The sequence below is a fragment of the Acidovorax sp. A1169 genome (genome assembly GCF_030704685.1).
GTDB lineage: Bacteria > Pseudomonadota > Gammaproteobacteria > Burkholderiales > Burkholderiaceae_C > Acidovorax.
Window position 1 is genome coordinate 1 of record NZ_JAUZDX010000031.1, and the last position, 54,058, is coordinate 54,058.

Sequence of the window (54,058 nt, forward strand, 5' to 3'; positions counted from 1 at the left end):
GCCCCAATCCCCCTCAGTCCCGCAAGGACTGGGGGGTTTTGCGTTTGGGCAAGGCAAACCTGGTGGCACTGCAGTGGTTGAATGATGTCCGCGGCATTGCTGGCCGGCGCAGTCTGTCTGCCTTGCTTTACACCTGTATTCCTCATTATTCGATCGCCATGCAGCTGCAAGAAATTCTGTACTCCCAGGGATTTGGAACCCGGCGCGTGTGCGCCGGATTGGTGCAGCAGGGCTGGGTGCAGGTGAGTACCTCCGGTCTGGCGGGGGAGTACGTGTCCTGCACCGAGGCCTCGGCCGATTTCGACGCCGACGGTCTGCAGCTGCGCGTGCAGGGCGTGGACTGGCCGTACCACGAGAAGGCCTATGTGCTGCTGCACAAGCCGGCAGGCACGGAGTGCTCGCAAAAGCCCTCGACCTATCCCAGCATCTATTCGCTGTTGCCGTCCCCCCTGCGCCAGCGTCCGAGCAAGACGGCCATACAGGGCGTCCAGGCCGTGGGGCGGTTGGACCAGGATACGACGGGCATGCTGCTGCTCAGCGATGACGGCCAGTTCATCCACCGCATGAGTTCGCCCAAGAAGCATGTGCCCAAGGTCTACCAGGTCACCACCAAGCACCCTGTGGACGAGGCCCAGGCCGGCAAGCTGCTGGCTGGCGTGGTGCTCGACGACGACCCCAAGCCCGTGCGCGCCGCCGCCTGTGTGGTGGTGGATACGCACCGCCTGGACCTGACCTTGACCGAAGGCAAGTACCACCAGGTCAAGCGCATGCTGGCGGCCGTGGGCAACCGCGTGGAGGGTCTGCACCGCTCGCAGATTGGCAGCATGCCGCTGCCGGCCGATCTGGCACCCGGGCAATGGCGCTGGCTGAGCGCCGATGACCTCCAGACGCTGACGACGGCTCCTGCCTGAGGCGCTGCGGCGCTTTCGAGGCTATTGCGGCGTTGTCGGCCCTTTGGCCGCGCAAGGCGAGGGCGCCTTCTTGATCCAATCGGTCTCCATGCGCAGTTGTTACGCCTTCGGGCAGGAGGGGCGCTACTCCCGGCGCTACACTTGTGGACTGTCTTGAAAGTGCTTGGTTGTTTGTGAAGATTTTTTCCCCCGTGCGCGCATGCGCCGCCCTGGCCGGCCTGGTGTTGCTGTGGGGCAGTGCTGCATTGGCAGCGGTGCCGCCGATTTTTGTGCTGAACTCGCTGGAGGCCAACGTCAGTGTGATCGATCCACTGACCTGGACGGAGACCGCGCGCATCCCCACTGGCAAGGAGCCGCACCACCTGTACCTCACGCCCGACGAGCGCTCGCTCATCGTGGCCAATGCGCTGGGTGACACGCTGACCTTCCTGGACCCGCGCACGGCGCAGGTGCAGCGCACGGTGCGCGGCATCGTGGACCCCTACCACCTGCGCTTCACGCCCGACATGAAGTGGCTGATCACTGCCGCCAACCGGCTCAACCACGTGGACTTCTACCGCTGGGACGGCAAGGAACCCACGCTGGTGGCGCGCGTGAACACCGCCCGCACCCCGAGCCACATGTGGATCGACAGCCGCAGCACCACGGTCTACGTGTCCATGCAGGACAGCGATGAGCTGGTGGCCATCGACATCGCCACGCAGGTGGTCAAGTGGCGCCTCAAGACCGGCCCCATGCCGGCCGACGTGTACGGCAGCCCCGACGACAAACATGTCTTCGTGGGCCTCACCGGGGGCGACAGCGTCGAAGTCTTCGACGTCTCGGGCCGCGAGCCGCGCAGCATCAAGAAGATCAAGACCGGCAACGGCGCCCATGCCTTCCGTGCGGCCGGCGACGGCAAGCACCTGTATGTGAGCAACCGCGTGGCCAATTCGATCAGCAAGCTCGACATGGCCACGATGACCGTGGTGGACAGCTACCCCGTGCCCGGAGGCCCGGACTGCATGGAAGTCTCGGCCGATGGCCGCTGGATTTATGTGAGTTCGCGCTGGGCGCGCAAGCTCTCGGTGGTGGACACCGAGGCGAAAAAGGTCGTGCGCCAGGTCGCAGTGGGCAAGTCCCCGCACGGCGTCTGGACGCTGCAGCACGCGCCCCGGTAGCTGCGGCATGCTGCCCCATCCTGCGGCCTCCTTGTTGTCGCGCTGGTGCCTGAAGGCGTCGCTGCCGCTGGCCCTGTTCGCCAGCGTGCCTGCGGGGATGGCACAGGGCAGCGTCCCGGGCCAGGCCAGCCACTGCACGAAACCCGTCTACCTGACCCTGGACACCGGCCACATGGAGGTGGCCCCGCTGATGGCCGAGGTGCTCAAGCGCCAGAACGTGCAGGTGACCTTCTTTGCCGCGCAGGAGCGCACCAAGGAGGGCGATGGCAGCCTGGGCGAGCACTGGGCACCGTGGTGGCGGGCCCGCGCGGCCGAAGGCCACGCCTTTGCCTCCCACACCTGGGACCACACCTACTGGCGCGCCGACCTGGGCACCGCCTCCAAGCCATCCTTCAAGGTGCGCCCTTCGGCCGGCCCGCGCGCAGGGCAGGATTTCACGATGACGGCGGCCGAATACTGCGCCGAGATCACCAAGGCCGCCGACAGGCTGCAGGCCATCACCGGGCAAAAGCCCTTGCCGCTGTTCCGTGCACCGGGTGGCAAGACCTCGTCCCAACTGCTGGCCACGGCCAAGGCCTGCGGCTACACCCACGTGGGCTGGTCGCCGGCCGGCTTTCTGGGCGACGAGTTGTCCACCGCGCAGGCCAGCAACGAGGCGTTGCTGCGCAAGGCGCTGCGCGATATCCGTGCGGGCGAAATCCTGCTGGCGCACCTGGGCATCTGGTCGCGCACCGACCCCTGGGCGCCCGCCGTGCTGGAGCCGCTGATCGTGGGGCTGAAGGAGCGGGGGTTTTGCTTCAGGACGCTGCGCGAGCACCCGGACTACGCTACAAAGACCGTGCGGTGATGCCGGGCGGCAGCGGTATATGAGGCGACAGCAACAGGAGCGGGGAACGTTATGGAGTGGTTGAGCTCGGTATTCGACGGTGCGCAGCAATGGCTTTTCGAGACCGTGGTGCAGCCATTGATGTTCGCGGGCGGCCTGGGCAACCTGCTGGAGGATGGCTACGACGCTACCGGCTGGCTGCTGGTGGGCCTGCTGCAGCTGGCGGTCATCATCGCCGTCATCGGGCCCCTGCAGCGCTGGCGCCCAGTGGAGCCGGTGACCAACCGCGCCACCATCCGCACCGACATCCTCTACACCCTGCTGCACCGGCTGGGCCTGTTCCGCGTGGGCCTGTTCTTCGCCATCGACCCGTTGATGGACGCGCTGTTCGGCGAGTTGCGCATGTCGGGCATCAGCACTTTCCACCTCGATGGAATCTGGCCCGGGGTGACGGATGTGGCCTGGGTCAGCCTGCTCATGTACCTGGTGGTGTTCGACTTCGTGGACTACTGGATCCACCGTGGCCAGCATCATTTCGAATGGTGGTGGCGGCTGCATTCACTGCACCACTCGCAGCAGCAGATGACCATGTGGAGCGACAACCGCAATCACCTGCTGGATGACATGCTGCGCGACACCCTCCTGGTGGTGGTGGCCCAGCTCATCGGCGTGGCGCCGGGGCAGTTCGTTGCCATCGTGGCCATCACGCAGCTGAGCGAAAGCTTCCAGCACGCCAATGTGCGCCTGTGGTTCGGCCGCCTGGGTGAGCGCCTGTGGGTGAGCCCGCGCTTCCACCGGCTGCACCACAGCATTGGCATCGGGCACGAAACCATCAAGCCGGCGGCTGCGGGAGAGAAGGCGCCGCGCGTGGTGCTGGGGGGCCACAACTTCGGCGTGCTCCTGCCCTGGTGGGACATGCTGATGCGCACCGCCAATTTCGAGCAGCGCTACGACCCCACGGGCGTGCGCGACCAGGTCGAGCCCGGGCCCGACGGGCGTACGCGGGACTATGGGCGCGGCTTCTGGTCGCAGCAATGGCGTGGGGTGCTGCGCTTGTTCGGAAAGGCTTAGACCCGCTTCGCTGCCACGTCGCGCACCAGCCCCCAGGCCACTTCGGCCACGGGCGCCAGGGCGCGGTTGGCCCGCCGCACCAGCACGATGGCCCGCTCCACTCGGGGGGTGAGTGCTCGCACCTCCAGGCCCTGGAGCCCCGCAGGCGGCAGGGCCAGCGTGGGCACCACCGAGATGCCCAGGCCCGCATCCAGCATGCGGAAGATGGTGGTCACATGGCCCACCTCCTGGGCCACCGGTGCCTGTACGCCATGCTGGCGCAGCGCATCGTCGATCAGCCGGCGGCTGCCCGAGGCATGGTCGAGCAGCACCAGCGGCTCGCCATCCAGGGCGGCCCAGCGTACGCTGCGCTGGCGCGCCAGCCGGTGCGTGGGCGGGCAGACCAGGCAAAAGGGTTCCGAGAGGATGGCTTCGGCGTGCAGCTCATCGCTGCGCCCCGGCTCGGGTTCGATCACTACGCCGAAATCCACCTCGCCCGAGAGCACGCTGGCCAGTGCATCGTGTTGCATGCGGTCCAGCAGCAGCAGTTCCAGCCCTGGGTGCTCCTGCCGACAGCGCGCAATGCATTCGGGCAGCAGGTTGGCCGACAGGGTGGGGCTGCTGGCCACCCGCACCCGGCCCTGGCGCTGGGTGGCCAGGCCGCGCACATCGAGCAGCATCGTGTCCAGGTCTTCCAGCACCCGCGCCAGGCGCACGGCCAGGCTGCGGCCGGCTTCGGTCAGCACCACCTCGCGCGTGGTGCGGTCCAGCAGCTTGATGCCCAGGTGCTGCTCCAGCTCGGTCACGCAGCGGCTCACGGCGGGCTGGGTCAGGCCGATCTGGTCGCCCGCGCGCGTGAAGCTGCTGTGCAGCGCCACGGACTGGAAGACACGCAATTGGCGCAAACTGGGGTGTGCCATGGCCTATTTCCCCTTCGCGCGGGCCATGGCGTGGGGATGGATGCGCGAAGCGCGGCGCAGCCCATGGCGGGCCATGGGCAAGCCGTGCGACAAAGCAGACGCCGCACGCCGTGGGCCGCGCGTGGGGAAATAGGCCATGGCACACCCTTGATTCATGAGGATTCATTATAAATTCATCAAATCAATCCATTTCTCTTGGGGTGGCAAAGCAGGTCCAATCAGTGCATACCGTTCTCAAGAGGCGTCTACGCCCCCTTACCCATGGCCCGCTCCCGCCTGCTTCCCGACAATTTCACGCTCTACCTCGTCGCCACGGTCATCGCCGCCAGCCTGTTGCCGGCCTCCGGTGGCTTCGCCAAGGCGCTGGAGGTGGCCACCACCGTGGCCGTGAGTCTGCTGTTCTTCCTCCACGGGGCCAAGCTCTCGCGTGAGGCCATCCTGGCCGGCATTGGCCACTGGCGGCTGCACCTGGTGGTGGTGGCCAGCACCTTCGTGCTGTTCCCGCTGCTGGGCTGGGCGCTGCGCCCAGTGCTGGAGCCGCTGGTCACGCGCGACCTGTACACCGGCATCCTCTACCTGTGTGCGCTGCCGGCCACGGTGCAGTCGGCCATTGCCTTCGTCTCCATGGCGCGCGGCAACATTCCTGCGGCCGTGTGCAGCGCCTCGGCATCCACGCTGCTGGGTGTGGCCTTCACGCCGCTGCTCGTGGGCCTGCTCATGTCGCAGAACGCGGCCATGGGCGACCCGCTGGCCGCCATGGGCCGCATCGGTGTGCAACTGCTGCTGCCTTTTGCCATCGGTCACCTGCTGCGCCCCTGGATCAGCGGCTTTTTGCAACAGCGCGCGTCCGTCATGAAGGTGGTGGACCAGGGCTCCATCCTGCTCGTGGTGTATGCCGCCTTCAGCCACGCCGTCATCGACGGCCTGTGGTCCCAGGTGCCGCCAATGGCCCTGGCCGGCCTGCTGGCCGTGTGCGCGGTGCTGCTGGCTCTGGTGCTGACCCTCACCACCTGGAGCGCGCGGCGCATGGGCTTTTCGAAGGAGGACGAGATCACCATCGTCTTCTGCGGCTCCAAGAAGAGCCTGGTCAGCGGCGTGCCCATGGCCAACGTGCTGTTTGCAGCCAACGTGGCCGGTGCCATCGTGCTGCCGCTGATGCTGTTCCACCAGATGCAGCTCATGGTCTGCGGCGTGCTCGCGCAGCGCTATGCGCGGCGCGGGCTGGATGCCGGCAAAGCACCGGGCGCACAGCCCGAACAGGCCTGACGGTCACAGCGGGAACCCGCGCAACTGCCGGGCGGTGCAGGGTTTCATCAAGAGCGGCGAGGCTCGCGGTATGCTCACGCGCATGGGACTACTGCTGGACTCTTTCTGGCGCGCTGCGGCGTACTGCATGCGCCCCCGCGTCATCCTCCTGTCGCTGCTGCCATTGCTGCTGATGGCGGCGCTGGCGTTCGGGCTGGGCTACTTCTACTGGGATGTGGCGGTGCAGAGCATGCACTCACTTCTGGATGCCTCCCCCATGCTCAAGAATTTCTGGGGCTGGCTCGAAGGCTGGGGCCTGGGCAGCGTGGTATCGGCGCTCGCCCCCATGATGGTCATCCTGGCGGCCACGCCGGTGCTGGTCGTGGTGTCGCTGCTGCTGGTGGCGGTGCTCATGACCCCGGCGCTCGTGACCCTGGTCGCCGAGCGGCGCTTTCCCGAGCTCGCGCGCAAGAAGGGCGGCTCCTTCTTCGCCAGCGTGGCCTGGTCCGTCGGCTCCACGGTGATGGCGCTGGTGGCGCTGGTGGTGTCCGTGCCGCTGTGGCTGGTGCCCCCACTGGTGCTGGTGTTGCCGCCGCTGATCTGGGGCTGGCTCACCTACCGCGTGATGGCCTTCGATGCGCTGGCCGAGCATGCGAGCAAGGAAGAGCGCAAGCGGCTTTTCCAGCGCCACCGTGCGAGCCTTCTGGGCATCGGCATCATCACCGGCTACCTGGGCGCCGCACCCAGCATTGTCTGGGCATCGGGCGTGCTGTTCGTGGCCGCTTTTGCCATCCTGGTGCCGCTGGCGATCTGGATCTACATGCTGGTGTTCGCGTTCTCGTCGCTGTGGTTCACGCATTTCTGCCTGGCGGCGCTGCAGGAGCTGCGCGAGGACGATGTCCGCGCCACCATGCCCGTGCCCTCGCGCCTGCCGCTGGACACGCTGGCGCCCGCGCCCGCCATCGAAGACATCGCGCCGCCCACCATCAGTGCGCCAGAGCCTGCGGCGGCCAGCCTGCCGGCCCCCGGCACCTTCCCTACCGATCCCCGCACCCCATGACCCCTACCTTCGGCCTCATCATCGTCGGCGACGAAATCCTCTCGGGCAAGCGTGCCGACAAGCACATGCCCCGGGCCATCGAACTGCTGGCCGCGCGCGGCCTGGCCCTGTCCTATGCCGACTACGTAGGGGACGACCCCGCGCGTATCACCGCCACGCTGCAGCGCGCCTTTGCTTCGGGCGACGTGGTCTTCTCGTGCGGCGGCATCGGCGCCACGCCAGACGACCACACCCGCCAATGTGCGGGCCGTGCCCTGGGCGCCAAGCTCGCCCTGCATCCCGAGGCCGAGCGCCTGATCCGCGAGCGCATGCAGGACGTGGCGCGCGAGCAGGGCCTCGCCTACGAGCCCGACCGCCACGACAACCTGCACCGGCTGAACATGGGCATGTTCCCCGTGGGTGCCCGCACCATCCCCAACCCGTACAACAAGATTCCCGGCTTCACCTGCGACAGCCCTGGCAGCGAAGGCGGCGCCGTGCACTTCGTGCCGGGCTTTCCGGTGATGGCCTGGCCCATGATCGAGTGGGTGCTGGACACCCTGTACGCCGAGCACTTCAACCGCACGCCCCAGACCGAGCACTCGGTGGTAGTGTTCGGTGCCATGGAGGCGGCGCTCACGCCGCTCATGGAGCAGATAGAAAAATCGCACGCCGGGGTGCGGGTGTTCAGTTTGCCCAGCGTGGATCATCCACAATACGGGCGGCACATTGAACTGGGCGTCAAAGGCCCGGCACAGGCGCTCCCCGCAGCATGGACGGACCTCAAAAATGGACTGCACGAATTTGGTGCAGATCTTGGCCCTGAAATGGTGCGCAACTTGTAATGTGCAATGGGGGTTGTTGTGATGCACCAAAAATGTGCACTCAACCGTCCTCGCCAGGCCCCAGGCCGGGCCTTTGCTCCGCGATAGTGCGGTGATTGCACTCCGCTGGCACGCAAACTGCTTTTATTTCGGCAAATTCTTTTTTCAACAAGCGCTTTTACCCAGGAGAACCTGATGGCCAAGACCGTTGCAGACGTGATGAAGATCGTGAAGGAAAACGAGGTCAAGTTCGTTGACTTCCGTTTTACCGATACCCGGGGCAAGGAACAGCACGTGACCGTGCCCGTGTCCCACTTCGATGAAGACAAGTTCACGTCGGGCCACGCATTTGACGGTTCGTCGGTGGCTGGCTGGAAGGGCATCGAAGCCTCGGACATGCAACTCATGCCCGACCCCAATACCGCCAACATCGACCCGTTCTTCGAAGAAACCACGCTGTTCCTGCAGTGCGACGTGATCGAACCCGGTGACGGCAAGGCCTACGACCGCGACCCACGCTCCATCGCCAAGCGCGCTGAAGCCTACCTCAAGGCTTCCGGCCTGGGCGACACGGCCTTCTTCGGCCCAGAGCCAGAATTCTTCATCTTCGACGGCGTGCGCTGGTCCAACGAACCCGGCAAGGTCATGTTCGAGATCGAAGAGTACGAAGCCCCCTGGAATTCGGGCGCCAAGCTCGAAGGCGGCAACCGCGGCCACCGTCCCACCGTCAAGGGCGGCTACTTCCCCGTGCCTCCCGTCGACAGCACGCAGGACATGCGCGCTGAAATGTCCCTGATCCTCGAATCCCTGGGCATCCCGGTCGAAGTGTTCCACCACGAAGTGGCAGGCGCTGGCCAGAACGAAATCGGCACGCGTTTCAGCACGCTGGTCGAGCGCGCCGACTGGACGCAGGTCCTGAAGTACGTGGTCTGGAACGTGGCCAACGCCTACGGCAAGACCGCCACCTTCATGCCCAAGCCCTACGCTGGCGACAACGGCTCGGGCATGCACGTGCACCAGTCCATCTGGAAGGACGGCAAGAACCTGTTCGCAGGCGACGGCTACGCCGGCCTGTCGGACTTCGCGCTGTACTACATCGGCGGCATCATCAAGCACGCACGTGCCCTGAACGCCATCACCAACCCTGGCACGAACTCGTACAAGCGCCTGGTGCCCGGCTTCGAAGCCCCTGTGAAGCTGGCCTACTCGGCCCGCAACCGCTCGGCCTCGATCCGCATTCCTTACGTTGCCAACCCCAAGGGCCGCCGCATCGAAGCGCGCTTCCCCGATCCATCGGCCAACCCTTACCTGGCCTTCTCGGCCCTGATGATGGCCGGCCTGGACGGCGTGGAAAACAAGATCCATCCCGGCGAAGCCGCCACGAAGGATCTGTACCATCTGCCACCCGAGGAGGACAAGCTGGTGCCTACCGTCTGCCACAGCCTGGACCAGGCCCTGGAATACCTCGACAAGGACCGCAGCTTCCTGACCAAGGGTGGCGTGTTCACCGACTCCATGCTCGATGCCTACATCGATCTGAAGATGACCGAAGTCACGCGCTTCCGCATGGCTCCCCACCCTGTTGAGTACGACATGTACTACTCGCTGTAATCAGCCCCATCCGGCGGTTACCCGAAAAGGCGGCGCAAGCCGCCTTTTTTCATGGTGCTGCCGATTCGGTGTGCACGGAACCAACACTGGCCAGGAGGCCTCTGAACCGGTGTATTGCCGTAGCTTCATCCGCCAGCGTTCGCCTTTGCCACCGGGGCTGGAGCGGCTTTGGACGGCCCTTGCCGCACCGTTAACCCCTCACGGCCGCAGCACTTGCCGGATTGGCGATGCGGGTTGATTCGGGGATACTCTCTGGCTGTACTGTGCATTTGCTGCTCGCGCGAGGAATTTCCATGAAGAAGACTGTTACCACCCTGTTGTTGCTTGCTGCCCTGGCCCCCGTTGCCGGCTGGGCCCAGGACCGCATCTACCGCTGTGGCAATGAGTACACGAACAATGCGACCCAGGCCAAGGAGCGTGGCTGCAAGCTGGTCGAAGGCGGCAACGTGACCGTGGTGCAGGGCGCGCGTCCCGCTGCAGCCGCCGGTGGCACGGCTGCGCCGGCCGGCGGCAGCGCCCCGGGTGCTGCCGCTTCGCCGCCGAACGCCCCGCGCGTGAGCAGCAACGACCAGAAGGCCCGCGACTCCGATGCGCGAGCCATCCTCGAATCCGAACTGCGCAAGGCCGAGGCGCGCCATGCCGAGCTGGTCAAGGAATACAACGGCGGCGCGCCCGAGCGCAACGCCCTGGATCTGCGCAACCCGCAGCGCTACATCGAGCGCACTGCCGAGCTCAAGGCCAGCGTCTCGCGCAGCGAGAGCGACATCGCCGGCATCAAGCGCGAACTGGGCCGCGTGGCCCCTGCCAACTGAGCCGACCCCCTCGCGTGAGCACTCCCCCCGACAACACTTCCCCGTCCGATACCGATCGGTTCCATTCGCTGGACCTGATGTCCACGCTGGTGGCGGTGCTGCGTGCCGACGGCGCCGTGCAGTTCGCCAATGCGGCGCTGGAAAACACCCTGGGCCTGTCGCGCCGCACCCTCGAAGGGGGCGATTTCTCCACCTTCTTCACCGACCCGGCCCTGTTGCAGACCGCGCTCGCGGGTGCCCGCGTGCAGGATTTTGCAGCGCTGCGCTACGAGGCCAGCTTGAAACGCCTGCACCAGGACCCCGTGCCCGTGCATGTCAATGTGGCGGCGGCGGAGCAGGCTGGCGAGATCCTGGTGGAGCTGTGGCCGCTGGAGCAGCAGGCGCGCCAGGACCGCGAGGAGCGCCTGCTCGACCAGGCCCAGGCCAACAAGGAGCTGATCCGCAACCTGGCCCACGAGATCAAGAACCCCCTGGGCGGCATCCGTGGCGCCGCCCAGTTGCTGGAGATGGAGCTCGAAAGCCGCGAGCTCACCGAGTACACCCAGGTCATCATCCACGAGGCCGACCGACTGCAAAGCCTGGTGGACCGCCTGCTGGCTCCGCACCGCCACCCGCATCTGGTGGGCGATGTCAATATCCACGAGGTGTGCGAGCGCGTGCGCTCGCTGGTGCTGGTGGAGTACCCGCAAGGCCTGCGTGTGCAGCGCGACTACGACACCTCCATCCCCGAGTTCCGTGGCGACCGGGCACAGCTCATCCAGGCACTGCTCAACGTGGTTCAGAACGCGGCCCAGGCACTGGCCGAGCGCATCGCCGCAGGCGATGCGGTGATCACCCTGCGCACCCGCGTGGCCCGACAAGTAACGTTTGGTCGCCAGCGTTATCGGCTGGCACTGGAATTGCATGTCATCGACAACGGACCGGGCGTACCCGATGCCATCAAAGAGCGTATTTTTTACCCTCTGGTGTCGGGTCGGGACGGCGGATCGGGGCTGGGACTCACGTTGGCACAAACCTTCGTACAACGGCACCACGGATTGATCGAATGCGACAGCGTACCGGGTCGCACCGACTTCCGATTCCTGATCCCCTTGCCCTGAGGTCCCTGACACGCAACCACAGGGAAGGTAAGACAAAGATATGAAGCCGATCTGGTTAGTAGATGACGACCCCTCGATCCGCTTCGTCCTGGAAAAGGCGCTGGCCCGGGAGAACCTGCCCACGCGCAGCTTCACCCATCCGCGCGAAGTGCTCGACGCGCTGGCCGACATCACCGCAGGCGACCCCGCCCGCCAGGGCCCCCAGGTCCTGGTGAGCGACATCCGCATGCCTGGAGGCTCGGGCCTGCAACTGCTCGAAAAAGTACGCGAACTGCAGCCCGGTCTGCCCGTCATCATCATGACGGCGTATTCCGACCTTGACAGCGCCGTCTCGGCCTTCCAGCGCGGCGCGTTCGAATACCTGCCCAAGCCCTTCGACCTGCCCAAGGCGGTGGAGCTGATCCGCCGCGCGGTGGAAGAAAGCCAGCGCGAGGAAGTGACCGAAGAGCGCCAGGCCGAAACCCCCGAGATGCTGGGCCAGGCGCCCGCCATGCAGGACGTGTTCCGCGCCATTGGCCGGCTCAGCCAGAGCCAGGTCACTGTGCTGATCACCGGCGAATCGGGCTCGGGCAAGGAACTGGTGGCTCGCGCGCTGCACAAGCACTCGCCCTGCGCAGAGGGGCCCTTCGTGGCCATCAACACCGCCGCCATCCCCAAGGACCTGCTCGAATCCGAACTTTTCGGCCACGAGCGCGGTGCCTTCACCGGCGCCCAGACACAGCGGCGCGGCCGCTTCGAGCAGGCCGAGGGGGGCACGCTCTTCCTCGACGAAATCGGCGACATGCCGTTCGACCTGCAGACGCGCCTCTTGCGCGTGCTGTCGGACGGCCAGTTCTACCGTGTGGGCGGCCATGCGGCCGTGAAGGCCCATGTGCGCGTGATCGCAGCCACCCACCAGGACCTGGAGCGGCGCGTCAAGGAAGGTGGTTTCCGCGAGGACTTGTTCCACCGCCTGAACGTCATCCGCCTGCGCCTGCCCGCGCTGCGCGAGCGCCATGAAGACGTGCCCATGCTCACGCGCCACTTCCTGCAGCAAAGCGCGCGGCAACTCGGTGTGGAGCCCAAGCGCATTGCCGACTCGGCCTTGGCGCGGCTGGAGCAGTTCGCCTTTCCGGGCAATGTGCGCCAGCTCGAAAACATCTGCCACTGGCTGACGGTGATGGCGCCGGCGCAGGTGATCTCGCTGCAGGACCTGCCGCCCGAGGTGCTGGAAGCCCCGGTGTTCCAGGCGCCTGCGCGCGCCGCCGTGGCAGACGGTCATGCCGTGGCGCCACCGCCGGTGATTGCCATGCCTGTGGCCGCCATTGCGCACCCGCCCGAAATGGTGGGGGGGCTGCACGCCGTGGCGCCTTCGGCGCCGCAGTTCGTGGCGGCCGCGCCGGCTGCTGCCTGGGCTGCCGACACGGCTGCCCCCGCCGTGTCGGCCAGCCCCGTGCTGAGCTGGGAGCAGGCGCTGGAGGCCGAAGCGCAGAAGCTCCTGTCCGGCGGCCAGCCCGAGGTGTGGGATGCGCTCACGCGCCGCTTCGAGTCGCGCCTGATCCGAACCGCACTGGTCGCCACCCACGGCCGGCGCATGGAAGCCGCGCAGCGCCTGGGCATAGGCCGCAACACCATCACCCGCAAGATCCAGGAACTGGGCCTGGACGCGCCGGACGAGGGCTGAGCTTTCCGCCCGCAGGGCATTGTCAAAGGGGCTTCGGGACATCTTCCGAAGCCCTTTTGCTTTTGGCTGTCTGGAGATGCGCGGCACTCCTACAGTCCCCCCTTGCCAGGCTGTGTAGGCTGCGGGACCTAATCCAAAAGCGGAGGACATGCCATGCACCTCGAAGGATCCTGCCATTGCCGCGCGGTCCGCTTCTCGCTCGAAGCCGACAGCCCCGTGCCCTTCATGCACTGCCACTGCTCCATCTGCCGCAAGACGGCGGGCGGGGGCGGCTACGCCATCAACCTGGGCGGCGATGCCCGCACGCTCAAGGTCCAGGGCGCCAAATACCTGGGTACCTACCATGCGGTTTTGCGCGAAGAGGGCCAGCGTGCCAAGCGCTCCAAGGCCGAGCGCAAGTTCTGCCTGCAATGCGGCAGCGCATTGTGGCTGTGGGATCCGCGCTGGCCCGAGTTGGTCCATCCGCACGCCTCTGCCATCGACACCCCCCTGCCCAAGCCACCGGAGGTGGTCGAAGGCATGCTCGAATTCGTGGCCAACTGGGTCGATGTGCCCAAAGGCAAGGGCCACAGGCACTACCAGACGTTTCCCGCCGAATCACTGGCCGAGTGGCATGAGCGGCATGGATTGAAAGGCTGATGCGCAGGGTCGAGGACCCAACGCGCATGGTCATCACCGTTTCTTGTTTCCGACGAAGGTGCTGCCGTACACGGTCATGAGAAAAAGGAACATCAAAATGTGGAACAGGTAGTCGCCAACGCGGTTCTTGTCCTTCAAGTATCTGGCCTTGGACTGTTCGTAAGAAACCAGGGTGGTCTGGTCGGTCCGAATCTCATAGCAGAGCGGGAATCGCTCGTACATTTTTGCTGTCGACATCAGCACCATAACGGGCTGGTCCCTCAGTGAACGCATCAGGTCAAGGTTGTCGGCGTGCTTCTGGCTCAGGCAGTTGGGCCCGCCGCTTCCTGCAGCGCAGTTGCATTTTTTCAAATTGCCGCCACTCGCTTCAACAGTGGTCGCGTACCCTTTGCTGTTGGGTCTGATGAAAGGCATCTTGTAGATGCCGCGCACTGCCGTCAGATCGCTTTTCTCCGGGATTTCCAGCATGGAAAGACGCAGTACTGGAAAAATGAATGTGGCGGCAGCCATCCACCAGATCCATCGGAACTTCGCAAAAAGGAGCCGCCAGATGGCGCTGGGCAAATGCATGTGTCTCGCGTTGTCGTAGGTCTTTGGGCTGTCTGGCGCCCGCATCATTGCCCACATGGCCGACGGGACTGTTCCCCCGCCCCGCGAAGATTCAAGGCTTTGGATTCGGGCAGGATTCTGCTAGCTGATTTCGGCCGTCCCTGTCTTCAGGCACAGGCCACCCACCCCCGAAACGCCAGCCCCGCATAGAACAGGCGGATACCGCTGAAGCCAGCTTGCTCCAGCAGCGCTTCCTCCTCGTCCGGGCTGAGCAGGGGCAGGGTGGTATCGATGGCGGTGGCTGCGCGGCGTGCGGCCTCAGGGTCTACACCCGATGCGATGGCGAAGGCGGCATAGCGCGAGAGCCACTGGCTGCGCTCGGCCTGCGATGCCTGTGGAAAGCTCAGGTGGGCCGTCACCAGGGGGGCGCCGGGCTGCAGGCGCCGGCGGATAGCCTGCAGGGTGGCCAGCCTTTCATCCAGGGGCACGAAATGCAGGGTGAGCAGGCAGGTCGCGGCATCGAAGGGGCCTGCAGGCGCGGTGTGCACATAGCCATGGTGGAAGTCCACTCGCGCCGCCAGCGGCCCGAGCGTGTTCCGCGCCAACTGCAGCATGGGCTCTGACGGGTCCACGCCCACAAAGCGCCACTGCGGCTGCGCCCCGGCGAAGACGCCCAGTTCCGCACCCCCGCCCGCGCCGACAACAAGCACCTTGGCCAGGGGCGGCGCACGCTCCGCCAGCAGCACGCCGGCCATTTTCTGCAGATCGTCCGAGCCGGGCACCAAGCGGCGGGTGCGGTCTGCATAGGACGCCACGGCCTGGGGATCGGCGAACGGAGCGCTCGGGTTGGCGCTGGTGGAGGAAATAGACATGGCTGCGTGAAATTCAAGTAACTTTAATTGTTGCATATTTGTTGAGGTCACTGCAAGCCAGCGCTGGCTGGTGCCAGCATGGGTCGCCGACAATGGGACCGCTGATCCGAGGATTCATGACCCCATCCGCTCCACCCGAGACGGCTCCCCCGGCGTTGCGCCGGGCGTGGTCCACACGGGGGCGTTGAGCGCGCCGCAGTACCGGGGGGCCGTGCTGGTGGGCATGCTGTGCGTGCCCACCGACTGGCTTGTGCACGAAGGGCTGCAGGCGCCTCCGCGCAGTGGCGTGGTGCGCATGCCCCGGCTGGCCGAGAGCGCGCGCGGCCTGGCCACCACGGCCGAGGTGCAGGCCTGGCTGCGGCGCGTGGTGCCGGCACTGCGCCGCCGTTTGCCTGCCGACCCCTCGGCCGTGGAACCGGCACCTCCCAGTGCCGCGGTGCGCGCCCTGATCGAAAGGGTGCAGGAGGCCGTGGTCGGCGATGACCTGTCGGTGGCAGATCTGGCACGCCGCTGCGGGGTGAGCCGCGAGCGCATCCACCGGGTGCTCACGGCGTGGGTCGGCATGGCCCCAGGCGACTACCTGCGCGCCGTGCGCCTGCATCGGGCCCGGCAGATGCTGTTGGCGGGCGAGCCGTCCGCTGCGGTCGCTGCGGAGTGCGGGTTCGCCGACCAGGCGCACTTCACGCGGTGGTTTCGCCGCTCCTTCGGCTACACGCCGGGGGACCTGCTGCAGGCGGCCGGGCGCGGCTGATCTTTCCCCGCACCCAGCGCACGTGCCCCAGGGCAGGCACAATCTCCCCGCCGGCTTTCGGCCCTCGCGCCATCCTCTTTTCCTGACCGACGCCAGCGCTCGCAAGTGCGCGCGGGCGGATCCCTGCTTTCCTCCATGCAATCGCCGCTGCCCGTCTTCGCCCTGCTGTTCAACGCCTTCGTCTGGGGCCTGGCCTGGTGGCCGTTCCGGTTGATGCATGGGGCGGGCCTGCACCCGCTGTGGGCCACGGCGGCGATGTATGCCGTGGTGCTGCTGGGCCTGCTGACCCTGCGGCCGGGCATCCTCGCGCAGGTGCGCCAGCACCCGGGGTTGTGGCTGCTGGCGCTGGCATCGGGCCTGAACAACGTGGCCTTCAATTGGGCCGTGACGGTGGGCGACGTGGTGCGCGTGATCCTGCTGTTCTACCTCATGCCCGCCTGGGCGGTGCTGCTGGCCTGGCGCATCCTGGGTGAGCGGCCCACGCCCATGGCCATCGCGCGGCTGCTGCTGGCCTTTACCGGCGTGGTGCTGGTGCTGCTGCCCGGGGACGCATCGCCTGCCAGCCTGCTGGAGGGCCTGTCCATGGCCGATGGCCTGGCATTGATGGGCGGTTTCATGTTCGCTCTGGTCAACGTCACCGTGCGCCGCCTGCACGCCGTGCCGGGGCAGGCGCGCATGTTCGCGATGTTCGGTGGCTGCATGCTCATGGCGCTGCTGGCGGCCTTCGTCGGCATGCAGTTCGGGGTGGTGGACGCATTCCCCGCCTTCAACGCCACCTGGGCCGTCACCGGGCTGCTGCTGTCGGGCGTGCTGATGCTGGGCAACTGGGCGCTGCAGTTCGGCGCCTCGCGGCTGACGGCAGGCACCACGGCCGTGGTGATGCTGTCGGAGGTGGTGTTCGCCAGCGTGTCCTCGGTGCTGCTGTCGGCCTCGCAGCTGGAGGCGCGCACGGTGCTTGGGGGCTCGCTGATTCTTTTCGCTGCCTTGCTGGCGTCCTTGCGGCGCTAGCCGGGTAGACGCGCTGCGGCGCGTTTGAGCGCCGCCGCAAATGCCAGCGCTGCAGGCTTGGGCTGCGTGCCGCGCCGCGACACCAGGTACAGATCCAGGTGCGCCACGGGCTCGCGCAGCATGGCCACCCCGAGGCCTTGGCGCAGGCATTCCTCCATCGCGAACGAGGGGATGATGGCGTGGCCCCGGCCGGCACGCACCATGCCGATGATGGTGCCCAGCAGGTTCATGCGCGGGCGTTCCTCGTGCGTACGGCCCAGGCGGGATAGGTGCTTTTCGATCACCACCTGGATCGGATTGCCTGAGGGCAGGCTCACCAGGGGCAGGCCTGCGAGGCTGCTCCAGGGCAGGCTTTCCGCGAGACCGCTGCTGCCCGCGCCAGGTGGGCTGATGCGCATGAGCCGGAACTTGCACAGGGGTTGGCGTGAGAGGCCCACTGCGGGCTTGACGAAGAAGCCGAAGCCGATGTCCGCCTCGCCCTCCAGCACCTCCTGGCGCACGGTACCCACCTCGACATCGGCCAGATGCACCTGCACCTGGGGATGGGTCTCGGCAAAGCCGCGCACCACGTCGGGCAGCAGGCTGGCCGAGATCATGGGCGTGGCCGCCACCAGCAGGCGTGAGCGCACAGCGGACTCGCTGCCGTCGAGCACGGCACCCAGCGTGCGCAGCTCGCCGACGATGCGCTCGGCCACCGGCTGCAGCCGCCGGCCGGCATCGGTGAGCGTGAGCGAGCGCGTCGTGCGGTTGAAAAGGCGCGCACCCATTTGTTCCTCCAGCTCCTTGACCAGCATGCTCATGCCCGAGGGGGACAGGTGCACCTGCTCGGCCGCCTTGGCAAAGCTCTGCAGGCGTGTCACTTCCAGAAAGGCGTGCAGCTGGCGGCTGCTGATATTCATCAGCTTTGTTGACGAATACATCAGAAATTTCCGTTTGATTCAAATCAAGACTGTCGTTGTAATTGTGGTCCAACTTCCAAAGAGACAAAACCATGACCCTTGCCACCCCGTTGACGCCGCCCTCCCTTCAACGCAGGCGCCTGGTGCTCGGCGCCCTGGCCACGGTGGCGGCGCCCCTGGTCCGGGCGCAGGCCGGTGGTGCGGATACGCCGGTGCGCCTGGTCGTGCCGTTCACGCCCGGCACGGGCATCGACCTGATCGCGCGCCAGATCGCGGCGCCGCTGTCCGAGCGGCTCAAGCGGCCCTTCTTCGTCGACAACAAGGCGGGCGCCTCGGGGATCATCGGCACGCAGGAAGCGGTGCGTGCGCCAGCCGATGGCGCAACGCTGCTGGTCAGCGTGAACACGCTGGTGATGAACATGGCGCTGTACCCCAAGCAGGGCTTCAACCCCCTGACCGATCTGCAGCCCGTGGGGCAGACGAGCTGGGGGCAATTGCTGCTGGTGGCCAGCGAAGGCGCGAAGATCCAGTCGCTCAAGGAACTGGTCGAGCGCGCCCGTGCCAAGCCCGGCGCGCTCAACTACGGATCGCCCGGCGCGGGCACGCCGCACCACCTGGCCATGGAGCTGCTCAAGAACCGGGCGAAGATTTCGCTCACGCACATCAGCTACCGGGGCACGGCGCCTGCCGTGACCGATTTGCTGGGCGGGCAGATTGACGCCATGTTCCTGCCCATCCACGTGGCGCTGCAGCATGTGAAGGCGGGCAAGCTCAAGGCGCTGGCCATCAGCTCCGGCACGCCCCATCCCCTGCTGCCCGAGGTGCCTTCGCTGAACAGCCTGAAGCTCGGCGACCTCAACGTGGACATGTGGTACGGCGTGTTCGCACCGGCCGGCACGCCCCGCGCCTATGTCGACCGGCTGAACACCGAGCTGCGCGACGTGCTGGCACAGCCCCCGGTCGCCAAGTCCTTCGAGACCCAGGGCATGACGCCCGCCCACAGCACGCCTGATGCCTTCGGCAAGCTCGTGGCGGCCGATGCCAAGCGCTGGTCTGACCTGATCAAGGCCCAGGGCATCACCGCTGAATGAAGCAGAAAGCAATGAACACAATGAGCAACAAGGACCAGGCCATGGCAGAGCAGCAGGACGCCGAGGTGGTCATCATCGGCGGTGGGCCCGTGGGCATCGGGCTGGCCATCGAGCTGGGCCAGCGTGGCGTGCGTACCATCGTCGTGGAGCGCTATCTGCAGCCCCAGCCCATCCCCAAGGGACAGAACCTGACCCAGCGAACCATGGAGCACTTCCATTTCTGGGGGGCCGAAAAGGAGCTGCGTGCCGCCCGCACCATCCCCGTGGAATATGGCATCGGCGGGCTGACGGCCCACGGCACCTTGCTGGGCCCCCACACCTACGACTGGCTGCAGCGCGACCTGGTCAAGCCCTACTACTTCACCGGCAATGAACGGTTGCCGCAGTATGCGACGGAGGCGGTGCTGCGCGCGCGCGTGGCCGAGCTGCCTTCGGTGCAGACCGTCTACGGCTGGGAAGCCAAGGCCGTGGTGCAGGACGGCACTGGCGTGTCGGTCACCATCGCCGAGCGTGGCGGCAACGGCGAGCGCGTGCTGCGCTGCGCCTACGCCGTGGGGTCGGACGGCGCACGCTCCGTCGTGCGTGAGCAGGCGGGCATCACCCAGACCCGCACCGACCATGACCGCATGATGGTGCTGCTGGTGTTCCGTTCGCCCGGCCTGCACCAACTGCTCGAACGCTACCCCGGCAAGTCCTACTACAACGTGCTGCAGCCCGAACTCCAGGGCTACTGGAAGTTCTTTGGCCGGGTGGACCTGGGCAACACCTGGTTCTTCCACGCCCCCGTGCCGCCAGGCACGACCAAGGACAACTTCGATTTTGCGGCCTACCTGCACGAAGCGGTGGGTGCACCGTTCGATGTAGAGTTCGAGCACATCGGATTCTGGGACCTGCGCTTCATGCTGGCCGACAGCTACCGCAACGGCCGCGTCTTCGTCGCCGGCGATGCGGCGCACAGCCACCCGCCCTATGGCGGATACGGCGTGAACTCGGGGCTCGAAGATGCGCGCAACCTGGGCTGGAAGCTGGCTGCCGTGCTGCAGGGCTGGGGTGGTGAGCGCCTGCTCGATTCGTACGACGACGAGCGCCGGCCGGTGTTTGCCTCCACCATGCGCGACTTCATCGCCAAATCCATCGACACGGACCGCGAGTTCCTCGACACCCACGACCCGGCACGTGATCTGGCCGCCTTCGAGACTGCCTGGAATGCGCGTGCCCAGGGCGCCGTAGGTGAGGTGCATGCCTTCGAGCCCCACTATGAGGGCTCAGCGGTGGTCTCGGGCAGCGAAGGCCGCACCAGCAGCGCCAAGGGATCGCATCGCTTCGACGCGCGGCCCGGGCACCATCTGGCGCCCGCAGTGCTGCCCTCGGGCAGGAACGTGTACGAGGAATTCGGCACGGGCTTTACGCTGCTGGCCTTCGGCGCCAGTGCGCAGGAGGTCCAGGCCTTCCGCGATGCGGCCGCCGAGCAATCGCTGCCCCTTGTGGTGGTGCAAGGGCAGGGAGCTGGCGAGCACGACAGGTACAACGCCCGGCTGGTGCTGGTGCGCCCGGACCAGTTCGTCACCTGGGCTGGCAATGGTGCCGAGCTGGGGGCAGACCAGGCCCGAGAGGTGCTGCAGGTGGCCGCCGGAGTGCAGGCCGAGGTAGCTGCGGCCTGAGCTACGGCTTTTTCTTCTGCAAGGCCTTGAGGCGCACCCGCTGCTCTGGCGTCGTGCTGGGAGCGTACAGGCGCCCGATGAGGGCCTGTTCCCATTCCTCGCTGTGGTCGGGCCAGGTCTCGATCAATCGGGTGAGGCCTTCCACATCCTCTGCATCCACCAGCCCGCGCACGCGCTCGGCGAAGGGCGAGGGTGGTGGAGGCGGTGGTGGGGGCTCGGGCTCCGGCTCCCGCATCACCGGTCGTGCGCCGGGGCGAAAGGGGTTGCGCCCTTCGCGCATGAAGCGGCGTATGGCCTCTGCCGAAATCATGCTGCCCGGCTCGTTCGCGTCTTCATCGTCGTATTCGAACAGTTCGGGATCCAGGCAGTCGGACCAGTTCTCCTGCATGTTCCATTCGCAGATCGGCAGGTGGTAGCCGCCTTGGGCGTACATGTCGTGGTCCAGGGTGATGAAGGCGCGGCCATGCACAGCGCCGTCGATGACCAAGCTTCCATCGTTGTACTCGCCGTAGACGATGTTGTCCACCTTCACGTCGCCCATCACCCGCATGTGGCTGTCGCCGTGGCCAAAGCTGGCGGCGTGGATGCTCCCGCTGATCAGGGTCTGCCCCGGGTAGGTGTAGGTCAGCTGGCTGAACACGCCAGCGACCTCCACATCCCCCTCCACGATGACGCCGGCATGCAGCCCGAAGTCTGCGATGCGCTCCAGGTCGAAGTCCGTGTGCCAGCGCAGTCCCTGGCGAAACAGCGCCAGCCGCCGGGGCTGGCCGCGCAGTTCGTCGGCACCGTTGATGGCCAGGAAGGCATCGAGCAGTGGGTGCGGCGTGCGCGCATCGCAGAACAGCTCTTCGGCCACGCTGCCGTCGACCACGGGCGCCGAGGGGCTGCAAGGCACGAAACCCTGCTCCTGCCATTCCTTGTGCAGGCGCTGGTGGCTGGCCAAAGCTCTCTCGGGTGTCTTGAACGAGGTTTGCAGCACCAGGCAAGGCTTGCCGATGGAGCCATTTCGCACCCGCAGGTGGGTGCCGGATGCATGCAGCAGCAGTTCGATGAACTCGCCGCGCTCGGCCGATTCCAGATGGCAGGGCGCGGGGTCGGTTGGGGTGGTTTCGGGCCGTGGCATGCGGTATTTTCACCGTGCCGGACGGTGTTTGTGCGGGGGGCCAGAGGGCCCCATGTTTCAGGTGGTGACCAAGGGCTTGGCGCAGGGCCCGATGTCCTACACCCGCACCCTCCGCATGCCGACCCTGGGGGTGTGAGGGGCCTTCCACAATGAACTCACTGTCCAACCAACCGGAGACCTCTAATGGCCGATTTCAACGATGCAAACCGTGACCCCCTGACGAATGAACCTGGCGCACATCCCGTAGGCACGGGCGTGGGTGCCGCCCTCGGTGGTGCCGCAGCGGGTGCCGCCGCCGGTGCATTCGGTGGCCCCGTAGGCGCCGCCATCGGTGGTGTGGCGGGTGCTGTGGCTGGCGGACTGGCTGGCAAGGCCGCTGGCGAAGCCGTCAACCCCACCAACGAAGACGCCTACTGGCGTGAAAACTACCACCGCGAGCCCTACTACGTGGGTGGTCGCAGCTACGACCAGTACCGCCCCGCCTATGAGCTGGGTTGGAGTTCGGTGGGCCGCTATGAAGGCAACTTCGACGCTGTAGAACCCCGTCTGGCCGATGACTGGCGCGCTCGCCATGGCAACGATGGCCTGGCCTGGACGGATGTTCAGCCTGCCACCCGCGCTGCCTACGAACGTGCCTACAACAGCCAGCCGCTGGAAGTCGCAGGCGAGATCGACAACGACGATGTGATCGATACCCTGAACGACCTGCTGGAATCGGCCCGCGATGGTGAGTATGGTTTTCACGCAAGTGCCGAGCACGCCGACGCGGGCGAGCTCAAGGGCATCTTCCAGCGCCACTCGCGTGAATGCGCAGCCGCAGGTGCCGAACTGGAGCGCGAGATCCGCGCCCGCGGCGGCGAGCCCGTCAGCGGCGGCACCGTGGCAGGTGCACTGCACCGCGGCTGGGTGTCCGTGAAGACGGCCCTGTCCACGCAGGACGACAAGGCCGTGCTGGAAGAATGCGAACGTGGTGAGGATGCCGCAGTGGCGCGCTACCGCAAGGCCCTGAAGGCCAACCTGCCGCAGGACCTGCGTGCGCTGGTGCAGCGCCAGGCCGATGGTGCCCAGCGCAACCACGACGAAGTGAAGGCCTTGCGCGACAGCTTCAACCCTGCAGGTTGAGGGATCGAACGGCCGGCCCGACGCCCTGGGGGCCTGTGCGCAGGCACACAGGGCACTGGCAGGCCGCATCAGGGAGAGCGGCGGCCATGCTTTGAGAGAGAAAAGCCCGCTGTTGCTCACTGCCACCGCCGCCTTGGGCTCTGCCCACGGCGGCGGTGTGCTTTGCAATCACCCCAGCGTCACCACCACCGGCGCATGGTCACTCGGCTGCGGGTTTTTGCGCGGGGCACGGTCCACCACGCAGGCCGTCACGCTGGCGCGCAGGGCTTCGCTCACCAGGATATGGTCGATGCGCAGCCCCCGGTTCTTCTGGAAGCCCAGCATGCGGTAGTCCCACCAGGAGTAAATCTTCTCGGGCTGCTCGAACATGCGGAAGCTGTCCGTGAGGCCCAGCTCCAGCAGCGCCTTGAAGTGGTTGCGCTCTTCGGTCGTGTGGTGGATGGTCTCGCGCAGGCCCACCGGGTCGTAGGAGTCGCGGTCTTCGGGCGCCACGTTGAAGTCGCCCACCAGGGCCAGCCGGGGGTGGGCGGCCATCTCGGCGCGCACCAGGTCCTGCAGGGCCTGCAGCCAGCGCATCTTGTAGGCGAATTTTTCCGAGCCGGGCTCCTGGCCGTTGACGAAGTAGCCGTTGATCAGGCGCAGCGGGCCGGTGGGCGTATCCAGCGTGGCAATGATCACGCGCGCCTGCGCGTCCTCGTGCGCGGGTATGTTGCGCACCACGTCCGCCATCGGGTGGCGGCTCAGGATGGCCACGCCGTTGTACGTCTTCTGACCAAAGGCCACGGCCTCGTAGCCGGCCTCCTTGAAGGCGTCGTGCGGGAACTTGTCGTCGGTGAGTTTCAACTCCTGCAGGCCGATGGCATCCACCGGGTTGGCGGCCAGCCAGGCCAGCACCTGGGGCAGGCGCACGGAGAGGGAATTCACGTTCCAGGTTGCTATCTTCATCACCATCATCGGTCCTTGCTTGTTCAATCTCCATCGCTCGCGGCGACTGCATTGGTGTGCATCCTATCCGCGATTGGCACCGGGGGATTCTCAAGCATCGCAAGCCGGTGGGCTCGGCGCTCTGAGCCATCCCGGGAGGGCGCGCGATGCGCAGCAAGCTGTGCTCCGCGTCACAGCCTTGCGGGCCGCACCGGCCTATTATTTCCATGCCGGCCTCCAAGCGGCATCCCCTCTTGCGACAAGCAAGTTGCTGCCCGCCTCCGTGCGGGCTTTTTTTTGCGGGCCTGACAGGCGGTGAACTTCTGGCCGCCTGGCGGTTCAGACAGTGTGGCGCGACGGTGCGAAGGCGGGCGATGGTGGCCCGGCCCCTTGCCGCAACCTCCCGAAAAGAAAAAAGGAACAAGCAAAAATGAGCAGCAGATTCATCAGAACCCTGGTCGCGTCCGCAGTGCTGGCCGGCGCATCGGGCGCCGCCATGGCCGCCGGCGGCCCGCTCGATGGCGTTTACCAGTGCGCGGTGGCTGGCACCGGCGTGTTCGTCACGGTCAGCGGCCAGCCCAGTGGGCCCTCGATGTTCACCATCGCGGCCCTGGGCCCGGCGAATTCGCTCTACGGCTACGGCATGGGCACGGCCACGGCCTCGTCGTTCACCGGCACCACCAGCTTCAACCTGCCGTTCACGCTGTCGGTGAGCCAGGGCAACCTGATCGGCAGCATGGGAGTGCTGCAGGGCAGCACCGCGGCCCAACTGCCGGTGAACTGCGCCAAGCTGTTCTGATCCTGCCGCCCGCTCAGTCTTTGCGCCGCTCCAGCGTCACGAAGCTGTAGGGCAGCCCGTTCTTGGAGGTGTGCGTGCTGCGCGCCGTCTCGTGCCAGCCGGCATCGAGCACGGGCGCGTGGGCGTCGCCCTCGAAGTCCTGCGCAATCTCGGTGACTTCAATGCGGTCGGCCAGGGGCTGGGCTTCGGCATAGACTTGGGCGCCGCCAATCACCCACAGCGTCTGGCCGGCGCTCGCGTGCTGCAACGCCTCCTGCAGGCTGGCCGCGCGCACCGCTCCCTCGGCATGCCAATCGGCCTGGCGCGTCACAACGATGTTGGTACGGCCCGGCAGTGGCCGAAAGCGCGGCGGCAGCGATTCCCAGGTCTTGCGGCCCATGACCACGGGGCAGCCCTGGGTCAGCGACTTGAAGCGCGCCATGTCCTCGGGCAGGTGCCAGGGCAGGACGTTGTCCTTGCCGATCACGCCGTTGGCGGCGCGCGCATAGATCATGTGCACGGGCATGGTGGCTTCCTTAGTTTGCGTTCTTCTGCTTTGCTTAGATATGCAGCGTGGCCAGTACGCCGACGACGAGGCCAATGCCAGCCACGCCGTACATGCCGTACTCCAGCCACTTCTTGCGGGTGAGCAGGGCAATCGCGGCCAAGGCGATCGCCACCTGCAGCGCCGTGGTGGCCTGGGCCCAGCGGTGGTGCTGGTGCATCTGCTCTTCGCTCTGGCGGTCGAACTTGTGGCTGTCGGCTTCCAGTTTTTCGGCGGCGACCTTGATCTCGTTCTTTTCGCTCTCGTAGCGGTCCATCTTGGCCTGGTACGTGGCCTTGCGGTCATCGGGCGCCAGGTCGCGGGCCAGCTCGGCGAGGGACTGCTTGGTGCTCTTGGACTGGAAGTAGTTCCACTGGTTGGAGGCCTCTGTCTTCTTGATGGCCGCGTCGTTCTTGAGCAGGCCGGCATTGGCCTGCGTGGCGCCGCCCATGTACGAGAAGATGGCGCCCACCGTGGCGACGATGGCCGTGAACATGGCGATCTTGCTCATGGACGAGCCGCCGCCTTCTTTGCCGTGGCTGGCTGCGTGGTCGTCGCCGTGGCCCTGGGTGGCATGCTCGACTGCGTGGTCGTGGGGGCCGTGTACGTGAAATCCGCCGGAAGACATGGTGAGCGCTCTTTGTAGTTTCGTGAAGGGAGACAGGGGAGGTCACGCAGGGCACAGTGGCGCCTGCGCTGCAGGGATCGCAGGAGGGCGAAGAGGGATCAGACCGCCACGGGCGCCTTGATGGCCGGGTGGCACTGGTAGTCCAGCACCTCGAAGTCCTCGAACTGGTAGTCGAAGATGCTGTCTGGCCGGCGCTTGATGTGCAGCGTGGGGTAGGGGTAGGGCGTGCGTGCCAGCTGGGTCTGCACCTGCTCGTGGTGGTTGCTGTAGATGTGGCAGTCGCCGCCGGTCCAGATGAAGTCGCCCACGTCCAGGTCGCACTGCTGGGCCACCATGTGGGTCAGCAGTGCGTAGCTGGCGATGTTGAACGGCACCCCGAGGAAGATGTCGGCACTGCGCTGGTAGAGCTGGCAGCTCAGGGTGCCACGGCCGCCGGGCTCCTGCGCAGGCGCCACGTAGAACTGGAAGAAGGCGTGGCAGGGCATCAGCGCCATCTTGTTCAGCTCGGCCACGTTCCAGGCGCTCACGATGATGCGGCGCGAGTCGGGGTTGGTTTTCAGCGCCTTGATCACGTCGCTGATCTGGTCGATGTGGCCGCCGTCCGGCGTGGGCCAACTGCGCCATTGCACGCCGTAGACGGGGCCCAGGTCGCCATCCTCGCGCGCCCACTCGTCCCAGATGGTGACGCCGCGCTCCTTGAGCCAGTTGTTGTTGCTCGACCCCGTGAGGAACCACAGCAGCTCCTGGATGATGGAGCGCAGGTGCACCTTCTTGGTGGTGACCAGCGGAAAGCCTTCTTTCAGGTCGAAGCGCATCTGGTGCCCGAACACGCTGGTCGTGCCCGTGCCCGTGCGGTCGGACTTGTGCACGCCGTGCGTGAACACATGGCGCATGAAGTCCTCGTACTGGGAGCGCACGGGGCGGGCGGGCTGGGCAGTGGCTGCCAGGGTGGCAGAAGGCTGGGTCATGGGGTCGATCACTCGCGGTGGGAGGGCGTGGCCATCAAGGGATGGCCATTGCCGACTGCGGATTTTATGCGGAGCGGGAGAATGCGGCGTCTGCCTCCCATACTCCGACTTTGCCATGACAACTTCTGCCGCGCCCGTCACCATCCGCCCTCTCGAAGCCGCCGACTGGCCCACCGTGTGGCCCATCCTGCGCACGACCTTCCAGGCAGGGGACACGTATTCCTTTGCGCCCGACAGCACGGAGGCCGAGATCCACAAGGCCTGGGTGGGACTGCCTGCCGCCACCTTCGTCGCGTGTGGCGTGGGCGGGGAAATTGTGGGCACCTACTTAATCAAGCCCAACCAGGCCGGGCTGGGCGACCATGTGTGCAACTGCGGCTATGTGGTGGCGTCGGCCGCGCAAGGGCTGGGCGTGGCTTCGCTGATGTGCGAGCACTCCCAGCAGCAGGCCGTGGCCATGGGCTTTCGGGCCATGCAGTTCAACCTGGTGGTGGCCAGCAACGTGCGCGCCGTGCGGTTGTGGCAGCACCTGGGCTTTGCCGTGGCGGGCACGTTGCCGGGTGCCTTCAGGCACAGCACGCTGGGCTACGTGGATGCGCACGTGATGTTCAAGACGCTGGCGGCCTGAGCTTCTTCTGCAAACAACAAAGGCCCCGAAGGGCCTTGCTGTGGGTTGGCGACAGGGGCCATGGCCCGAGTACCAGGGGAAACACTTCCACATGGTGGCGGCACCCACGACCGTGAGATGCCCCCACCATGGGAAGGCCCGCAACTTTTACATCGAGCCGAGTTCGCCCGAAGAGATTTTGCCCATGCGCACGGCGTCGGCAGCCTGGGCTTGCACGGCAGCGCGGTCGGCAGTCGATTGGAAAGACACCACGCGCGAACCGGCTGGCTCGGTGCTGCGGGTCTTGGCCACGGTAGCGGCGTCGGCCATCACTTCGACACGGGTGCGGCTGGTCTCGAACTTGGTGGCGAACTGCGAAGCATCGGCTTCGTCAGCCTGGGCACCGAAGGAAGCGAAAGCGGCAACAGCGGCGATGGAGAGGAAACGTGCGGTGGTGTTCATGGTGAAACTCCTGTGAAATTCAAAAAATAGGGACGAGGTACTGGGGAATACGGGGCAATACGCCAACTGGATGCGAATTACAGTGCGCCGATTTCGCCAGCAGAGATCTGGCCGGTGCGCACGGCATCAGCGGCCTGGGCACGCACGGCAGCGCGGTCGGCGGTGGACTTGTAGGTCACCACGCGCGAGCCAGCGGGTTCGATGCTGCGGGTCTGGGCCACGGTGGCGGCTTCAGCGGCCACTTCGGCGCGGGTGCGGTTGGTTTCGAACTTGGTGGCAAATTGCGAAGCGTCGGCTTCGTCGGCCTGGGCACCGAAAGAAGCGAAAGCGGCAACAGCGGCGATGGAGAGGAAGCGTGCGGTCGTGTTCATGATGAAATCCTTGGAAGAAAAAAGTGACTCAAAAAACCGGAGCAAAAACCATTTCGAACCGGGTTCGGTGAGTCGCCTTGCGGGTTCGGCTCATCGATGGGTTGAACTGTACGCCGCAGGTGATCAAAGAAAAACCACCCAGTCGCAAACTGACTGTTCCAGTTTTGGAAACAGTGGTGGGGCAGCAAACTGCATGCATTCCATGCGTTGCTGTACTTGAGGGTCTTGGTCCGTTTGGACACCACCCATCGCCAATGCACATACCCAGTTGACGAATCTAGGTGTAAATCCTGAGATTCTGGCGAAAATTAGTATGTGTATGGGTTTTCAAAGTATCAACTGAGCATCTGAGCATCGGTATCGTTCAGTCCATCAATGCCAGCCATCCGACCGGCGTTGAATGGCAGATCCATACCAACTACGCAGGAGACGTTTCGATGCCCCGTTCCACCCGTCCACACACCCGCCTGGCCCTGGCCGTTGCCGCCCTGGCGGCATCGCTGTGCGGCGCCGCTGCGCATGCGCAGACCGAACTCGTGATTGCCACCGTGAACAACGGCCACATGATCGAGATGCAGAAGCTCTCCAAGAACTTCGAGCAGGCCAACCCCGACATCAAGCTCAAGTGGGTCACGCTCGAAGAGGGCGTGCTGCGCCAGCGCGTCACGACCGACATCGCCACCAAGGGCGGCCAGTTCGACGTGATGACCATCGGCATGTACGAAGCCCCCATCTGGGGCAAGAAGGGCTGGCTGCAGGAGCTCAAGACCGATGCCGCCTACGACGTGGACGACCTGTTGCCTGCCATGCGCAACGGCCTGTCGGTCGATGGCAAGCTGTTTGCTGCCCCGTTCTACGGCGAAAGCTCGATGCTGATGTACCGCAAGGACCTGGCCGACAAGGCCGGCGTGCAGGTGTCCGAGCGCCCCACCTGGCCGCAGATCAAGGACCTGGCCGCCAAGATCCACAACCCCAAGAACGGCGTGTATGGCATCTGCCTGCGCGGCAAGCCGGGCTGGGGTGACAACATGGCCTTCCTGACCACGTTGGTGAACACCTTCGGCGGCCAGTGGTTCGACATGCAGTGGAAGCCGCAACTCGAATCCAAGCCCTGGAAGGACGCCATCACCTTCTACGTGGACCTGCTCAAGAACTATGGCCCGCCCGGTTCGGCGGCCAACAGCTTCAACGAAATCCTGGCGCTGACCAACTCCGGCAAGTGCGGCATGTGGATCGATGCGACCATCGCCGCGTCCTTTGTGAGCGATCCCAAGCAGTCCAAGGTGGCCGACCAGATGGCCTTTGCCCAGGCCCCCACCATGAACACGCCCAAGGGTGCCAACTGGCTGTGGTCGTGGAATCTGGCGATCCCTGCCGGTTCGAAGAAAGTGGACGCCGCGCAGAAGTTCATCACCTGGTCGACCAGCAAGGACTACATCCAGCTCGTGGCCAAGACCAATGGTTGGGCCAACGTGCCCACCGGTACCCGCAAGAGCACCTACGCCAGCCCCGAGTTCCAGAAGGCAGCGCGCTTTGCCGCGGCCGAGAAGGTGGCCATCGACTCGGCCAACCCGACCGATTCGACCCTGCCCAAGAGCCCGTACGTGGGCGTGCAGTTCGCGGCCATCCCTGAGTTCCAGGCCATCGGCATCGCCGTGGGCCAGCAGATGAGCGCGGCGCTCGCCGGCAAGACCAGCGTGGACGCTGCCCTCAAGGCCAGCCAGGTGTCTGCCGACCGTGAAATGAAAAAGGGTGGTTATTACAAGTGAGCCGCCTTCCGGCCGCTGAGGGCTGATTGAGTCTCGCGACTCCTCGCCGTGCGGTTGTGCGGCGGGGAGTTTCGACTCCGAAGGCCCCTGGTGCCGGCTGAACGCCTGCTTCCTACCTTGTCTGGCGACGCCAGATTTCTCCCGGGATTCCCATGAACCGCCTGCTTCCCCGCCTGCTGCTCACGCCAGCCATGGCCACGCTCTTCCTGTGGATGATCGTGCCGCTGGTGATGACGATCTACTTCTCGCTGATCCGCTACAACCTGATGCAGCCGGACCAGACCGGCTTTGCCGGGCTTTCGAACTTCGAGTACTTCGTCACCGACCCTTCGTTCGGCACGGCGGTGGTTAACACGCTGCTGCTGCTCGGCAGCGTGATCCTCATCACGGTGGTGTTCGGCATCGCCATCGCGCTGCTCATCAACGAGCCGTTCGCGGGCCGGGGCATCGTGCGGGTGCTGCTGATCTCGCCGTTCTTCGTCATGCCCACGGTGAACGCGCTGATGTGGAAGAACATGATGATGAACCCCATCTACGGCGTGCTCGCGCAGGTGTGGATCTTCTTCGGCGCGCAGCCGGTGGACTGGCTCACGGACCTGCCGCTGTTCTCGGTCATCGTCATGGTTTCCTGGCAGTGGCTGCCCTTTGCCACGCTGATCTTCATGACCGCGCTGCAGAGCATGAACCACGAGCAGCTCGAGGCCTCGCGCATGGACGGCGCCAACTACCTGCAGCAGCTGCGCTACCTGTATGTGCCGCACCTGGCGCGCTCGGTGGCCGTGGTGGTGATGATCGAACTCATATTTTTGCTCAGCATCTTCGCGGAGATCTACACCACCACCGGCGGTGGCCCGGGCGATGCGAGTACCAACGTCACCTTCCTGATCTTCAAGCAGGCGCTGCTCAATTTCGATGCGGGCGTGGCCTCAGCCGGCGCGCTGTTCGCGGTGGTGCTGGCCAACATCGCGGCGGTGTTTCTGATCCGCATGGTAGGCAAGAACCTCGACAAATAACCGAAGCACCACCATGACTGCATCTGCACGACGCCGATCCTCCTACCCCCTGGGCCTGCTGGCCCTGCGCACCGTGGCCGCCTGGGGCGTGGCCTTGTTGCTGTTCTTCCCGCTGGCCTGGCTGCTGCTCACCGCGTTCAAGACCGAGCTGCAGGCCATCGCCGTGCCGCCGCAGCTGTTCTTCGTCCCCACGCTCGAAAACTTCCACGAGGTGCAGGAGCGCAGCGACTACCTGCTGTACGCCAAGAACTCGGTCATCACCAGCGTGCTCTCCACCGTGGTGGGGCTCATGCTGGCCGCACCTGCGGCGTATGCCATGGCCTTCTTCAAGGGCAAGTACACCAAGGACATCCTGATGTGGATGCTCTCCACCAAGATGATGCCCGCCGTGGGCGCGCTGGTGCCCATCTACGTGCTGGCGCAAAAGAGCCACCTGCTCGACACGCAACTGGTGTTGATCATCGTGTTCGCGCTGTCCAACCTGCCCATCATGGTGTGGATGCTGTACTCGCACTTCAAGGACATCCCGCGCGAGATCCTGGAAGCCGCGCGCATGGACGGCGCCACCCTGTGGCAGGAGGTGCGCCTGGTGCTGCTGCCGCTGGGCATGGGCGGCCTGGCCTCCACCGGCCTGCTGTGCCTGGTGCTCTCGTGGAACGAGGCCTTCTGGAGCCTGAACCTGAGCGCCGCCAAGGCCGGCACCCTGGCCACGCTGATCGCGTCGTACTCCAGCCCCGAGGGCCTGTTCTGGGCCAAGCTGTCTGCCGCCTCGCTGATGGCGATTGCGCCCATCGTGGTGTTTGGCTGGTTCAGCCAGAAGCAACTGGTGCAAGGCCTGACCTTTGGCGCGGTGAAGTAACGCGCAGCTTTCCTTTCCAACGCAATCAAGTTTTCAGGAACCCGATTCCATGGCCTATCTCCAACTGTGCGGCATCGAGAAATTCTTCGGTGAGCACCGCGCCATCAAGGGCATCGACCTCACCATCAAGCAAGGCGAGTTCATCGTCTTCGTCGGCCCCTCGGGCTGCGGCAAGTCCACGCTGCTGCGCCTGATCGCCGGGCTGGAGAACATCGACGGCGGCTCGCTCATGCTCGACGGCCGCGACATCACCGACCAGCCTTCGAGCAAGCGCGACCTGGCCATGGTGTTCCAGAGCTATGCGCTGTACCCTCACATGAGTGTGTACGAGAACATGAGCTTCGCGCTCAAGCTCGCCAAGGTCGATCCGGCCATCGTGCGCGAGAAGGTCGAGCGCGCCGCCGCCATCCTGAACCTCACCACCTACCTGGAGCGCACGCCCAAGGAGCTGTCGGGCGGTCAGCGCCAGCGCGTGGCCATCGGCCGTGCCATCGTGCGTGCGCCCAAGGTGTTCTTGTTTGACGAGCCACTGTCCAACCTCGACGCGGCCCTGCGCGGCCAGACCCGGGTGGAGATCGCCAAGCTGCACCGCGACCTGGGCGCCACCACCATCTACGTGACGCACGACCAGGTGGAGGCAATGACCCTTGCCGACCGCGTGGTGGTGCTGCGCGATGGGCTCATCGAGCAGGTCGGCACGCCGCTGGAGCTGTACGACAAGCCTGCCAACCAGTTCGTGGCCCAGTTCATCGGCACGCCGCAGATGAACGTGGTGCCCTTGCAGCAGCTGCCCGCGCCGGTGCAGCAGCAAGCACCGGCGGAAGCGGCGGGCGGTGCCATCGGCCTGCGCCCGGAAAACATCGCCGTGCGCAGCACCGGCACCACGCCGGTGGGCGGGCAGGTGGACCTGGTCGAAGCACTGGGCGCCGAAACGCTGATCTACGTGAGCACCCCCGGCGGTGCGCAGTTCGTCTCGCGCCAGAACGACCGCACCGGCCTGCGCGCGGGCGATGCGGTGAGCCTGGACATCGACGCCTCGCAGGCGCACTGGTTCGACCCGGCGGGCCACGTCGTGGCGGGGCAGGGCGCGTGACCGCCGTGCATCCTCTGCAAGGCCAGGTGGCCGCCATCACCGGCGCGGCCTCGGGCATCGGCTTTGCCAGCGCAAAGGCCATGGCGGATGCCGGTGCGCGCGTGGTGCTGATCGACCGCGATGAAGCCGCACTGGCCAGGGCCTGCGCCGCCATCGGCGAGAGCGCTGTGCCGGTGGTGCTGGACCTGCTCGATGCGAAACAGTGTGCCAGCCTGCTCACGCGCACGCTGGCCATCGCCGGCCAGCTCGACATCTTCCACGCCAACGCGGGGCTCTACGTCGGGGGCGATCTGGTCGACGCCGACCCCGACGCCATCGACCGCATGCTGCAGCTCAACGTCAACGTGGTGATGAAGAACGTACACAACGTGCTGCCCCACATGATCGAGCGCGGCCGCGGGGACATCATCGTCACGAGCTCGCTCGCCGCCCACTTCCCCACACCGTGGGAGCCCGTCTACGCCTCGTCCAAGTGGGCTGTGAACTGCTTCGTGCAGACCGTGCGCCGCCAGGTGTTCAAGCACGGCATCCGCGTGGGGGCCATCTCTCCGGGCCCGGTCATCACCTCGCTGCTGGCCGACTGGCCCGCTGAAAAGCTCGAAGAGGCCAAGGCCAATGGCAGCCTCATCGAGGCCGCCGAAGTGGCCGAGGTGGTGCTGTTCATGCTGACCCGGCCACGCGGCATGACCATCCGCGACGTGGTGATGATGCCCACGAATTTCGACCTCTGAGACCTCTCTTCTTCGCATTCACGCACCATGAATTTCATCCTGCACCTGGGCCTGGGCTCGTTCCACCGCGCCCACCAGGCCGTCTACGTTCACGAACTGCGCCAACAGGGCGATACGAGTTGGGCCATCGTCGGGGGCAACCTGCGCCCCGACATGGCCGAGACCATCGCGGCGCTGCAGGCCCAGGGCGGGCGCTACACGCTCGAAACCGTCACACCCCAGGGTGAGCGCAGCTACACCCGCATCGAATCGATCGAGCGCGTGATTCCCTACCAGGACGACCTGGCACCCCTGATCGCGGCCGGTGCCGATGCCGCCACGCGCATCATCTCGTTCACCGTGACCGAAGCCGGCTACTACCTGGATGCCGACAACCAGCTCGACTGGGCCACGTTCGCGGACCTGCGCGCCGACCTCGCGGCCGTCCAGACCGGCCAGGCGGGCCACAGCATCTACGGCGCCCTGGTGAGCATCCTGCGCGCGCGCATGCGCGCCGGTGCCGGCCCCGTGACGCTGATGAACTGCGACAACCTGCGCCACAACGGCGAGCGCTCGCGCGGCGGCCTGCTGCAGTTCATCGACGCGCTGGGCGATACCGCGCTCAAGGCCTGGGTGCTTGCGAACACCCGCAGCCCCAACGCCATGGTCGACCGCATCACGCCGCGCCCCACACCCGAGGTGGCCGAGCGCGTGAAGGCCGCCACCGGCTGGGAAGACAAGGCGGCGCTCATGGGCGAGAGCTTCATCCAGTGGGTGATCGAGGACCAGTTCATTGCCGGGCGCCCCGCATGGGAAAAGGTGGGCGTCGAGATGGTGGACTCGGTGCAGGCCTACGAGGAGGCCAAGATCCGCCTGCTCAACGCCACCCACAGCTGCATCGCCTGGGCGGGCACGCTGGCGGGCTACCGGTACATCCACGAAGGCACGAACGATGCCGCCATCCGCCAGATGGCCTACGACTACGTGACCGATGATGCGATCCCCGTATTGCTTCCGTGCCCCATCAACCTGGCGCAGTACCGCGACGTGGTGCTGGACCGCTTTGGCAACCCCGCCATCGCCGACACCAACCAGCGCGTGGCCATGGATGCGTTCTCCAAGATCCCCGGCATGATCGCTCCCACCATCCGCGACCAGTTGGCGCGCAATGCTTCGTTCGACAGCGTCGCCATGCTGCCTGCGCTGTTCCTGGCCTACCTGCAGCGCTGGCATGCCGGACAGATCCCCTACGACTACCAGGACCAGGCCATGGACCCGGCCGTGGCGCATGCGATCTGCGATGCAGCCGACCCGGTGGCGGCCTACGCCGCGGATACGACGCTGTGGGGCGAGATGGCCTCGGAGCCGCGTCTGGTCGCCACGTTGCGCCAGGCCTTCGCCCGCGTGCAGGCGTTCGTGGCGGGACGTGCAAAATCGCAGGGGTAAATTGAGCGGCTTGCCCACAGGAATGACGCCATGACCGTGAAGACGACCCCTGTCTCCCCACGCCAGACCAAGCCCGAGCTGGAGCACGACTATGTGCGCTCGCCCGAGCTGGGCTATGAACCGCCGGAAACCGTGGGGTTCATCCGCTGCCTGTCGCACGGGTTCCCCACGCCGCTGGCGCGCTGGCACTACCACGACGAGTACGAGCTGCACCTGATCACCGCCACCTCGGGCAAGGTGTTCGTGGGCGACTGGATCGGCCAGTTCCAGCCAGGCCACCTGGTGCTGACCGGGCCGCGCCTGCCGCACAACTGGATCAGCATGGACCTGCCCGAGGGCGGTGTGCCGCTGCGCGACCTGGTGATCCAGTTCTCGCATGCGCCGCTCATGGCCAGCAGCGAGAGCATCCCTGAGCTGCGCGAGGTGCTGCCCTTGCTGGAGCGGGCCCGCCACGGCATCGAATTCTTTGGCATGGAGGCACAGGCGCAGGAGCATTGGCAGCGCATCAAGGCCCGCCAGGGGCTGGCCCGATTCGGCGCGTTCTGCGAATTTTTGAGCGACCTGGCCCGCTGTACCGATTTTCGGCTGCTGTCGAGCACGCAGCTGCAAAGCGAGGACAACGACACCCAGCTCGACCAGATCAATGCGGTGGTGAGCCGCATCACCGACCACCTGGCCGAGCCCCTGTCAGCCGCCGACCTGGCGCAGGAGCTGGGCATGACCGAGAGCCGCTTCTCGCGCTTCTTTCGCCGGGCCACGGGCAACACCTTCACCGATTTCGTGAACCTGGTGCGCGTGAACCGCGCCTGCCAGCTGCTCATGGAGTCCGAGCGCTACATCACCCACATCGCCTACGACGTGGGCTTCAACAACATGGCCAACTTCAACCGCCGCTTCCTGGACATCAAGGGCATGACGCCCAGCGAATACCGCAAGCAGGGTGCGGGTCGTTTCGGGATCAAGGCATGACAGTGTTTTTTCCCGTGTTTCAGGAATAGCGCATGTACCTCGGCATTGATCTGGGCACCTCGGGTGTCAAATTGCTGCTGCTTGGCGAAGACCAGCAGGTGCACGCCGTGGCCGATGCGCCTGTGCCCCAGCACCGGCCCCAGCCGACCTGGAGCGAGCAGCACCCGGCCCACTGGCTGGCCGCCACCGAAACCGCCGTGGCCCAGCTGCGTGCGCAGGCGCCCGCCGCGTGGGCACAGGTGCGTGGCCTGGGGCTCTCGGGCCACATGCACGGCGCCGTGGTGCTGGGCGCGCAGGGCGAGGTGCTGCGCCCTGCCATCCTCTGGAATGACGGCCGCGCGGCGGCCGAATGCGCCGAGCTGGAGCAGGCCGTGCCCGCCTCGCGCCAGATCACCGGCAACCTGGCCATGCCCGGCTTTACCGCACCCAAGCTGCTGTGGCTGCGCAAGCACGAGCCTGAAGTGTTTGCGCGCATCCGCAGCGTGCTGCTGCCCAAGGACTGGCTGCGCCTGCAGCTCACGGGCGATGCGGTGAGCGACATGTCCGATGCATCCGGCACCCTGTGGCTGGACGTGGCGCGCCGTGACTGGAGCGACACCCTGCTCGCCGCCTGCGGCCTGACCCGCGCGCACATGCCGCGCCTGGCCGAGGGCAGCGATGCCACGGGCACCTTGCGCGCCGACGTGGCCGCCCGCTGGGGCCTGCCCGCCGGAGTGGCCATGGCCGGCGGCGGCGGCGACAACGCCGCCAGTGCAGTGGGTGTGGGCGCACGGCAGGCAGGGCAGGGCTTCGTGTCCCTGGGCACGTCGGGCGTGGTGTTCCGGGTGTCCGACCGGTTCGCGCCTGCCACCGAGCGTGCCGTGCATGCCTTCGCCCACGCGCTGCCTGGCCGCTGGCACCAGATGTCCGTCATGCTCAGCGCGGCCAGCGCCTTTGGCTGGCTGGCACGCATCACCGGGCAGCCCGAGGCCCAGCTGTCCGCCGCTGTGCAGGGCATGGACCTTGCGCGCCATGCACAGGCTCCGCTCTTTCTGCCCTACCTGAGCGGCGAGCGCACGCCCCACAACAATGCCGCAGCCACCGGCGTCTTCATGGGCCTGCGCGCCGAGCACGATGCCGCCGACATGGCCTGCGCCGTGATGGAGGGCGTGGGCTTCGGGCTCATGGACGGGCTGCAGGCGATGCAGGCAGCTGCGGGCGAGGTGGAGGGCGCGGCCTCGGCTGCGCCGCTGGCCCTGGTGGGCGGCGGTGCCCGCAGCGATGCCTGGGCCCAGTTGCTGGCCAGCGGCCTGGGCTGCACGCTGGAGCGGCCGCAAGGGGCCCATGCTGCTGCGGCCCTGGGCGCCGCGCGCCTGGCCGCCATGGCCTGCGGTGGTGACGAAGCTCTGTGGTGCCAGGGCCTGCCGGCCGAGGCCCGCTTTGCCCCCGAGCCCGCACAGCGGGCCCTGCTGCAGGAGCGCCATGCGCGCTTTCGGGCGCTGTACCCTGTGCTGCTGCCCCATTTCTGACAGACCTTCGCCTTCTTGTTTCCTGACCACGCCATGTCCACTTCTTCCCCCGTCCAGGTCGCCATTGCCGGCGAAGCGCTGATCGACCTCATCGGCCGTGCCGACGGCAACTACGAGCCCTGTCTGGGCGGTGCCTTGTACAACCTGAGCCGTGCACTCTCACGCCAGGGTGTGGGTACGCAGTACCTCAACCCCTTGTCACGCGACCGCTGGGGCCGTGAACTCGCGGCGCAGCTCGCGGCCGATGGCGTGCAACTTGCCCTGCCCGCCCCCGTGGGCGAGGTCACCTCGCTGGCCGTGGTCAACCTCACCGAGCACGGCCACCCCGACTACGCCTTCTACCGCGAAGGCGTGGCCGACCGTACCGTGAGCGCTGCGGGGCTCAACGTCGCCTGTGCTGCGCACGGCGGCGCACTGCAGGTGGTCTGCACCGGTGCCCTGGCCCTGGATGCGCGCGACGCAGCCATCTACCTGCCCTGGCTGCAGGCCCAGCGCGCCGCCGGCCGCTGCGTGGTGGTGGACGCCAACCTGCGCCCCTCCGTCATGCCCGACCTGCCCGCCTACCGCGCCCAGGTCCACGCGGCCCTGGCCGAGGCGCACATCATCAAGGCCAGCGACGAGGACCTGGACCACCTGCAGGTGCCCGGCACCGAACCCCTGGAGCGCGCCCGCCATCTGCTCACGGCCAACCCGGGTGCCCGCCTGATGGCCCTGACCATGGGGGGCGAGGGAGCCTGGCTGCTGCTGCAGGGGGAGGGTGCAGCCCAGTGGTTTGCCAAGGAGGCCCAGCCCCTCGCGGTGGTCGATACCGTGGGCGCAGGCGACAGCTTTCTTGCGGGCCTGCTCGCTTACCTGCTGGGCGCCCATGCGCAACAGGACAGTTCGGCAGCTGCCGGCATGGCCGACTTCATTGCGGCCCTGCCGGCCGCCGTGTACCAGCAGGCCCTGCGCCACGCCCTGGCCAGCGCCAGCCTGTGCGTGCAGGAGCGTGGCTGTGTGCCGCCGGGCTGGCAGGCGGCGCAGGACTGGGCTGCGCAGCACCCTGCGCTGGGCCTGCGGCCCTGAGGCGGGTGCGTGGCGCCGTCAGGCGTCCGTGCGCACCCGCTTCCCCCGGTTGTCTGCCATCTCCAGAAGCTGCCCCTGCGCCTGCTCAGACTCGATGGAGCGCCTGAGCTCAGTGCCCATGTTGCTCACGACGAAGATGGCAGGGTCCTGCAACGGGTCCATAAGTCCGCGTCACTGGTCACATGGGCTTCATGTCGCCGTGTCCGCGCTTCGCGCAGGTCTTGGGGGGGCACCGTGTCGGTTCCTGCCCGACAAGAACCCGGGGTGGGTTCGCCACTGCCATGGAATTCATGAAGTGGGGGCTGCATGCTTCAATGCGGCGCCGCCAGGGCCGGCAGAAACTCCACCCCCGTTCGCTTCACCAGCTCCTGGTAGCTGATGGGCGGGCCTGCCCGCTCTCCCTCGCGGTTGGCCTGCCAGTGCGCCCAGGCGCGCTGCGTGCTCGCGTCGTACACCAGCTTGAACAGGTAGGCCGGGACGCGCACCTTGTTGGCCCCGATGGTGGGGCTGTCGGCCGTGAAGACCGGGCCGGTGATCACGTACACGTCGCCCCGGGCGCGCAGCACATAGCGCCGCGTGTCCTGCTCGATGCGGGCCCAGGGGCCACCGTTCTGCCTGGGGTCCTGCGGCACCATGTTGGCCAGCGAAAAGCTCTGCGCCATGGCCGTGGGGGTGGACATGTCCGCTGCCGGTGCCATGTGCCCGCGGCTGTAGCCCGAGCGTTTGTAGTCGTCGAGCTCGGCGCGCTCGCCCCGGGGCAGGCGGGCATCGGCAAAGAACTTGTTCGAGCGTTTTTCGTCGGCGCCTTCCAGCACCTGGCGGTTCAGGCGCTGGGCCACGTAGACGGGGGTGCGTGTTTCGCCACTGTGCAGCACGGCAAAGGCCTCGTAGCACAGCTCGCGCTGCTGGGCGCGGCGCGGCACCGGCGGCGGCTTGCCGCCCACGAAGAACTGCGGGCAATGCACGAAGCCGCTGGTCTGCGTGCTGCGCAGGCCGGGGATGCTGTCGAGAAAGGTGGAGGGAGTGCGGGCGAGGGAGGGAGCGGCGGCGCCAAGGACCAGCGCCAGGGCCGTGGCCCCACGCGCGGCGCGGGGCCAGGAGGAAAGCAGATTCAAAACAGGGTGTCAAAGCAGCGAAAAGGGCGCTGATTGGACCACCGCTGCAGGCCTGTTTTGGCCTTACGGGCTGCAGTGCTGCAAGGTTTTTCTGCTGCTTGCAGTGCTTACGTTTGGAGGCAGGAAATGGAGCCCGTCAAAGCTCTTTCGCGTAGACGATGAACCCATGGTGCTTGGCCACCTTGTCGTACAGCATGCGACCTGCCGCATTGGTCTCATGCGTCTGCCAGTACACGCGCGAAGAGCCCGCCGCACGGGCCTGTTTGTAGACGGCTTCGATCAGCAGGCGCCCGACGCCACGCCCGCGCGCGGCCTCGCGGGTGAACAGGTCGCTCAGGTAGCACACGGGCTCGATGCGCGTCATGCTGCGGTGGTACAGGTAGTGGACCAGGCCCAGCAGCGCGCCGCTGCCTTCCTCTTGCGCCACCAGGCAATGCACCGGCTCGGTCGGGTCGAGAAAGCGCTGCCAGGTGCTGGCCGTGATGTGTTCGGGCAGGGCCGTGGCACCAAAGCGCCCATAGAAGGCGTTGTAGCCGTCCCAGAGCGGGCGCCATGCAGCGTAGTCACTCGCCGTGACGGGGCGGACGTTCACTGGGGTCGCCATGCGAGGTACTCCAGTCAGCGGTTGAGCACGCGCCCGGGGTTCATGGTGCCCTGTGGGTCCAGCGCCTGCTTGACGGCACGCATCATCGACAGCGCCACGGGTGACTGGTACTTTTCGAGCTTGTCGGCCTTGAGCTCGCCAATGCCGTGCTCGGCCGAGAAGGAGCCGCTGAACTCGGCCACCGCGTCGTACACCAACTGGTGCACATGCTCTTCGTGGTCGCGCAGGAAGGCCTTGGGGTCGCCCTCCACGGGTGCCTGCACGTTGTAGTGCAGGTTGCCGTCACCCAGGTGGCCGAAGTTGACCAGGCGCACGCCGGGGATCTCGCGGCGCAGCACGGCGTCGGTGTGGGCCACGAAGGCGGGGATGCGCGAGATCTGGATGGAGATGTCGTGCTTGATGTTCAGGCCCTCTTCGGCCTGCGCCAGGGGGATGTTCTCGCGGATGTGCCACAGCTGCTGGGCCTGGGTCAGGTTCTCGGCCACCACGGCGTCGGTCACGCAACTGGCCTCGAAGGCGGTCTCCAGCAGCGCCTCGAAGCGGCCGCGCGCATGCGCTTCGGATTCGCTATCGGAGTTTTCGAGCAACACGCACCAGGGCGCGTTCTCGTCGCCCAGGAAGGGCACGCGCAGCTGCGGCATGTGCTTGCCCACCAGGCTCAGCGCGAACTGGCCCATCACCTCGAAGCCCGTGAGGCCCGCGCCCAGGTGCTTGTGCGCCAGGCCGAGCAGGGCCACGGCATGCTCCATGGAGGGCACGGCCGCCCAGGCCGTCAGGCGCGCGGCAGGCTCGGGGTAGAGCTTGAGCGTGGCGGCGGTGATGATGCCCAGGGTGCCTTCGCTGCCGATGAACAGGTCGCGCAGGTCGTATCCGGTGTTGTCCTTGCGCAGGCCCTTGAGGCCATCCCACACCTCGCCCTGGGCGGTGACGACTTCCAGGCCCAGGCACAGGTCGCGCGCATTGCCATAGCGCACTACCTGCGTACCGCCAGCGTTGGTACCCAGGTTGCCGCCGATGGTGCAGCTGCCTTCGGCCGCCAGCGACAGGGGGAACAGCACGCCCGCGTTCTGCGCCACGTCCTGCAGGTTCTGCAGGATGCAGCCGGCCTCCACCGTCATGGTCAGGTTGTCGGTGTCGATGCTGCGCACTGCGTTCATGCGGGTGAGGCTCAGCACCACCTGCGTGCCGCTGTCGTCGGGGGTGGAGCCCACTGCCAGGCCGGTGTTGCCGCCCTGCGGCACGATGGCCGTTCCGGCGGCGGCGCAGGCCTTGACCACGGCGGCCACCTCCAGGGTGTTGGCCGGGCGCACCACGGCCAGGGCCTTGCCGCGCACGCGGCGGCGCCAGTCCTGCTCCCAGGCGGTCAGGTCGCCATCGGTCAGCACATGGGCCGAGCCGACCAGGGTGCGCAGGGTGTCGAGAAGGGGGGTGGTCATGTCTTGGGCCTTTCGTCTACAGCGGTCAGGGCTGCTGCCGGGGGCGGGCGCCGGGGCATTGCAGCGTGATGGTGGATTGTCGGGTGGGCTTGTATCGTCTCAGGCGGCGGGGGATGGCCCCGGCCCTTCCTGTGATTCTTTGGCGGCTGCCATGGCCTTGGCATTGCGCTGGCGCAGCCGCACGTGCAGCGTGCAGGCCGTGAAGAGCACCAGACACAGCAGCACCTCGGCCCAGGCCAGCCACTGCGACGGGGGCTTGTCGCCCCAGCCGCGCACCACGCCCTCGGTGAAGTACAGCCAGATCACCAGGCTCACCCAGCGGTAGGTGTACATGCGGTTCTTGAGGATGCCGGCCAGCGGGATGCACAGCGGCAGCGCCTTCAGGGCAATCCATGAGCCGCCGGGGCGCACGGGGGCCAGCACCAGCTCCCAGGCCAGGCACAGCACGATCAGCGCCATCACGCTGCCGGTGGCCACCCAGCGGGTGGCGGCGATGGCGTGGTCGGAGACGGGGAGGGGAGCAGTCATCGGTGGCGGTGCAGCAGTTGGAAGTTGGTCGGTGGATAGCGCAGAGGCGCAAAAATCGTTCGGTGGGTCCGGGTGCGATGGGGGGGCAGCGGGCAGTCCGTGGCCATTGTGCTTGCGGCCTGCGGCGCGCTTGGGCCCACAATGCGCGGTGTATGTCGCCTGCCCGCATATTCATTGCGATGCAGCGTTCTCACACCCCCTGGGGCCTCTTGCCGGGCCTAGGATCATATCGGCCATGCCCTTGACCTTGCAGACTGTAGCCTTGCGCATCGAAGCGCTGATCACGCAGCTGTCGCATTTCCCCTGGAAAACGACGGCCCTGACCCTGCGCGAGCGCTTTCGCGAGGACCACCTGGGCCTGACGGCCAGCAGCCTGACTTTCACGACCACGCTGGCGCTGGTGCCGTTCTTCGTGGTGGCGCTGGCGGTGTTCACCGCGTTTCCCATCTTCGGCAAGGTGCAGGACGTGCTGCAGCGCTGGCTCGTGGACAGCCTGGTGCCCGACAGCATCTCACGCCAGGTCCTGGGCTACCTCACGCAGTTTGCCGCCAAGGCCAGCAGCCTGGGCGTGGCGGGCTTCAGCATCTTGCTGGCCACGGCGCTGGCCCTGATCCTCACCATGGACCGCACGCTCAACGACATCTGGCGCGTGCGCCGCCTGCGCCCCCTGGGCCAGCGCGTGCTGATCTACTGGGCCGTGATGACCCTGGGTCCGCTGCTGCTGGGCGTGAGTCTGGCCATCACCTCGTACGTCATGTCGGCATCGGGCGGGCTGGTGAAGGCACTGCCCAGCGGCGTGCAGCTGCTGTTCGACTCGATCCAGTTCTTCGTGCTCGCCGGCTGCATGGCGGCGCTGTACCACTACGTGCCCAACACCCCGGTGAAGTGGCGCCACGCCTGGGCCGGCGGCTTGTTCGTGTCGATCTGCATCGAGCTGGCCAAGCGGGTGCTGGCGATCTATCTGAGCAACGTGCCGACCTATTCGGTGGTGTACGGGGCCTTCGCCACTTTGCCTATCCTGCTGGTGTGGATCTACGTGGCCTGGGTCATCGTGCTGCTGGGTGCGGTGGTCACGGCCTATCTGCCCAGCCTGCTGGCCGGGGTGGCGCGGCGTGGCACGGTGGCGGGGTGGACCTTTCAGCTGGCGGTGGAGGTGCTGCAGGAGCTGTACCTGGCGCGTCGCCATGTGCAGAAGGGACTGCGTGCGAGCGAGCTGGCGCAGTTGCTGCGGCTTGATGTGCTGCAGCTCGAGCCGGTGCTTGACGCCCTGCTGTCTCTGGATTGGGTGGGGCAGATCAATGACGCGCAGGCCGATCCGGATGCGGCAGATGTGGCGGAGCCGCGGTATCTGTTGCTGGTGGATCCCTTTGCTACTTCGGCCGAGCCGCTGGTGGAAAAGTTGTTGCTGGAGCGGGCGGAGAGTCTGGGGTCGTTCTGGAGCAGTGCGGGGTTGGAGAGGATGAAGGTGGCGGATTTGCTCCGGGGGGCGGTTAGGGGGTAACTTGGTGTTTGGAATAGTTGCTGCATGCCTTGCTTGAGGGCGGAGGCCGGGCGCACATCCCGGCCTCCGCCCTCAACCCAGGCCAACGGCTGAAAAGAAACCCTGAACTCAACGCGCCGGGGCAGCCACAGACGCAGCCGGCCCTACCACCGCAGCAGCAGGCGCCGCACCACTGGCCCCAGGCGCAGGCACCACAGCCGGTACAGCGACGGGAGGCGTCATCGTCACCCGCGGCACCCACCGATCCAGCCAATGCGCTCGCCACGCCACGAACCCCACCACGACCACCGCAACCAGAACCCCCAGCCCCACCCACACAGGGCTTTTGGACTCCGCAAACGGATCATCGAGCATGCGCCGTGCATTGGCCGGCACCTTGGCCACCTGCGACAGGGACCCACCCAGCCGCGTGTTCACCCGCATGCGCCCATTGATCGCCCAGCCGCTGGCGTCGAGGATGGGCCCCAGACTGCGCTGGCGCAGCTTGAGCCACGCGATCAGCATGCTCGGCCCCGAGATCGCCAGCACGATGCCGATCAAGGCCAGCGGTATCCAGACCCCCAGGTCCACGAACTTGCCGAAGATGCCCACCAGCACCGCGCTGATGCTGCCCAGCGCCACGCCGATGGCCGCCACCGTGCCCACGTCGGTGCGGCGCGGGGTGCCGGGCACGGTCACGTTGCTGGCGTTGGTGCCCACGGTCTTGAGATCGGTGCTGGCCAGGGTGCTGGCGGCCGTGCCCAGTGACTTCTGCGCCCGCGCATCGCTGGCCGAGGCGCGCTTGGCCACCTGCTCTTCGATCATGCGAACGAACTTCTTGTACGGCGAGAAGAAGGCCTGGCGGATGCTCGTGGGGTTCTCAATGATGCGGGTGATGGTGGCGTCCCAGTCGTGGCCATCGCGGTCGTAGAACACGCCGTTGCGGCCCACGAAGAGGAAATCCACGTCGCCCGCCGTGAAGGCCGCCACGATGCCCATCTTCTGGCCCTTGCGCGTGCAGTCGCAGTACGCCAGGTAGGTCTTGGCCAGGCCGGCGAGCTTGGCGTGGCGCGCGGCGTCGGGCACCTGCACCACCAGGTCGCAGCTGCGGGCATCCAGGTACAGCGTGCCGGCCTGGAAGATCGCGCCCCGGCGCTGGTAGAAGGCCGAGAACGAGACGAAATTGTTGAGCAGCTCCAGCAGGTCGCGCTTGAAGCGCAGCAGCTTCTCCAGCGCCAGCGCCTGCTCGTTGTGGGCCTGCTCGGCCTCGTCCTCGTCGATCAGGGCCATCACGCGCTGCTCGGCGTCGCCCGCCAGCAGCACCTCGCGCACGTCTTCGTCCAGCACATCGAGACTTGTGGCGGGGCGGTCGGCCAGCCATTGCTGGCAGGGCGCGAGCGATTTCTGGATCAGTTGCCACTCGTCCTGCGTCAGGCTTTCGGCGTTGCTGCGCGCCAGCAGGGGCTCCACCGTGCGCTCGCGGAAGTTGCGCAGGGCCTTGGCCCAGGCCGGGTTCACGCCGTGCCTGAGGGGCAGTGCGCCACCGGGGGTGATGGGGGCCAGGGGCAGGGTGGTGATGGCCGGCGAGGCCAGGCCCAGGTCCTGGCCCGCCATGGCGCTGTATTCGTTGAGCGAAGGGTTCAGGGCCGTGGCGGCGCGCGGGTCGTAGGCCGCCAGGCGGGTGCGGGCAAAGAAGTCCTCCACCTTGGCGGCCACGGCATTCATGGCCTCGGTGGCGGCCAGCGTGCGCTCGCCCAGGGCCAGGCCGGTGGTGGCACCGCGCGTCTGGGCAGCCCAGGCCTTGAGCTGGTTGAGTTCGGCAAAGAAGGCCTCGGCGCGTTGGCGGTCGATGCCGGGTAACTGCTTGTGGGTGGCGAGTGGAATGCTGCCGTGCGTGGTGATGATGTGCGCGATGGCATCGCGGGCCACGCTGTCGTCCTTGTCCGCAGTGTCCACGGTGATGATGCCGTCGCCATTGAAGCGCAGGGCGCTCAACTGCTTGCTGCGTTCGAGCACGTCGGCCAGCGCGATCTCCGTGGCCTCGGGCCGGCCAGCCATGGCCAGCAGGCGCCGGGCCTCTGCGGCCAGCGCAGCGCCTTCTTCGGTGCGGTCGTCGATGGCACTGATTTCCAGTGTGTCACCGGGTTGTGCCAGCTCGTCCACGCTGCGCAGCTGTGCGCAGGCCCAGGCGCAGGCGGCCAGCAGTTCGGGCGGGCGGATGCGGCCGTCCTTGTCGGTATCGATCAGGTCCAGCGTGCGCTCGTCGAACTCGATGCCGCGCGTGGGGCAGGCCAGGGCCACCCAGAGCTTCTGGTCGAGTTCTGAGAGGTGGGCGATGTCCGCGCCGCTCTGGATGATGACCTGGTCCACGCCGCCGGCGCGAAAGAACTGCCAGGCGTGCTGGGGTGGGGGCTGCTCGGGCTGCAGCGGGGCGCGGTGGGTGGGAAGGGATGTGGCGACGGTCGGCTGCGGCTGAGGGTCCATGCCCTCATTGTCGGCAGCCCGGGCCTTTCGCCGCCCCGGACCTGGGCGAACAGGCCTGTAGGCAATCTCCTACGAGCGCGATCCGGCGCCCAGCCAGCGCAGCGGGTTGAACCCGGTCACCAGGCCCGTGGCCACCAGCACCAGCAGGCCGCCCCACAGCATGCCCGGGCCCAGGGCTTCGTCCAGGAACAGGTGGCCCCAGGCCACGCCGAACAGCGGGATCATGAAGGCGCTGCTCATGGCCGCCACGGGCGAGACTTGGCTGAGCACGCGCAGGTTGAGCCAGTAGGCCAGGCCCGAAGTGACGATGCCCATGACCGCCACGGCGGCCAGCGCCGTGGGCGTGAACTGCGCCTCGGGCAGGCTCCAGGCCGCACCGGGCAGCAGCATGACCAGGGCCGTACCGTGGATGCCGGCCGCGATCGCCAGTGGCGGCATGCGCGTGGTGGCGCGCTTCATCCACGGGGTGGACACGCCGTAGCAGGCCGATGCCGTCATGCAGGCCAGGGCGGCAATGATCAGGGCCGGGGTCGGCGTGACCGGGCCCAACTGCACGATGAGTGCCACGCCCGCGAAACCGCAGATGCAGCCCAGCCATTTGCGTGCGCTCAGCGTGTCTTCCTTGAGCCAGGCCGCAGCGATCACGCTGAAGGGCACGGCCATGGTGTTGAGCAGCGAGCTGTAGCCTGCCGGCAGGTACAGCGCCGCCCAGGAGTACAGCAGGAACGGGATGGCCACCGTGAGGGCACCGAGTCCGACCAACTCACGCCAGTGGCGCCAGGGCCAGCGCTCGCCGGCCACGCGCATGATGAAGATCAGCGTGAGCGTGGCCAGGCCGATGCGCAGGGCGGCCATGACATTGGGCCCGAGCACGGGGCTCGCGATGCGGATGAAAAGGAAGGAGGCGCCCCACAGGGCAGACAGCAGCACGAGCTGCAAAAAGTGGCGAGTCTTCACCAGTGAATTCTCAGGCAGGCTGGCAAAGTCTGCAGGCTACTTGCGCACCTCGTCGACCATGGCGCGGAAGTCGTCGATGTCCTCGAAGCTGCGGTAGACGCTGGCAAAGCGGATGTAGGCGATCTTGTCGAGCTTCTTGAGCTCGCGCATCACCAGCTCGCCGATGCGGCTGGAGAGCACTTCGCGCTGGCCCAGGTTGAGCAGCTTTTCCTCGATGCGCTCGATGGCGCTGTCGATCTGCGTGGTGCTCACCGGGCGCTTGCGCAGCGCCAGGTTGAACGAGCCGAGCAGCTTGCCGCGCTCGTACTCGATGCGCCGGCCGTCCTTCTTGACGATGGCCGGGAAGTTCACCTCCGGCCGCTCGTAGGTGGTAAAGCGCTTGTCGCAGGCGCCGCACTGGCGCCTGCGGCGGATGAAGTCACCTTCTTCAGACACCCGGGTTTCGACGACCTGCGTTTCCTGGTGGCTGCAGAAGGGGCACTTCATGGCGGGGGGCGGATCAGCCGTAGACCGGGAAACGTGCCGTCAGCGCATTCACCTTGGCGCGCACGGCGGCGATGTTGGCCTCGTCGCGCGGGTTGTCCAGCACGTCGGCGATCAGGTGGGCGGTGATGCGCGCTTCTTCTTCCTTGAAGCCGCGCGTGGTCATCGCGGGGGTGCCGATGCGCACGCCGCTGGTCACCATCGGCTTTTCAGGGTCGTTGGGGATGGCGTTCTTGTTGATGGTCATGTGGGCGGCGCCCAGCACGGCCTCGGCTTCCTTGCCGGTGATGCCCTTGGCGCGCAGGTCGACCAGCATCACGTGGCTTTGCGTGCCGCCGGAGACGATGCGCAGGCCGCGGGCGGTCAGCGTTTCGGCCACGACCTGGGCGTTCTTGATGACCTGTTCCTGGTAGGTCTTGAAGTCGGGCTGCAGCGCTTCCTTGAAGGCCACGGCCTTGGCCGCGATCACGTGCATCAGCGGGCCGCCCTGCAGGCCGGGGAAGATGGCGCTGTTGATGGCCTTCTCGTGCTCGGCCTTCATCAGGATGATGCCGCCGCGCGGGCCGCGCAGGCTCTTGTGCGTGGTGCTGGTGACCACGTCGGCATGGGGCACGGGGTTGGGATACACGCCTGCGGCGATCAGGCCGGCGTAGTGGGCCATGTCGACCATGAAGATCGCGCCCACGTCCTTGGCCACCTTGGCAAAGCGTGCAAAGTCGATGTGCAGGCTGTAGGCCGAGGCACCCGCGATGATGAGCTTGGGCTTGGTTTCGTGCGCCTTCTTCTCCATGGCGTCGTAGTCCAGCACTTCGTTGGCATCGAGGCCATAGGAGACCACGTTGAACCACTTGCCCGACATGTTCAGTGGCATGCCGTGCGTCAGGTGGCCGCCTTCGGCCAGGCTCATGCCCATGATGGTGTCGCCGGGCTTGAGGAAGGCCAGGAAAACGGCCTCGTTGGCCGAGGCGCCGCAATGCGGCTGGACGTTGGCGGCATCGGCGCCGAAGATTTTCTTGACGCGGTCGATGGCCAGTTGCTCGGCCACGTCCACGTGCTCGCAGCCACCGTAGTAGCGCTTGCCGGGGTAGCCTTCGGCGTACTTGTTGGTCAACTGGGTGCCCTGGGCCCACATCACGGCGGGGGAGGCATAGTTCTCGCTGGCGATCAGCTCGATGTGGTGCTCTTGCCGGGCGTTCTCGGCCGTGATGGCGGCAAAGATTTCGGGGTCGGCTTGTTCGACAAGAATATTGCGTTGGTACATGGCAGTCCTATGAACTTGTGTCCCTTGAAACAAGGGCTGCCCAGGCGAACGGCTGAACGCGGCGGGCATGACACCCGTGCGGCACGCTCCCCAGTGGTTCACAAGGGGCAAGCCCTTGTCGGTTTCCACGTCAGCGGCAGCCCGGTTGCGGGGCTGCGCCTATCGCCAGTTGCGTACCTGCGTAGTGTATCCCAGGCAGCGGCACTGCTCCAGCAGCGCTGTTCTCAGGAGGCCTGGGAGAGCAGGGCGACCTTGTCGCTGGCGCTGTTGGCAGGCGAAGCGGGCGCCGGCAGCGTGACCGACGCGGGAACTGACTGTGCCGGCGCCTGCGTAGACAGGGTTGCTGGCGGGTTGGTTGGCATGGCACGGCCACCGGCCACCTGGCGCAGGCGGAAATGCTCGGCCAGCACCTTGGCGGTGTAGCCACCGTCGTCGGGCAGGTTGGCCGCGCCCACGTAGTAGCGCAGGCCGCCTTCGAGCGAGCCGGCGCGGGCGATGCATTCCTGCAGCACCTTCACGCCCACGCGCAGGTTGGTCACCGGGTCGAAGGCCGCGAAGTGGCCGCCGAAATTCTGGTACTTCTCGGTGTGCACGGTGGTCATCACCTGCATCAGGCCCTGGGCACCCACCGAGCTTTGCGCAAAGGGGTTGAAGTTGGACTCGATGGCCATGATCGCCAGGATCAGGGTGGGGTCGAGCTTGTTGCGGGCGCCGAGCTCATAAGCCTCGGCCACCAGCACGCTCAGCGGCTCGGGGGCCACGCGGTACTTCTTGCTCAGCCAGAACGCCACGGCGGCCTGCTCCTTGGGCAGGTCCTTGGGGTTGCCGGCCGTGGCGCGTTCGCTCGCTTCGGGTTCGATGGGCATGCCCAGCACGGCGACCTGGCGCGCCTGGAGCCAGTTCATGAGCTTTTCTTCTCCGGCCTGGCGCAGGTCGGGCCGGGCGGTCAATGCGATAACGACGAATGCAACGGTCAGCCCAATGAGGGCGAAGCTGCTGTGGGTGATTTCAAGAAAACCTTCGGTCACATCGGCTGCGAAGGTTCGCACGCCGGAGACTATTTTTCCTGACGCTGTCATAGCTCTTCCTTTCTGGGGCGCTTCCCTGAGGCCCTGCCAGCACGGGTGGTTGGCAGGATCAGGCGTATCACCTGGATTGGTACGCCATCAATTTCAGGCCTGCAAAAAGCAAGAAGGGCCGTGAGTTGACTTAGCCGGGTTCGGCAGCGGGTTGGGGTTTTTACTAGCCATTTTTGGGGCTGGCGGATTCTAGGAGGTCACCAAATAGCTAGTCAATACTAACAAAATGAATCGTTAGATTAAAAATGCATGAAAAATCTGGTAGAAAACACAGGGTTTTGCCTTTTTTCACCCGAGAGGGTGGCCCTGCGCACCACAGGCCTGTGACGGTCATGTGTCAAATTCAATCGGCTTTTACTGCGCCATTGCAAAACCGGGTTGAGCCCGGCTGCTGACTTTGGTAAGGTTCGTCCGCCTGTTGATTTCAGGCATCGCCAGACGAAGCGAACTCTCCCGCCGATGGGCATTCAGTGCCGCGGTGCAGCAGATGCAACTTCCACGGCACCCCCTGGAGGCAATACCTTGCCTCCTCGCACGGTGGACCTTCATCTCCGCCTTGCGAATCGATGGCAAAGACCGTTGTGTCAGCCGTCAAGCCCGGGAGACTGTCCACTTCGGAAAGTCCCCCGGGCTTTCTTGTTTCTGGGCCGTCGCTTGCGTCGGGTTCCCAGGTTTTCAACATGCGGCTTCATGCTGGGGAAGGGTGCTTGGAGCATGGCGCCGCCGGCCCTCAGGCGGGCCCGGATGGGCCTGTATTGAACTGCCTCAAGGCATTGAATGGGCCCTTGGCGCATATATATAGATAATGGGGGCAATTCCCAGAGCGGGCACAGGCCCCTGGGAGGCACCGCAACCCTGCAATGCAGGGTGCAGAAGCCCGCACACCGGGTGGCTCTGGACAGGATATCCCCGAGGGACCTCCTTGCCAGGACTGCCGGTGGCCCGCCTGCACGAACCCGGTGAAAATAGCCCGTTTTCTGCCATGTACCTGTCGGGGCTGGCGCGAGCCTTGGTGGCCTCGCGCATCCAACCCGAGCAGGGATGGCCGTTCGCAATCCATTGGATCCATGTTTCCATTTTTTTCCCGCAGCAAAATGTCCGACGCACCTGAAGTGAATCCGGCCCCGGCCAAAACCCAAGAGGCGCATCCCCTGGATGCACTGACCGGCGGCGCCTTCTCTGCCGCCACCTCAGGCGAGCGCGCCTCCCGCATCCGCGACTGGCTGGCCACTCAGCCAGCGCCAGAGCAGCTGCAGGAAGTGTTCAAGGAGCTCAGTGGCCGCGACAAGGGCGCTGCCCGTGCCGTGCGCGAGCGCCTCGACGAGATCCGCCGCGCCAAGGGCCAGGAAGTGATTGCCGCCGAGTGGGCCGAGAAGGCCCAGGCGCTGCTGTCGGCGCCCAAGCTCAACATCGCCGATGCCCTGGCATGGCAGCGCGACGCGGCCAAGGCCGGCGCACCGCTGTCGCGCGAACCGCTGTCCCTGCTCAAGGTGCAGGTGGCCGATCGCGTGAAGGTCATCGAAGACCTGCAGCACCGCGTGCAGGTGCAGCGCGAAGCCGCCGTGCTCCTCGCGCAGCGCATCGAAGTGCTCTCCACCAAGCCCTGGCGCGACGCGCATGGCGCGCTGGAGCTGCTGCGCGCTGACGTCGCCCGCTGGCAGGAGCAGGCCCAGGAGTTGACCAGCGACGCCAGCTGGGCCAGTGTGGAAGCGCGCTTCCCGCCGCTGCTGGATGCCTCGCGCACCCAGTTGCTGGTGGTGTGGGACGCCTTCCAGCCTGCCGTGGCCCAGGCCGCTGCCGCCGCTGAAGACGCCAATGCCCCGCTGCCACCCGTGCCGGTGTGGGCCGATGAGCTGCGCGCCGCCCGTGGCCTGCCCACCGAGGCCGCCGCAGCGGCTGCAGCAGCAGGCGCAGCTGCCAAGCCCGCCCGCGCACCGAACAAGCCCAAGGTCGACCCCGAAGTGCGCGACAAGGCCGTGCAGGCCGTGCGCGATGCGCTGGTGGTGCTCGAGAAGGAAACTGCAGAAGGCCATGGCAAGGCCAGTGCCGGCGCCGCCGCCGCGCTGCGCGCCGTGCTCAAGAACCATGGCAAGCACATCGATGCCGCGCTGGAGCAGCAGGTGCACACGGCCCTGGTGGCCGCAGGCGAGCTCGAAGGCTGGCAGCGCTGGGGCGCCGACCAGGTGCGCGAGGACCTCGTGGCCAAGGCTGAAGCCCTGCTCAACCGCCCCGAGGGCCAGGCCCTGGGTGGCCGCAAGATGCAGGAAACCCTGCGCGCCCTGCGCGAGCAGTGGAAGCAGGCCGACCAGGGCGGTGCGCCCAACCACGGTCTGTGGAAGAAATTCGACGAAGCCTGCAATGCCGCGCACAAGGTCGTGGAAGCCTGGCTCGACAAGATCCGCGCTGACGCCGCCGAGCACAAGGCCCAGCGCTTGGCCCTGATCGAGGAGGTCAAGGCCTGGACGCAGGAACATGCCACTTCGGGCGACTGGAAGGCCATCAACCGCGCCCTGTACCAGTTCGGCGACCGCTGGCGCGAAGGTGGCCACGTGGGCGAGAAGATCTTTGCCGAACTGCAGCCGCTGTGGAAGCAGGCCATCGCCGGCGCCGCCGCGCCGCTGGAGGCCGCGCAAAAGGAAAGCCTGGCCCGCCGCCACGCCATGATCGACGAGGCCGTGGCCCTGGGCGCCGCGCCCGCATTGCGCATCGACGCCATCAAGGCGCTGCAGCAGCGCTGGCAGGCCGAGGCACAGACCGTGCCGCTGGACCGCAAGCACGAGCAGAAGCTGTGGGACGCATTCCGCAAGCCCATCGACGAAGCCTTCAACCGCAAGTCGGCCGACCGTGAAAAGGCCGTGACCGAGCTGAGCGCGCACGACCGCGTGGTGCTCGACGCCTCCAAGGCCCTGGAAGCCGCCAACGCCACGGGCGATGCGCAGCAGATCCGCGCCGCCGTGCAGGCCCTGGAAGCCGCGCTGCGCGGCCAGGCCCAGGCCGCCGAGGCGGCTGCCTCGGCGCAGAAGAGTGAGCAAAGCGCTGCCGCATCGGTGGCGCAGGCCGACGAAGCCGCCGCAGTGCTCGGTGATGGCGAAGCGCCTGCGGCGGATGCCGGCGCGGACGGCGAAGCGGCAGCCCCTGCTGCAGCCCCCGTGGCGCCGCCCAAGCCTGCCCGCCCCGTGGTGGCCGTGCGTGGCGACGACCGCCCTGGCATGAAGAAGGACGCACCCGCAGCCCCCGGCCGCGGTGCGCGCCCTGGTGAGCGCCGCGATGGCGGCCGTGGCGATGCAGGCCGTGGCGGCCCGCGCGATGGCCGTCCTGGTGACCGGGGTGCAGACCGCGGTGGTGACCGTGGTGGCCGCTTCGGCGAACGCCCGGCCTACGAAGACCGTGGCCCGCGCTTGGGCGACACGGCCTTCCGTGCCCAGCGCGATGCCATGGAGCACGCCCAGATGGCCCTGAAGAAGCTGGCTGCGCAAGCCCATGGCGAGGCGCTGACGCAGCTGCTCTCGGCCTGGGAAAAGCGCGATGCAGCGCAGGTGCCGAGCACGCAGGACCTGGGTGGCCGCGTGACGCCGGCCGTGCGCACGTCCTGGACGCAGGCGCTGTCTGCCGCGCCCAAGGGCGATGCAGCCGAGGCCCTGCTGCGCCTGGAGATGGCGGCCGAGGTGCCCACCCCGGCGGAGCACATCTCTGCACGCCGCCTGCTGCAGTTGCAGTTGCTCACGCGCCGCAATGACCCCGCGCCCGAGCAGACCTGGGGCCAGGATGCCGCCCGCGTGCTGGCCAGCCCGAGCGATGGCGCCACGGCCCGCCGCCTGCAGAACGTGCTGAAGAATCTGCTGCGCAAGTAAGGGGCAAGCCCGGGCCCATGCCCGGCGCAGCCTTCGAAGCGCCTTTGTGTGCATGCCCCTGGGCATGGATGCGAAGGCGCTTTGTCTTTGGGGGGTGGGTTGTGTAGGCGCGCGGGCCCTGGGCGCATGGGCCGGGGGGGGGGGGGGGGGGGGGGGGGGGGGGGGGGGGGGGGGGGAAAAAAAGGGGGGG

51 protein-coding genes and 1 riboswitch are annotated in these 54,058 nt (G+C 66.7%); of the genes, 31 read left to right on the top strand and 20 right to left on the bottom strand.

Annotated features, from left to right (window positions below; translation table 11 throughout):
- The first annotated feature begins 158 nt into the window (after positions 1–158).
- From QYL93_RS29745 to QYL93_RS29760, 4 genes are all read left to right on the top strand, one after another.
- Positions 159–911, top strand: coding sequence for a 16S rRNA pseudouridine(516) synthase (locus tag QYL93_RS29745; RefSeq protein WP_305747057.1), 753 nt, complete (start codon positions 159–161; stop codon positions 909–911).
- Between the two features lie 173 nt (positions 912–1,084).
- Positions 1,085–2,071 carry a YncE family protein gene (locus tag QYL93_RS29750; RefSeq protein WP_305747058.1) on the top strand — a complete coding sequence of 329 codons (987 nt, stop codon included), beginning with the start codon at positions 1,085–1,087 and terminating at the stop codon, positions 2,069–2,071.
- A gap of 7 nt (positions 2,072–2,078) precedes the next feature.
- Positions 2,079–2,918: a polysaccharide deacetylase family protein gene (locus tag QYL93_RS29755; protein ID WP_370877075.1), complete on the top strand. Its 840-nt coding sequence runs from the start codon at positions 2,079–2,081 to the stop codon at positions 2,916–2,918.
- 51 nt (positions 2,919–2,969) lie between these two features.
- Positions 2,970–3,968 carry a sterol desaturase family protein gene (locus QYL93_RS29760; protein WP_305747059.1) on the top strand — a complete coding sequence of 333 codons (999 nt, stop codon included), beginning with the start codon at positions 2,970–2,972 and terminating at the stop codon, positions 3,966–3,968.
- On the opposite strand, the gene QYL93_RS29765 is transcribed toward QYL93_RS29760, so the two are convergent.
- Entirely contained in the window at positions 3,965–4,867 is a 903-nt protein-coding gene (locus QYL93_RS29765) for a LysR family transcriptional regulator (protein ID WP_305747060.1), read from the bottom strand. The genes QYL93_RS29760 and QYL93_RS29765 overlap by 4 nt on opposite strands.
- A gap of 261 nt (positions 4,868–5,128) precedes the next feature.
- On the opposite strand from QYL93_RS29765, the gene QYL93_RS29770 reads away from it, so the two are divergent.
- The 8 genes from QYL93_RS29770 (at position 5,129) to QYL93_RS29805 (ending at position 13,800) form a co-directional block, all read left to right on the top strand.
- On the top strand, positions 5,129–6,133 hold the full coding sequence (locus QYL93_RS29770) for a bile acid:sodium symporter family protein (protein WP_305747061.1): 1,005 nt from the start codon (positions 5,129–5,131) through the stop codon (positions 6,131–6,133).
- A gap of 70 nt (positions 6,134–6,203) precedes the next feature.
- Positions 6,204–7,172 carry an EI24 domain-containing protein gene (locus tag QYL93_RS29775; RefSeq protein ID WP_305747062.1) on the top strand — a complete coding sequence of 323 codons (969 nt, stop codon included), beginning with the start codon at positions 6,204–6,206 and terminating at the stop codon, positions 7,170–7,172.
- Positions 7,169–7,996 carry a molybdopterin-binding protein gene (locus tag QYL93_RS29780; protein WP_305747063.1) on the top strand — a complete coding sequence of 276 codons (828 nt, stop codon included), beginning with the start codon at positions 7,169–7,171 and terminating at the stop codon, positions 7,994–7,996. Before QYL93_RS29775 ends, QYL93_RS29780 begins: the two co-directional genes overlap by 4 nt.
- Positions 7,997–8,170: 174 nt before the next feature.
- Positions 8,171–9,586 (top strand): type I glutamate--ammonia ligase, encoded by a 1,416-nt coding sequence (glnA, locus tag QYL93_RS29785; protein ID WP_007854205.1) that lies wholly within the window; start codon positions 8,171–8,173, stop codon positions 9,584–9,586.
- A gap of 293 nt (positions 9,587–9,879) precedes the next feature.
- Positions 9,880–10,398 (top strand): hypothetical protein, encoded by a 519-nt coding sequence (locus QYL93_RS29790; RefSeq protein WP_305747064.1) that lies wholly within the window; start codon positions 9,880–9,882, stop codon positions 10,396–10,398.
- 77 nt (positions 10,399–10,475) lie between these two features.
- A complete protein-coding gene (gene glnL, locus QYL93_RS29795) occupies positions 10,476–11,498 on the top strand; it encodes a nitrogen regulation protein NR(II) (protein WP_057205519.1) in 1,023 nt (340 codons plus the stop codon).
- A gap of 40 nt (positions 11,499–11,538) precedes the next feature.
- Positions 11,539–13,161 carry a nitrogen regulation protein NR(I) gene (gene ntrC / locus QYL93_RS29800; RefSeq protein ID WP_305747065.1) on the top strand — a complete coding sequence of 541 codons (1,623 nt, stop codon included), beginning with the start codon at positions 11,539–11,541 and terminating at the stop codon, positions 13,159–13,161.
- Positions 13,162–13,314: 153 nt separating this feature from the next.
- Positions 13,315–13,800 (top strand): GFA family protein, encoded by a 486-nt coding sequence (locus QYL93_RS29805; protein ID WP_305747066.1) that lies wholly within the window; start codon positions 13,315–13,317, stop codon positions 13,798–13,800.
- Positions 13,801–13,833: 33 nt separating this feature from the next.
- On the opposite strand, the gene QYL93_RS29810 is transcribed toward QYL93_RS29805, so the two are convergent.
- Both QYL93_RS29810 and QYL93_RS29815 read right to left on the bottom strand, forming a co-directional pair.
- Positions 13,834–14,370: a hypothetical protein gene (locus QYL93_RS29810; protein ID WP_305747067.1), complete on the bottom strand. Its 537-nt coding sequence runs from the start codon at positions 14,368–14,370 to the stop codon at positions 13,834–13,836.
- Between the two features lie 146 nt (positions 14,371–14,516).
- Complete coding sequence (locus QYL93_RS29815; RefSeq protein ID WP_305747068.1) at positions 14,517–15,221, bottom strand: class I SAM-dependent methyltransferase; 705 nt, start codon at positions 15,219–15,221, stop codon at positions 14,517–14,519.
- A 166-nt stretch (positions 15,222–15,387) separates the two neighbouring features.
- On the opposite strand from QYL93_RS29815, the gene QYL93_RS29820 reads away from it, so the two are divergent.
- Both QYL93_RS29820 and QYL93_RS29825 read left to right on the top strand, forming a co-directional pair.
- Positions 15,388–15,972: an AraC family transcriptional regulator gene (locus QYL93_RS29820; protein WP_305747069.1), complete on the top strand. Its 585-nt coding sequence runs from the start codon at positions 15,388–15,390 to the stop codon at positions 15,970–15,972.
- Positions 15,973–16,107: 135 nt separating this feature from the next.
- The gene (locus tag QYL93_RS29825; RefSeq protein ID WP_305747070.1) at positions 16,108–16,980 is read left to right on the top strand and encodes a DMT family transporter; all 873 of its coding nucleotides are present in this window, start codon (positions 16,108–16,110) and stop codon (positions 16,978–16,980) included.
- Here the strand turns inward: QYL93_RS29825 and QYL93_RS29830 are convergent.
- Complete coding sequence (locus QYL93_RS29830; protein ID WP_305747071.1) at positions 16,977–17,879, bottom strand: LysR family transcriptional regulator; 903 nt, start codon at positions 17,877–17,879, stop codon at positions 16,977–16,979. The two genes, QYL93_RS29825 and QYL93_RS29830, sit on opposite strands and share 4 nt — an antisense overlap.
- Positions 17,880–17,971: 92 nt before the next feature.
- On the opposite strand from QYL93_RS29830, the gene QYL93_RS29835 reads away from it, so the two are divergent.
- Together QYL93_RS29835 and QYL93_RS29840 are read left to right on the top strand one after the other, a co-directional pair.
- A complete protein-coding gene (locus tag QYL93_RS29835; RefSeq protein WP_305747072.1) occupies positions 17,972–18,970 on the top strand; it encodes a tripartite tricarboxylate transporter substrate binding protein in 999 nt (332 codons plus the stop codon).
- Between the two features lie 11 nt (positions 18,971–18,981).
- The gene (locus tag QYL93_RS29840; RefSeq protein WP_370877076.1) at positions 18,982–20,631 is read left to right on the top strand and encodes an FAD-dependent monooxygenase; all 1,650 of its coding nucleotides are present in this window, start codon (positions 18,982–18,984) and stop codon (positions 20,629–20,631) included.
- A gap of 1 nt (position 20,632) precedes the next feature.
- Here the strand turns inward: QYL93_RS29840 and QYL93_RS29845 are convergent, their stop codons facing one another.
- Entirely contained in the window at positions 20,633–21,754 is a 1,122-nt protein-coding gene (locus QYL93_RS29845) for a hypothetical protein (RefSeq protein ID WP_305747074.1), read from the bottom strand.
- 183 nt (positions 21,755–21,937) lie between these two features.
- Here QYL93_RS29845 and QYL93_RS29850 point away from each other — a divergent pair, with 183 nt between their 5' ends.
- Positions 21,938–22,876: a PA2169 family four-helix-bundle protein gene (locus tag QYL93_RS29850; RefSeq protein WP_305747075.1), complete on the top strand. Its 939-nt coding sequence runs from the start codon at positions 21,938–21,940 to the stop codon at positions 22,874–22,876.
- A gap of 168 nt (positions 22,877–23,044) precedes the next feature.
- Here the strand turns inward: QYL93_RS29850 and xth are convergent, their stop codons facing one another.
- Positions 23,045–23,821: an exodeoxyribonuclease III gene (xth, locus tag QYL93_RS29855; protein WP_305747076.1), complete on the bottom strand. Its 777-nt coding sequence runs from the start codon at positions 23,819–23,821 to the stop codon at positions 23,045–23,047.
- Positions 23,822–24,230: 409 nt separating this feature from the next.
- Between xth and QYL93_RS29860 the strand changes: the two genes are divergently transcribed.
- Positions 24,231–24,599, top strand: a complete 369-nt coding sequence (locus tag QYL93_RS29860; protein ID WP_305747077.1) for a hypothetical protein — start codon at positions 24,231–24,233, stop codon at positions 24,597–24,599.
- A gap of 13 nt (positions 24,600–24,612) precedes the next feature.
- Here QYL93_RS29860 and QYL93_RS29865 read toward each other — a convergent pair whose 3' ends face one another.
- The 3 genes from QYL93_RS29865 to QYL93_RS29875 form a co-directional block, all read right to left on the bottom strand.
- Positions 24,613–25,104 carry a dihydrofolate reductase gene (locus QYL93_RS29865; RefSeq protein WP_305747078.1) on the bottom strand — a complete coding sequence of 164 codons (492 nt, stop codon included), beginning with the start codon at positions 25,102–25,104 and terminating at the stop codon, positions 24,613–24,615.
- A gap of 34 nt (positions 25,105–25,138) precedes the next feature.
- Positions 25,139–25,750, bottom strand: coding sequence for a DUF4337 domain-containing protein (locus QYL93_RS29870; protein WP_305747079.1), 612 nt, complete (start codon positions 25,748–25,750; stop codon positions 25,139–25,141).
- 98 nt (positions 25,751–25,848) lie between these two features.
- Positions 25,849–26,718 (bottom strand): thymidylate synthase, encoded by an 870-nt coding sequence (locus QYL93_RS29875; protein ID WP_305747080.1) that lies wholly within the window; start codon positions 26,716–26,718, stop codon positions 25,849–25,851.
- Positions 26,719–26,833: 115 nt separating this feature from the next.
- Here QYL93_RS29875 and QYL93_RS29880 point away from each other — a divergent pair, with 115 nt between their 5' ends.
- Positions 26,834–27,346, top strand: coding sequence for a GNAT family N-acetyltransferase (locus QYL93_RS29880; RefSeq protein WP_305747081.1), 513 nt, complete (start codon positions 26,834–26,836; stop codon positions 27,344–27,346).
- A 147-nt stretch (positions 27,347–27,493) separates the two neighbouring features.
- Here the strand turns inward: QYL93_RS29880 and QYL93_RS29885 are convergent, their stop codons facing one another.
- Both QYL93_RS29885 and QYL93_RS29890 read right to left on the bottom strand, forming a co-directional pair.
- Complete coding sequence (locus QYL93_RS29885) at positions 27,494–27,787, bottom strand: DUF4148 domain-containing protein (RefSeq protein ID WP_305747082.1); 294 nt, start codon at positions 27,785–27,787, stop codon at positions 27,494–27,496.
- A 77-nt stretch (positions 27,788–27,864) separates the two neighbouring features.
- Positions 27,865–28,158 (bottom strand): DUF4148 domain-containing protein, encoded by a 294-nt coding sequence (locus tag QYL93_RS29890; RefSeq protein WP_179681350.1) that lies wholly within the window; start codon positions 28,156–28,158, stop codon positions 27,865–27,867.
- Positions 28,159–28,595: 437 nt separating this feature from the next.
- Between QYL93_RS29890 and QYL93_RS29895 the strand changes: the two genes are divergently transcribed.
- The 9 genes from QYL93_RS29895 (at position 28,596) to QYL93_RS29935 (ending at position 38,590) form a co-directional block, all read left to right on the top strand.
- On the top strand, positions 28,596–29,927 hold the full coding sequence (locus tag QYL93_RS29895; protein WP_305747083.1) for a sugar ABC transporter substrate-binding protein: 1,332 nt from the start codon (positions 28,596–28,598) through the stop codon (positions 29,925–29,927).
- 152 nt (positions 29,928–30,079) lie between these two features.
- Positions 30,080–30,940, top strand: a complete 861-nt coding sequence (locus tag QYL93_RS29900; protein WP_305747084.1) for a carbohydrate ABC transporter permease — start codon at positions 30,080–30,082, stop codon at positions 30,938–30,940.
- Positions 30,941–30,953: 13 nt separating this feature from the next.
- The gene (locus tag QYL93_RS29905) at positions 30,954–31,799 is read left to right on the top strand and encodes a carbohydrate ABC transporter permease (protein ID WP_305747085.1); all 846 of its coding nucleotides are present in this window, start codon (positions 30,954–30,956) and stop codon (positions 31,797–31,799) included.
- 49 nt (positions 31,800–31,848) lie between these two features.
- Positions 31,849–32,892 (top strand): ABC transporter ATP-binding protein, encoded by a 1,044-nt coding sequence (locus tag QYL93_RS29910; RefSeq protein WP_305747086.1) that lies wholly within the window; start codon positions 31,849–31,851, stop codon positions 32,890–32,892.
- Positions 32,889–33,623 carry an SDR family oxidoreductase gene (locus QYL93_RS29915; protein WP_305747087.1) on the top strand — a complete coding sequence of 245 codons (735 nt, stop codon included), beginning with the start codon at positions 32,889–32,891 and terminating at the stop codon, positions 33,621–33,623. Before QYL93_RS29910 ends, QYL93_RS29915 begins: the two co-directional genes overlap by 4 nt.
- Before the next feature lie 27 nt (positions 33,624–33,650).
- Positions 33,651–35,048: a D-arabinitol 4-dehydrogenase gene (dalD, locus tag QYL93_RS29920; protein ID WP_305747088.1), complete on the top strand. Its 1,398-nt coding sequence runs from the start codon at positions 33,651–33,653 to the stop codon at positions 35,046–35,048.
- A 30-nt stretch (positions 35,049–35,078) separates the two neighbouring features.
- The gene (locus QYL93_RS29925; protein WP_057269633.1) at positions 35,079–36,017 is read left to right on the top strand and encodes an AraC family transcriptional regulator; all 939 of its coding nucleotides are present in this window, start codon (positions 35,079–35,081) and stop codon (positions 36,015–36,017) included.
- A 32-nt stretch (positions 36,018–36,049) separates the two neighbouring features.
- A complete protein-coding gene (gene xylB / locus QYL93_RS29930) occupies positions 36,050–37,525 on the top strand; it encodes a xylulokinase (protein ID WP_305747089.1) in 1,476 nt (491 codons plus the stop codon).
- A 33-nt stretch (positions 37,526–37,558) separates the two neighbouring features.
- The gene (locus tag QYL93_RS29935; RefSeq protein ID WP_305747090.1) at positions 37,559–38,590 is read left to right on the top strand and encodes a carbohydrate kinase family protein; all 1,032 of its coding nucleotides are present in this window, start codon (positions 37,559–37,561) and stop codon (positions 38,588–38,590) included.
- Between the two features lie 311 nt (positions 38,591–38,901).
- Here QYL93_RS29935 and QYL93_RS29940 read toward each other — a convergent pair whose 3' ends face one another.
- From QYL93_RS29940 to QYL93_RS29955, 4 genes are all read right to left on the bottom strand, one after another.
- Positions 38,902–39,705 (bottom strand): DNA/RNA non-specific endonuclease, encoded by an 804-nt coding sequence (locus tag QYL93_RS29940; RefSeq protein WP_370877077.1) that lies wholly within the window; start codon positions 39,703–39,705, stop codon positions 38,902–38,904.
- 136 nt (positions 39,706–39,841) lie between these two features.
- A complete protein-coding gene (locus QYL93_RS29945) occupies positions 39,842–40,309 on the bottom strand; it encodes a GNAT family N-acetyltransferase (RefSeq protein ID WP_305747091.1) in 468 nt (155 codons plus the stop codon).
- A gap of 14 nt (positions 40,310–40,323) precedes the next feature.
- Complete coding sequence (locus QYL93_RS29950) at positions 40,324–41,745, bottom strand: FAD-binding oxidoreductase (protein WP_305747092.1); 1,422 nt, start codon at positions 41,743–41,745, stop codon at positions 40,324–40,326.
- 99 nt (positions 41,746–41,844) lie between these two features.
- Positions 41,845–42,273: a DUF2069 domain-containing protein gene (locus tag QYL93_RS29955; protein ID WP_305747093.1), complete on the bottom strand. Its 429-nt coding sequence runs from the start codon at positions 42,271–42,273 to the stop codon at positions 41,845–41,847.
- A gap of 235 nt (positions 42,274–42,508) precedes the next feature.
- On the opposite strand from QYL93_RS29955, the gene QYL93_RS29960 reads away from it, so the two are divergent.
- The gene (locus QYL93_RS29960) at positions 42,509–43,774 is read left to right on the top strand and encodes a YhjD/YihY/BrkB family envelope integrity protein (protein WP_305747094.1); all 1,266 of its coding nucleotides are present in this window, start codon (positions 42,509–42,511) and stop codon (positions 43,772–43,774) included.
- Positions 43,775–43,882: 108 nt separating this feature from the next.
- Here QYL93_RS29960 and QYL93_RS29965 read toward each other — a convergent pair whose 3' ends face one another.
- The 5 genes from QYL93_RS29965 to QYL93_RS29985 all read right to left on the bottom strand — a co-directional run bounded on the left by QYL93_RS29965 (position 43,883) and on the right by QYL93_RS29985 (position 50,017).
- Positions 43,883–46,237, bottom strand: a complete 2,355-nt coding sequence (locus QYL93_RS29965) for a hypothetical protein (protein WP_305747095.1) — start codon at positions 46,235–46,237, stop codon at positions 43,883–43,885.
- Positions 46,238–46,306: 69 nt separating this feature from the next.
- The gene (locus QYL93_RS29970) at positions 46,307–47,194 is read right to left on the bottom strand and encodes a DMT family transporter (protein ID WP_305747096.1); all 888 of its coding nucleotides are present in this window, start codon (positions 47,192–47,194) and stop codon (positions 46,307–46,309) included.
- A 36-nt stretch (positions 47,195–47,230) separates the two neighbouring features.
- Entirely contained in the window at positions 47,231–47,680 is a 450-nt protein-coding gene (nrdR, locus tag QYL93_RS29975) for a transcriptional regulator NrdR (protein ID WP_007856647.1), read from the bottom strand.
- A gap of 13 nt (positions 47,681–47,693) precedes the next feature.
- Positions 47,694–48,938, bottom strand: coding sequence for a serine hydroxymethyltransferase (gene glyA / locus QYL93_RS29980; protein WP_305747097.1), 1,245 nt, complete (start codon positions 48,936–48,938; stop codon positions 47,694–47,696).
- Between the two features lie 31 nt (positions 48,939–48,969).
- Positions 48,970–49,121, bottom strand: a riboswitch (ZMP/ZTP riboswitch).
- 41 nt (positions 49,122–49,162) lie between these two features.
- Positions 49,163–50,017: a lytic transglycosylase domain-containing protein gene (locus QYL93_RS29985; protein ID WP_305747098.1), complete on the bottom strand. Its 855-nt coding sequence runs from the start codon at positions 50,015–50,017 to the stop codon at positions 49,163–49,165.
- A gap of 922 nt (positions 50,018–50,939) precedes the next feature.
- Between QYL93_RS29985 and QYL93_RS29990 the strand changes: the two genes are divergently transcribed.
- Positions 50,940–51,128 carry a hypothetical protein gene (locus QYL93_RS29990; RefSeq protein WP_305747102.1) on the top strand — a complete coding sequence of 63 codons (189 nt, stop codon included), beginning with the start codon at positions 50,940–50,942 and terminating at the stop codon, positions 51,126–51,128.
- Complete coding sequence (locus tag QYL93_RS29995; protein WP_305747099.1) at positions 51,085–53,868, top strand: DUF349 domain-containing protein; 2,784 nt, start codon at positions 51,085–51,087, stop codon at positions 53,866–53,868. The genes QYL93_RS29990 and QYL93_RS29995 overlap by 44 nt, the downstream gene beginning before the upstream one ends.
- Positions 53,869–54,058 lie beyond the last annotated feature (190 nt).

What these genes read in the sequence shown, in the direction of transcription:
- QYL93_RS29840 (WP_370877076.1), top strand. Translation starts at nt 18,982, where the DNA reads ATGAACACAATGAGCAACAAGGACCAGGCCATGGCAGAGCAGCAGGAC.
- QYL93_RS29875 (WP_305747080.1), bottom strand. Translation starts at nt 26,718, where the DNA reads ATGACCCAGCCTTCTGCCACCCTGGCAGCCACTGCCCAGCCCGCCCGC.
- QYL93_RS29825 (WP_305747070.1), top strand. Translation starts at nt 16,108, where the DNA reads ATGCAATCGCCGCTGCCCGTCTTCGCCCTGCTGTTCAACGCCTTCGTC.
- QYL93_RS29925 (WP_057269633.1), top strand. Translation starts at nt 35,079, where the DNA reads ATGACCGTGAAGACGACCCCTGTCTCCCCACGCCAGACCAAGCCCGAG.
- QYL93_RS29860 (WP_305747077.1), top strand. Translation starts at nt 24,231, where the DNA reads ATGAGCAGCAGATTCATCAGAACCCTGGTCGCGTCCGCAGTGCTGGCC.
- QYL93_RS29880 (WP_305747081.1), top strand. Translation starts at nt 26,834, where the DNA reads ATGACAACTTCTGCCGCGCCCGTCACCATCCGCCCTCTCGAAGCCGCC.
- QYL93_RS29805 (WP_305747066.1), top strand. Translation starts at nt 13,315, where the DNA reads ATGCACCTCGAAGGATCCTGCCATTGCCGCGCGGTCCGCTTCTCGCTC.
- QYL93_RS29765 (WP_305747060.1), bottom strand. Translation starts at nt 4,867, where the DNA reads ATGGCACACCCCAGTTTGCGCCAATTGCGTGTCTTCCAGTCCGTGGCG.
- glnL (WP_057205519.1), top strand. Translation starts at nt 10,476, where the DNA reads ATGTCCACGCTGGTGGCGGTGCTGCGTGCCGACGGCGCCGTGCAGTTC.
- QYL93_RS29895 (WP_305747083.1), top strand. Translation starts at nt 28,596, where the DNA reads ATGCCCCGTTCCACCCGTCCACACACCCGCCTGGCCCTGGCCGTTGCC.
- QYL93_RS29910 (WP_305747086.1), top strand. Translation starts at nt 31,849, where the DNA reads ATGGCCTATCTCCAACTGTGCGGCATCGAGAAATTCTTCGGTGAGCAC.
- QYL93_RS29985 (WP_305747098.1), bottom strand. Translation starts at nt 50,017, where the DNA reads ATGACAGCGTCAGGAAAAATAGTCTCCGGCGTGCGAACCTTCGCAGCC.
- QYL93_RS29905 (WP_305747085.1), top strand. Translation starts at nt 30,954, where the DNA reads ATGACTGCATCTGCACGACGCCGATCCTCCTACCCCCTGGGCCTGCTG.
- QYL93_RS29755 (WP_370877075.1), top strand. Translation starts at nt 2,079, where the DNA reads ATGCTGCCCCATCCTGCGGCCTCCTTGTTGTCGCGCTGGTGCCTGAAG.
- glnA (WP_007854205.1), top strand. Translation starts at nt 8,171, where the DNA reads ATGGCCAAGACCGTTGCAGACGTGATGAAGATCGTGAAGGAAAACGAG.
- QYL93_RS29995 (WP_305747099.1), top strand. Translation starts at nt 51,085, where the DNA reads ATGTTTCCATTTTTTTCCCGCAGCAAAATGTCCGACGCACCTGAAGTG.
- QYL93_RS29770 (WP_305747061.1), top strand. Translation starts at nt 5,129, where the DNA reads ATGGCCCGCTCCCGCCTGCTTCCCGACAATTTCACGCTCTACCTCGTC.
- QYL93_RS29830 (WP_305747071.1), bottom strand. Translation starts at nt 17,879, where the DNA reads ATGAATATCAGCAGCCGCCAGCTGCACGCCTTTCTGGAAGTGACACGC.
- QYL93_RS29815 (WP_305747068.1), bottom strand. Translation starts at nt 15,221, where the DNA reads ATGTCTATTTCCTCCACCAGCGCCAACCCGAGCGCTCCGTTCGCCGAT.
- QYL93_RS29960 (WP_305747094.1), top strand. Translation starts at nt 42,509, where the DNA reads ATGCCCTTGACCTTGCAGACTGTAGCCTTGCGCATCGAAGCGCTGATC.
- QYL93_RS29900 (WP_305747084.1), top strand. Translation starts at nt 30,080, where the DNA reads ATGAACCGCCTGCTTCCCCGCCTGCTGCTCACGCCAGCCATGGCCACG.
- QYL93_RS29835 (WP_305747072.1), top strand. Translation starts at nt 17,972, where the DNA reads ATGACCCTTGCCACCCCGTTGACGCCGCCCTCCCTTCAACGCAGGCGC.
- QYL93_RS29850 (WP_305747075.1), top strand. Translation starts at nt 21,938, where the DNA reads ATGGCCGATTTCAACGATGCAAACCGTGACCCCCTGACGAATGAACCT.
- xylB (WP_305747089.1), top strand. Translation starts at nt 36,050, where the DNA reads ATGTACCTCGGCATTGATCTGGGCACCTCGGGTGTCAAATTGCTGCTG.
- glyA (WP_305747097.1), bottom strand. Translation starts at nt 48,938, where the DNA reads ATGTACCAACGCAATATTCTTGTCGAACAAGCCGACCCCGAAATCTTT.
- QYL93_RS29790 (WP_305747064.1), top strand. Translation starts at nt 9,880, where the DNA reads ATGAAGAAGACTGTTACCACCCTGTTGTTGCTTGCTGCCCTGGCCCCC.
- nrdR (WP_007856647.1), bottom strand. Translation starts at nt 47,680, where the DNA reads ATGAAGTGCCCCTTCTGCAGCCACCAGGAAACGCAGGTCGTCGAAACC.
- dalD (WP_305747088.1), top strand. Translation starts at nt 33,651, where the DNA reads ATGAATTTCATCCTGCACCTGGGCCTGGGCTCGTTCCACCGCGCCCAC.
- QYL93_RS29775 (WP_305747062.1), top strand. Translation starts at nt 6,204, where the DNA reads ATGCTCACGCGCATGGGACTACTGCTGGACTCTTTCTGGCGCGCTGCG.
- QYL93_RS29745 (WP_305747057.1), top strand. Translation starts at nt 159, where the DNA reads ATGCAGCTGCAAGAAATTCTGTACTCCCAGGGATTTGGAACCCGGCGC.
- QYL93_RS29955 (WP_305747093.1), bottom strand. Translation starts at nt 42,273, where the DNA reads ATGACTGCTCCCCTCCCCGTCTCCGACCACGCCATCGCCGCCACCCGC.
- QYL93_RS29890 (WP_179681350.1), bottom strand. Translation starts at nt 28,158, where the DNA reads ATGAACACGACCGCACGCTTCCTCTCCATCGCCGCTGTTGCCGCTTTC.
- QYL93_RS29870 (WP_305747079.1), bottom strand. Translation starts at nt 25,750, where the DNA reads ATGTCTTCCGGCGGATTTCACGTACACGGCCCCCACGACCACGCAGTC.
- QYL93_RS29950 (WP_305747092.1), bottom strand. Translation starts at nt 41,745, where the DNA reads ATGACCACCCCCCTTCTCGACACCCTGCGCACCCTGGTCGGCTCGGCC.
- QYL93_RS29865 (WP_305747078.1), bottom strand. Translation starts at nt 25,104, where the DNA reads ATGCCCGTGCACATGATCTATGCGCGCGCCGCCAACGGCGTGATCGGC.
- QYL93_RS29935 (WP_305747090.1), top strand. Translation starts at nt 37,559, where the DNA reads ATGTCCACTTCTTCCCCCGTCCAGGTCGCCATTGCCGGCGAAGCGCTG.
- QYL93_RS29965 (WP_305747095.1), bottom strand. Translation starts at nt 46,237, where the DNA reads ATGGACCCTCAGCCGCAGCCGACCGTCGCCACATCCCTTCCCACCCAC.
- QYL93_RS29760 (WP_305747059.1), top strand. Translation starts at nt 2,970, where the DNA reads ATGGAGTGGTTGAGCTCGGTATTCGACGGTGCGCAGCAATGGCTTTTC.
- QYL93_RS29885 (WP_305747082.1), bottom strand. Translation starts at nt 27,787, where the DNA reads ATGAACACCACCGCACGTTTCCTCTCCATCGCCGCTGTTGCCGCTTTC.
- QYL93_RS29845 (WP_305747074.1), bottom strand. Translation starts at nt 21,754, where the DNA reads ATGCCACGGCCCGAAACCACCCCAACCGACCCCGCGCCCTGCCATCTG.
- ntrC (WP_305747065.1), top strand. Translation starts at nt 11,539, where the DNA reads ATGAAGCCGATCTGGTTAGTAGATGACGACCCCTCGATCCGCTTCGTC.
- QYL93_RS29945 (WP_305747091.1), bottom strand. Translation starts at nt 40,309, where the DNA reads ATGGCGACCCCAGTGAACGTCCGCCCCGTCACGGCGAGTGACTACGCT.
- xth (WP_305747076.1), bottom strand. Translation starts at nt 23,821, where the DNA reads ATGAAGATAGCAACCTGGAACGTGAATTCCCTCTCCGTGCGCCTGCCC.
- QYL93_RS29780 (WP_305747063.1), top strand. Translation starts at nt 7,169, where the DNA reads ATGACCCCTACCTTCGGCCTCATCATCGTCGGCGACGAAATCCTCTCG.
- QYL93_RS29810 (WP_305747067.1), bottom strand. Translation starts at nt 14,370, where the DNA reads ATGCATTTGCCCAGCGCCATCTGGCGGCTCCTTTTTGCGAAGTTCCGA.